The organism is Thiocapsa sp. C2-2m (assembly GCF_041903745.1).
Classification (GTDB): domain Bacteria; phylum Pseudomonadota; class Gammaproteobacteria; order Chromatiales; family Chromatiaceae; genus Thiocapsa; species Thiocapsa roseilacustris.
Map to the genome: position 1 here is coordinate 230,686 of NZ_JBBWVD010000001.1, position 55,886 is coordinate 286,571.

Annotated in this window: 58 protein-coding genes and 1 pseudogene (2 of these 59 only partly in view); 31 read left to right on the top strand and 28 right to left on the bottom strand. The window is 63.3% G+C overall.

Annotation, left to right across the window (positions count from 1 at the left end; genetic code table 11):
• The 11 genes from AADX97_RS01015 to surE form a co-directional block, all read right to left on the bottom strand.
• Positions 1-486: the 5' portion of a FixH family protein gene (locus AADX97_RS01015; RefSeq protein ID WP_374232763.1), read on the bottom strand. It extends 39 nt beyond the left edge of the window; 486 of the gene's 525 nt are visible here — the first part of the coding sequence; it begins with the start codon at positions 484-486; its stop codon lies off the left edge, out of view.
• 103 nt (positions 487-589) lie between these two features.
• Complete coding sequence (gene ccoG / locus AADX97_RS01020; RefSeq protein ID WP_374232762.1) at positions 590-2,020, bottom strand: cytochrome c oxidase accessory protein CcoG; 1,431 nt, start codon at positions 2,018-2,020, stop codon at positions 590-592.
• 338 nt (positions 2,021-2,358) lie between these two features.
• Positions 2,359-2,505: a hypothetical protein gene (locus AADX97_RS01025; protein WP_374232761.1), complete on the bottom strand. Its 147-nt coding sequence runs from the start codon at positions 2,503-2,505 to the stop codon at positions 2,359-2,361.
• Positions 2,506-2,575: 70 nt separating this feature from the next.
• Positions 2,576-3,490, bottom strand: coding sequence for a cytochrome-c oxidase, cbb3-type subunit III (ccoP, locus tag AADX97_RS01030; protein WP_374232760.1), 915 nt, complete (start codon positions 3,488-3,490; stop codon positions 2,576-2,578).
• A complete protein-coding gene (locus AADX97_RS01035) occupies positions 3,477-3,692 on the bottom strand; it encodes a cbb3-type cytochrome c oxidase subunit 3 (protein WP_374232759.1) in 216 nt (71 codons plus the stop codon). The genes ccoP and AADX97_RS01035 overlap by 14 nt, the downstream gene beginning before the upstream one ends.
• Positions 3,685-4,431: a cytochrome-c oxidase, cbb3-type subunit II gene (ccoO, locus tag AADX97_RS01040; RefSeq protein WP_374232758.1), complete on the bottom strand. Its 747-nt coding sequence runs from the start codon at positions 4,429-4,431 to the stop codon at positions 3,685-3,687. The genes AADX97_RS01035 and ccoO overlap by 8 nt, the downstream gene beginning before the upstream one ends.
• 14 nt (positions 4,432-4,445) lie before the next feature.
• Positions 4,446-5,879, bottom strand: a complete 1,434-nt coding sequence (gene ccoN, locus AADX97_RS01045; protein ID WP_374232757.1) for a cytochrome-c oxidase, cbb3-type subunit I — start codon at positions 5,877-5,879, stop codon at positions 4,446-4,448.
• A gap of 228 nt (positions 5,880-6,107) precedes the next feature.
• Positions 6,108-7,172, bottom strand: a complete 1,065-nt coding sequence (rpoS, locus tag AADX97_RS01050; protein WP_374232756.1) for an RNA polymerase sigma factor RpoS — start codon at positions 7,170-7,172, stop codon at positions 6,108-6,110.
• A gap of 30 nt (positions 7,173-7,202) precedes the next feature.
• Positions 7,203-8,111: a peptidoglycan DD-metalloendopeptidase family protein gene (locus AADX97_RS01055; protein WP_374238916.1), complete on the bottom strand. Its 909-nt coding sequence runs from the start codon at positions 8,109-8,111 to the stop codon at positions 7,203-7,205.
• A gap of 186 nt (positions 8,112-8,297) precedes the next feature.
• The gene (locus tag AADX97_RS01060; protein WP_374238798.1) at positions 8,298-8,981 is read right to left on the bottom strand and encodes a protein-L-isoaspartate(D-aspartate) O-methyltransferase; all 684 of its coding nucleotides are present in this window, start codon (positions 8,979-8,981) and stop codon (positions 8,298-8,300) included.
• Positions 8,960-9,709 (bottom strand): 5'/3'-nucleotidase SurE, encoded by a 750-nt coding sequence (gene surE, locus AADX97_RS01065; protein WP_374232754.1) that lies wholly within the window; start codon positions 9,707-9,709, stop codon positions 8,960-8,962. The genes AADX97_RS01060 and surE overlap by 22 nt, the downstream gene beginning before the upstream one ends.
• 268 nt (positions 9,710-9,977) lie before the next feature.
• Between surE and AADX97_RS01070 the strand changes: the two genes are divergently transcribed.
• The 3 genes from AADX97_RS01070 (at position 9,978) to lgt (ending at position 12,169) form a co-directional block, all read left to right on the top strand.
• Positions 9,978-10,526 (top strand): Smr/MutS family protein, encoded by a 549-nt coding sequence (locus AADX97_RS01070; protein WP_374232753.1) that lies wholly within the window; start codon positions 9,978-9,980, stop codon positions 10,524-10,526.
• Positions 10,527-10,620: 94 nt separating this feature from the next.
• The gene (locus tag AADX97_RS01075; RefSeq protein ID WP_374232752.1) at positions 10,621-11,196 is read left to right on the top strand and encodes a hypothetical protein; all 576 of its coding nucleotides are present in this window, start codon (positions 10,621-10,623) and stop codon (positions 11,194-11,196) included.
• 142 nt (positions 11,197-11,338) lie between these two features.
• Positions 11,339-12,169, top strand: a complete 831-nt coding sequence (gene lgt, locus AADX97_RS01080; RefSeq protein WP_374232751.1) for a prolipoprotein diacylglyceryl transferase — start codon at positions 11,339-11,341, stop codon at positions 12,167-12,169.
• Positions 12,170-12,367: 198 nt separating this feature from the next.
• On the opposite strand, the gene rpsT is transcribed toward lgt, so the two are convergent.
• On the bottom strand, positions 12,368-12,631 hold the full coding sequence (rpsT, locus tag AADX97_RS01085) for a 30S ribosomal protein S20 (protein ID WP_374232750.1): 264 nt from the start codon (positions 12,629-12,631) through the stop codon (positions 12,368-12,370).
• A gap of 335 nt (positions 12,632-12,966) precedes the next feature.
• Between rpsT and AADX97_RS01090 the strand changes: the two genes are divergently transcribed.
• From AADX97_RS01090 to AADX97_RS01125, 8 genes are all read left to right on the top strand, one after another.
• Complete coding sequence (locus tag AADX97_RS01090) at positions 12,967-13,263, top strand: glycine zipper domain-containing protein (protein WP_374232749.1); 297 nt, start codon at positions 12,967-12,969, stop codon at positions 13,261-13,263.
• A 485-nt stretch (positions 13,264-13,748) separates the two neighbouring features.
• Positions 13,749-15,284: a murein biosynthesis integral membrane protein MurJ gene (murJ, locus tag AADX97_RS01095; protein ID WP_374232748.1), complete on the top strand. Its 1,536-nt coding sequence runs from the start codon at positions 13,749-13,751 to the stop codon at positions 15,282-15,284.
• Between the two features lie 301 nt (positions 15,285-15,585).
• Entirely contained in the window at positions 15,586-16,584 is a 999-nt protein-coding gene (gene ribF, locus AADX97_RS01100; RefSeq protein WP_374232747.1) for a bifunctional riboflavin kinase/FAD synthetase, read from the top strand.
• A 136-nt stretch (positions 16,585-16,720) separates the two neighbouring features.
• The gene (gene ileS, locus AADX97_RS01105; protein ID WP_374232746.1) at positions 16,721-19,552 is read left to right on the top strand and encodes an isoleucine--tRNA ligase; all 2,832 of its coding nucleotides are present in this window, start codon (positions 16,721-16,723) and stop codon (positions 19,550-19,552) included.
• An 82-nt stretch (positions 19,553-19,634) separates the two neighbouring features.
• Entirely contained in the window at positions 19,635-20,117 is a 483-nt protein-coding gene (gene lspA / locus AADX97_RS01110; protein ID WP_374232745.1) for a signal peptidase II, read from the top strand.
• A 270-nt stretch (positions 20,118-20,387) separates the two neighbouring features.
• Complete coding sequence (gene rimK, locus AADX97_RS01115) at positions 20,388-21,293, top strand: 30S ribosomal protein S6--L-glutamate ligase (RefSeq protein ID WP_374232744.1); 906 nt, start codon at positions 20,388-20,390, stop codon at positions 21,291-21,293.
• Positions 21,294-21,545: 252 nt separating this feature from the next.
• Positions 21,546-22,589, top strand: coding sequence for a succinylglutamate desuccinylase/aspartoacylase family protein (locus tag AADX97_RS01120; RefSeq protein ID WP_374232743.1), 1,044 nt, complete (start codon positions 21,546-21,548; stop codon positions 22,587-22,589).
• Positions 22,590-23,151: 562 nt separating this feature from the next.
• On the top strand, positions 23,152-23,472 hold the full coding sequence (locus tag AADX97_RS01125; protein ID WP_374238917.1) for a hypothetical protein: 321 nt from the start codon (positions 23,152-23,154) through the stop codon (positions 23,470-23,472).
• A gap of 845 nt (positions 23,473-24,317) precedes the next feature.
• Here the strand turns inward: AADX97_RS01125 and gmd are convergent.
• Positions 24,318-25,409: a GDP-mannose 4,6-dehydratase gene (gene gmd, locus AADX97_RS01130; RefSeq protein ID WP_374232741.1), complete on the bottom strand. Its 1,092-nt coding sequence runs from the start codon at positions 25,407-25,409 to the stop codon at positions 24,318-24,320.
• Positions 25,410-25,492: 83 nt separating this feature from the next.
• Positions 25,493-26,473 (bottom strand): GDP-L-fucose synthase family protein, encoded by a 981-nt coding sequence (locus tag AADX97_RS01135; protein ID WP_374232740.1) that lies wholly within the window; start codon positions 26,471-26,473, stop codon positions 25,493-25,495.
• A gap of 314 nt (positions 26,474-26,787) precedes the next feature.
• On the opposite strand from AADX97_RS01135, the gene AADX97_RS01140 reads away from it, so the two are divergent.
• Together AADX97_RS01140 and AADX97_RS01145 are read left to right on the top strand one after the other, a co-directional pair.
• Positions 26,788-27,147, top strand: coding sequence for a TusE/DsrC/DsvC family sulfur relay protein (locus AADX97_RS01140; RefSeq protein WP_374232739.1), 360 nt, complete (start codon positions 26,788-26,790; stop codon positions 27,145-27,147).
• Positions 27,148-27,488: 341 nt separating this feature from the next.
• On the top strand, positions 27,489-28,448 hold the full coding sequence (locus tag AADX97_RS01145) for a serine hydrolase (protein WP_374239266.1): 960 nt from the start codon (positions 27,489-27,491) through the stop codon (positions 28,446-28,448).
• 226 nt (positions 28,449-28,674) lie between these two features.
• Here the strand turns inward: AADX97_RS01145 and AADX97_RS01150 are convergent, their stop codons facing one another.
• Together AADX97_RS01150 and recG are read right to left on the bottom strand one after the other, a co-directional pair.
• Positions 28,675-29,076: a hypothetical protein gene (locus AADX97_RS01150; protein ID WP_374232737.1), complete on the bottom strand. Its 402-nt coding sequence runs from the start codon at positions 29,074-29,076 to the stop codon at positions 28,675-28,677.
• 327 nt (positions 29,077-29,403) lie between these two features.
• The gene (recG, locus tag AADX97_RS01155; protein WP_374232736.1) at positions 29,404-31,527 is read right to left on the bottom strand and encodes an ATP-dependent DNA helicase RecG; all 2,124 of its coding nucleotides are present in this window, start codon (positions 31,525-31,527) and stop codon (positions 29,404-29,406) included.
• Positions 31,528-31,742: 215 nt separating this feature from the next.
• Here recG and AADX97_RS01160 point away from each other — a divergent pair, with 215 nt between their 5' ends.
• Positions 31,743-32,159, top strand: coding sequence for a secondary thiamine-phosphate synthase enzyme YjbQ (locus tag AADX97_RS01160; protein WP_374232735.1), 417 nt, complete (start codon positions 31,743-31,745; stop codon positions 32,157-32,159).
• 236 nt (positions 32,160-32,395) lie between these two features.
• Here AADX97_RS01160 and mltB read toward each other — a convergent pair whose 3' ends face one another.
• Positions 32,396-33,457, bottom strand: coding sequence for a lytic murein transglycosylase B (gene mltB, locus AADX97_RS01165; protein ID WP_374232734.1), 1,062 nt, complete (start codon positions 33,455-33,457; stop codon positions 32,396-32,398).
• Between the two features lie 174 nt (positions 33,458-33,631).
• Entirely contained in the window at positions 33,632-34,018 is a 387-nt protein-coding gene (locus AADX97_RS01170) for a RidA family protein (protein WP_374232733.1), read from the bottom strand.
• A 289-nt stretch (positions 34,019-34,307) separates the two neighbouring features.
• Between AADX97_RS01170 and AADX97_RS01175 the strand changes: the two genes are divergently transcribed.
• Both AADX97_RS01175 and AADX97_RS01180 read left to right on the top strand, forming a co-directional pair.
• Positions 34,308-35,192: a phosphoribosylaminoimidazolesuccinocarboxamide synthase gene (locus AADX97_RS01175; RefSeq protein ID WP_374232732.1), complete on the top strand. Its 885-nt coding sequence runs from the start codon at positions 34,308-34,310 to the stop codon at positions 35,190-35,192.
• 80 nt (positions 35,193-35,272) lie between these two features.
• Positions 35,273-35,875, top strand: a complete 603-nt coding sequence (locus AADX97_RS01180) for a Crp/Fnr family transcriptional regulator (protein WP_374232731.1) — start codon at positions 35,273-35,275, stop codon at positions 35,873-35,875.
• A gap of 150 nt (positions 35,876-36,025) precedes the next feature.
• On the opposite strand, the gene AADX97_RS01185 is transcribed toward AADX97_RS01180, so the two are convergent.
• Positions 36,026-37,336 carry an alpha/beta hydrolase gene (locus tag AADX97_RS01185; RefSeq protein ID WP_374232730.1) on the bottom strand — a complete coding sequence of 437 codons (1,311 nt, stop codon included), beginning with the start codon at positions 37,334-37,336 and terminating at the stop codon, positions 36,026-36,028.
• A 243-nt stretch (positions 37,337-37,579) separates the two neighbouring features.
• Here AADX97_RS01185 and aqpZ point away from each other — a divergent pair, with 243 nt between their 5' ends.
• Positions 37,580-38,317, top strand: coding sequence for an aquaporin Z (gene aqpZ, locus AADX97_RS01190; RefSeq protein ID WP_374232729.1), 738 nt, complete (start codon positions 37,580-37,582; stop codon positions 38,315-38,317).
• 227 nt (positions 38,318-38,544) lie between these two features.
• Positions 38,545-38,901 (top strand): hypothetical protein, encoded by a 357-nt coding sequence (locus AADX97_RS01195; RefSeq protein ID WP_374232728.1) that lies wholly within the window; start codon positions 38,545-38,547, stop codon positions 38,899-38,901.
• Positions 38,902-39,226: 325 nt separating this feature from the next.
• Here AADX97_RS01195 and serS read toward each other — a convergent pair whose 3' ends face one another.
• The 5 genes from serS to AADX97_RS01220 form a co-directional block, all read right to left on the bottom strand.
• A complete protein-coding gene (gene serS / locus AADX97_RS01200; protein WP_374232727.1) occupies positions 39,227-40,501 on the bottom strand; it encodes a serine--tRNA ligase in 1,275 nt (424 codons plus the stop codon).
• Positions 40,495-40,815 carry a DUF190 domain-containing protein gene (locus AADX97_RS01205; RefSeq protein ID WP_374232726.1) on the bottom strand — a complete coding sequence of 107 codons (321 nt, stop codon included), beginning with the start codon at positions 40,813-40,815 and terminating at the stop codon, positions 40,495-40,497. Before AADX97_RS01205 ends, serS begins: the two co-directional genes overlap by 7 nt.
• A complete protein-coding gene (gene crcB, locus AADX97_RS01210; RefSeq protein WP_374232725.1) occupies positions 40,812-41,186 on the bottom strand; it encodes a fluoride efflux transporter CrcB in 375 nt (124 codons plus the stop codon). The genes AADX97_RS01205 and crcB overlap by 4 nt, the downstream gene beginning before the upstream one ends.
• A gap of 7 nt (positions 41,187-41,193) precedes the next feature.
• Positions 41,194-41,772 (bottom strand): class I SAM-dependent methyltransferase, encoded by a 579-nt coding sequence (locus AADX97_RS01215; RefSeq protein WP_374232724.1) that lies wholly within the window; start codon positions 41,770-41,772, stop codon positions 41,194-41,196.
• Between the two features lie 98 nt (positions 41,773-41,870).
• Entirely contained in the window at positions 41,871-43,427 is a 1,557-nt protein-coding gene (locus tag AADX97_RS01220; RefSeq protein ID WP_374232723.1) for a glycosyltransferase family 39 protein, read from the bottom strand.
• 574 nt (positions 43,428-44,001) lie between these two features.
• Between AADX97_RS01220 and AADX97_RS01225 the strand changes: the two genes are divergently transcribed.
• The 11 genes and pseudogenes from AADX97_RS01225 to AADX97_RS01275 all read left to right on the top strand — a co-directional run bounded on the left by AADX97_RS01225 (position 44,002) and on the right by AADX97_RS01275 (position 52,493).
• Positions 44,002-44,418 carry a hypothetical protein gene (locus AADX97_RS01225; protein WP_374232722.1) on the top strand — a complete coding sequence of 139 codons (417 nt, stop codon included), beginning with the start codon at positions 44,002-44,004 and terminating at the stop codon, positions 44,416-44,418.
• 174 nt (positions 44,419-44,592) lie between these two features.
• Positions 44,593-44,997: a hypothetical protein gene (locus AADX97_RS01230; RefSeq protein WP_374232721.1), complete on the top strand. Its 405-nt coding sequence runs from the start codon at positions 44,593-44,595 to the stop codon at positions 44,995-44,997.
• Positions 44,998-45,150: 153 nt separating this feature from the next.
• A complete protein-coding gene (locus tag AADX97_RS01235) occupies positions 45,151-45,963 on the top strand; it encodes a TOBE domain-containing protein (protein WP_374232720.1) in 813 nt (270 codons plus the stop codon).
• Between the two features lie 97 nt (positions 45,964-46,060).
• A complete protein-coding gene (modA, locus tag AADX97_RS01240) occupies positions 46,061-46,813 on the top strand; it encodes a molybdate ABC transporter substrate-binding protein (RefSeq protein WP_374232719.1) in 753 nt (250 codons plus the stop codon).
• Positions 46,814-46,818: 5 nt separating this feature from the next.
• Positions 46,819-47,496, top strand: a complete 678-nt coding sequence (gene modB / locus AADX97_RS01245; protein WP_374232718.1) for a molybdate ABC transporter permease subunit — start codon at positions 46,819-46,821, stop codon at positions 47,494-47,496.
• Between the two features lie 7 nt (positions 47,497-47,503).
• Positions 47,504-48,589, top strand: coding sequence for a molybdenum ABC transporter ATP-binding protein (modC, locus tag AADX97_RS01250; RefSeq protein WP_374232717.1), 1,086 nt, complete (start codon positions 47,504-47,506; stop codon positions 48,587-48,589).
• Positions 48,590-48,746: 157 nt separating this feature from the next.
• Positions 48,747-50,009, top strand: a complete 1,263-nt coding sequence (gene msrA, locus AADX97_RS01255) for a peptide-methionine (S)-S-oxide reductase MsrA (protein ID WP_374232716.1) — start codon at positions 48,747-48,749, stop codon at positions 50,007-50,009.
• A gap of 942 nt (positions 50,010-50,951) precedes the next feature.
• Positions 50,952-51,095: pseudogene (locus AADX97_RS01260) on the top strand (glycerophosphodiester phosphodiesterase family protein); the annotation flags it as partial.
• 94 nt (positions 51,096-51,189) lie between these two features.
• Entirely contained in the window at positions 51,190-51,507 is a 318-nt protein-coding gene (locus tag AADX97_RS01265; protein WP_374232715.1) for a glycerophosphodiester phosphodiesterase family protein, read from the top strand.
• Positions 51,508-51,807: 300 nt separating this feature from the next.
• Entirely contained in the window at positions 51,808-52,092 is a 285-nt protein-coding gene (locus AADX97_RS01270) for a hypothetical protein (protein ID WP_374232714.1), read from the top strand.
• Complete coding sequence (locus tag AADX97_RS01275) at positions 52,080-52,493, top strand: type II toxin-antitoxin system VapC family toxin (RefSeq protein WP_374232713.1); 414 nt, start codon at positions 52,080-52,082, stop codon at positions 52,491-52,493. The genes AADX97_RS01270 and AADX97_RS01275 overlap by 13 nt, the downstream gene beginning before the upstream one ends.
• Positions 52,494-52,920: 427 nt before the next feature.
• Here the strand turns inward: AADX97_RS01275 and AADX97_RS01280 are convergent, their stop codons facing one another.
• The gene (locus tag AADX97_RS01280; protein WP_374232857.1) at positions 52,921-53,154 is read right to left on the bottom strand and encodes an addiction module antidote protein; all 234 of its coding nucleotides are present in this window, start codon (positions 53,152-53,154) and stop codon (positions 52,921-52,923) included.
• On the opposite strand from AADX97_RS01280, the gene AADX97_RS01285 reads away from it, so the two are divergent.
• Together AADX97_RS01285 and AADX97_RS01290 are read left to right on the top strand one after the other, a co-directional pair.
• Positions 53,062-53,277: a type II toxin-antitoxin system ParD family antitoxin gene (locus AADX97_RS01285; RefSeq protein WP_374232856.1), complete on the top strand. Its 216-nt coding sequence runs from the start codon at positions 53,062-53,064 to the stop codon at positions 53,275-53,277. The genes AADX97_RS01280 and AADX97_RS01285 overlap by 93 nt on opposite strands.
• 107 nt (positions 53,278-53,384) lie before the next feature.
• Positions 53,385-53,573, top strand: a complete 189-nt coding sequence (locus AADX97_RS01290; RefSeq protein WP_374232855.1) for a type II toxin-antitoxin system RelE/ParE family toxin — start codon at positions 53,385-53,387, stop codon at positions 53,571-53,573.
• Positions 53,574-53,799: 226 nt separating this feature from the next.
• On the opposite strand, the gene AADX97_RS01295 is transcribed toward AADX97_RS01290, so the two are convergent.
• The 3 genes from AADX97_RS01295 to AADX97_RS01305 form a co-directional block, all read right to left on the bottom strand.
• Positions 53,800-54,696, bottom strand: a complete 897-nt coding sequence (locus AADX97_RS01295; protein ID WP_374232712.1) for a transposase — start codon at positions 54,694-54,696, stop codon at positions 53,800-53,802.
• Positions 54,697-55,013: 317 nt separating this feature from the next.
• Complete coding sequence (locus AADX97_RS01300; RefSeq protein WP_374232711.1) at positions 55,014-55,451, bottom strand: DUF29 domain-containing protein; 438 nt, start codon at positions 55,449-55,451, stop codon at positions 55,014-55,016.
• A gap of 129 nt (positions 55,452-55,580) precedes the next feature.
• On the bottom strand, positions 55,581-55,886 hold the final stretch of the coding sequence (locus AADX97_RS01305; RefSeq protein WP_374232710.1) for a transposase. 366 nt of this gene lie beyond the right edge of the window; the window shows 306 of its 672 coding nt (coding positions 367-672); its start codon lies off the right edge, out of view — the gene reads right to left on this strand; its stop codon occupies positions 55,581-55,583.

A 55,886-nucleotide genomic window follows, 5' to 3' on the forward strand; every position in this document is an offset into this window, starting at 1 on the left:
CTCGTCCTCGCCGGTCTGCGCGGCCATGAGGATGTCCCAAGCGCCGATCAGCGGGAAGGATGTCTCCACACGATAGCGACCCTTGGCCTCGCGAATCATCGGCAGGGCGAAATCGCGCGAGACGTCCGACGGTCGATAGGCATAGAAGATCGCCCGGTCGACGTCGACAGGCTGACCTGCATGATCGACCAGGACAAGCCTCATCGACTCCTCCACACCGGCCGTGAGGGGCCGGGGGATATCCGCACGCATCAGCCAACCCGGATCGCGCGCTTGACGCGAAACCATGGTGCGCTCGTAGTCTTGTCCGCGCTCGTAGTAGTTTGCATTGACCAATCCGGGGTTGGTCCGGATCGCAAGAATCACGAAAGTCAGATTCACGGCCAAGACCGTGACGAGCAGACCGATCCAGGCCAGAACCCAGGGGCTACGCAGCGCCGGGGTGGGTTTGGAGGGGGTATCAGTGGGGTGGGTCGTCGAGCTCATTGCGTTCTGTTGCCTCAATGTCTTTATCGCCATTCCCCGGATGTCCCGGGAGCCGCTTCGAGAGAGCCGACGCAAACGCCGGCTCTTGATCGCCCGGACCGGCCTAGCGACGCGGCCCAATAAAGACGCTCTCCCGGTCGGCCTCGACCAAGGCGCCGGACGGCCGCGCCGCTTCGACGTGAAACTGCACGGGCTGCTGCTCGCTGTCGAGCGATCGCTTGGGTACCTTCACGAAGACGACAGCGGGGGTCACTCCACCCGGCGGTGCGACGATCGGCTGGTCCGCACCCACGAGCACCAAGCCATCGGGACCCGTCACGCTGATCCGTACGGAGAGCTCCTCAGGCATCTTGTTGAGGATCTTCAGTGTGTACTTATTCTGGATGGATCCGTCGCTGAGCCGCACGTACAGCGGCGCGCGCTCGTGCAGAACCTTTAGATCGATCGCCGCCAAGGTCGAGAAGCCGTAGAGGATGCCTGCAAGTGCGATACTCATAATCGCCGCGTACACCCAGACACGCGGACGGAGCAAGAGTTTCTTGGTGGGCAATCCTTCGAGCTCGTCGAGCGAGGCATAGCGGATCAGGCCGCGCGGACGCCCGACCTTATCCATCACCTGATCGCAGGCATCGATGCAGAGCGCACAGGTGATGCAGCCTTCCTGCTGTCCGTTCCGAATATCGACACCGGTCGGACAGACGGCGACGCACTGGTTGCAGTCGACGCAGTCGCCGCCCGTGCGCGTTGCGCTGGTTTCGCCGCGCTTGACGCGTCCGCGCGGCTCGCCGCGCAACAGATCGTAGGTCGGCACGATGGTCGTTGTGTCGAGCATGACGCCTTGGATGCGCGCGTAGGGACAGAGCCAGAAGCAGGTCTGCTCGCGCATAAAGCCGGCAAGTCCGTAGGTCCCGACCGTGAAGAGCGCCACCGTAATGTAGGCCACGGGACCCGACTCGCCCGCGAAGAAGCTCCCCCACAGCGCGGGTGCGTCCGTAAACCAGGACACGAAGCTGATACCGGTAATGAAGCCGATCAGCAGCCAGAGCGCATGTTTGGTCGCCTTGATCCGAAACTTGCTCGCAGACATGGGCGCCTTGTCGAGCTTCCGGCGTTGGGGCGGACTGCCCTCGAGCTTCTCCTCGATCCAGGTGTAGATGTCGGTCCATACCGTCTGGAAGCAAAAATAGCCGCACCAGACACGGCCAACCAGCGCTGTCGCCACGGCAAGCAGGATGGCGAAGAACAGCAACAACAGCGAGAGCATCCAGAAGTCCTGCGGAAGGACCGTCGCGCCGAAGATGTGATACTGTCGATTCGGGATGTCGAACAAGACCGCCTGTCGGCCGTCCCAACGCAGGTATGGACCCAGGAAATAGATCAACCAGACCGACGCGGCCGCCCACTTGATGGTGCGCCACCGCCCCGCGAGCCGTTTGGCGTGAATCGTCTCCCCGCCGGTATTGACGTGCCAATGCTCGGCCTCGGCGTAGAGGTCGTCGACGGCGGTTTGGGTTGCCACAGGATTCGTGCTCACTGACCATCTCCACGATGGGGTCAAGGTTACGACAAGCGCGCTTGAGCATTGCGATTCGGGCGCATCGTGATGGCGCGCAAGAAGGAAGCGACGCAGGCGCGGCGTAACCGATCACGCCCCGGGGATCGACTCAGGTCGAACTGATCGGCCAGAAAACGACGTCGGCCCGTCGAGGTCACCCGGTCACCACTTCCGTAAATCGAGCAGCTTACGCCTCCCGCGACGTTTTGGCCATGCGTTTTCGCAAGCACAAGCAGTTGATTCGGAAGCCATTTTCGATACAAAAAAAGGGGGATCTCAGATCCCCCCTCGATGACATGACACCACGCCAGACGCCTTCAATGCTCGTTGTTCTTATGCGCCTGCGCATCCCGATTCATCAAGGTGATGACCTTATAGACCAGGAATACGATGATGATGATGGCGATGGCAACCATCGCGAGCGACATCCAAGTCACGAAGTCCCACGTCAATCCTCCAGTCATGTCGATCTCCTCCCTCGCACCCCTCGTTATCACGCGGACCGGAGCCGGTCTGCACGTTCTTCCCGTCGGCTCATCCGCCCCCACCGAGCTGGTGAACGTAGATGCCGAGCTTCTTGATGTCCTGATCGTCGAGTTTCCGAACCTCGACATTGTCGACCTTCGCCACCGAACCGAAGGCCGGCATCACCGCATCTCGCGTCTCGGCAATGCCGGGCTGATTGACGCCGTACATGATCGTATGCCGCGCGCTCTCGAAGCCGCCAGGCGCGAAGCGCCAGAGGCTGTCGGTGAGGTTCGCCGCACCGACGCTCACGACCTCTCCGCCCGGGAGCTCGGCGAGCACACCGTTGGCCTTTTCGCCGTGACAGGCGTTGCAGGCCTTGGCGCGATACAAATCCCAACCCTCCGGACTGCCTTCGCCGCCGTCACTCATCTCGACGACCCAGTGGGCAAGCGCATCGATCTCGTCCTGGGAAAGGATGCTCGCATGGGCGGTCATGGCCCCTTTACGTCCGTTCGTAATCGACTCTTTAATCTTCGCGATCGATCCACCGTAGAGCCAGTCGTCGTCCGCTAAGACCGGATAGCTCGGATTGCCTTGCCCGCCGCTGCCGTGACAGGCGGAGCAATAATCCCCGAACAGTACCTTGGCCGATGCCAGGGTGTACTGCAGCAGGCCCGGATCGGCAATGATCTCCTCGGCGGTCATCTGGCCGATCTGTTCCTCGAACGGACCGCGCTTCGCGTCGACCTGAGCGACACCCTGCTCATACTCCTTAATCTGAGTCCACCCTAAAAGCCCGGGTGTCGCATTCTGACCGATGGGCCAGCTCGGATACAGCACAGTGTACACGATCACGAACAGAATGGACGCCCAGAATCCGAGCATCCACCATCGCGGCGGCGGATTCGCCAGTTCCCGCAGGTTGTCGTCCCAAACATGCCCGGTATTGTTCTCGCCGGGAAAGGGGTTATTTTCGGCCATGTGGGTCTCCGGTGTTCTCGTTGTCCTCGTCGAACGGGATATGTTTCATGGCTTCGAGCTTTTCCCGGTTCTTGGGACGGAAGACATAGAAATAGGCACCGACCATCAGCAGGAAGATGACGACGGTGAGGATCGTGCCGATCCAATCGTTCGTCGTCATCGCCTGCCAATCAGTCTGGAAGTAGTCGCTCAGGCTACTCACGGTAGGTCTTGGACTCGTCGAGGGCGACCATGGTGCCGAGGACCTGCATGTAGGTCACCAACGCATCCATCTCGGTCTTGCCTTCCACCAGAGCCGGAGCGGCATCGATATCGGCATCCGAATAGGGCACCCCCACGGTTCGCATACCACGCATGTGCCGCTGCATCTTCGTGCCGCTCAGGTAGTTCTCGTCCAGCCAGGGATACCCCGGCATAACGGACTCGGGGACCAGAGAACGTGGCTCGCGCAGATGTTGACGCTGCCATTCGTCGGAGTACTTTCCGCCGACCCGCGCGAGATCCGGTCCGGTGCGCTTCGAGCCCCACTGGAAGGGATGATCGAACATGGACTCGGAGGCCAGCGAGTAATGCCCATAACGCTCGCGCTCGTCACGGAAGGGACGAATCATTTGCGAATGGCACAGATAACAACCCTCGCGCTGATAGATGTCGCGACCGGCCAGCTCAAGCGCCGTGTAGGGACGCATCCCTTCACCCGCCTTCCAGTTCCATTGCTCCTGACCCGCCTCGTCGACCGTCACGATCGGCTCTTTTCCGGCCTTGTCCCACACGATCTCCGGGTAGGTATGGTACTCCATGGTGTTCTTCATATAGAAGAGCGGGACGATCTCCACCAACCCGCCCACGGACAGCACCAGGGCCGTCACGATGAGCAAGCCCCAGATATTGACCTCCATCCATTCCTGAAAGGACTTCGGCTTTGTGTTTTTATCGGCCATATGCTACTCCGGGATCACGCTGCTGCCGGCAAGGCGCGCGCCTTGCTCAGGCTGCCTTCGGACAACGACTTACGCACGGTCATCAGGATGTTGAAGAGCATCACGACGGCGCCGAGCAGGAAGATCGCACCACCGACCGTTCGCATGGCGTAGTAGGGGTGCATCGCGTCCACGGATTCAACGAAGGTGTAGGCCAAGGTGCCGTACTCGTCATAGGCACGCCACATCAGACCCTGCATGATTCCTGAGACCCACATGGCCACGATATAGATCACGGTCCCGATCGTCGCGGTCCAGAAGTGGAAGTTGATCAGGCGCACCGAGTACATCTCGGTGTGATACAGCCGCGTCATGAGGTGGTAGATGGCACCGATCGAGATGCCGGCTACCCAACCCAGCGCACCGGAATGCACATGACCGATGGTCCAGTCGGTGTAATGGGAGAGTGCGTTGACCGTTTTCAGCGACATGACCGGACCTTCGAAGGTCGACATGGCGTAGAAGGCGAGCGCGATGATCAGGAAGCGCAGAACATAGTCGGTCCGCAACCGATCCCAGGCACCCGAGAGGGTCATCATGCCGTTCACGGCGCCACCCCAAGAGGGAATGATCATCGCGATGGACACCGCGGCCCCGAGCGATCCGGTCCAATCGGGCAGTGCGGTATATTGCAGATGATGCGCACCGAGCCAAACGTAACCGAACATCAAGGCCCAGAAATGGATGACCGAAAGACGGTATGAATAGATCGGACGCCCTGCCTGCTTCGGCACGAAGTAGTACATGATCCCGAGGAAGCCGGCCGTCAGGTAGAACCCGACCGCATTATGACCCCACCACCACTGGATCATGGCGTCCTGGACGCCCGAGAAGATCGAATACGACTTGAAGAGTCCGACCGGGATGGCCAGGCTGTTCACCACGTGCAGATAGACGATCATGACCATCATGCCGAGGAAGAACCAGTTCGACACGTAAATGTGCGAGGACTTCCGATTGGCGATTGTCATCACGAAATTGATGGTGAACGAGAGCCAAACCACGGCGATCAGGATGTCGATCGGCCATTCGAGCTCCGCGTATTCCTTCGATTGCGTCAGACCCAGCGGAAGGGTGATCACGGCCAGAACGATGACCAGATTCCAACCCCAAAAGGTAAACCACGCCATCTTGTCGCTCCAGAGGCGTGCGCCGCAGGTGCGTTGGACAGTGTAGAAGGCGGTGGCCATCAGGGTACAGCCGCCGAAGGCGAAGATGACGGCATTGGTGTGGAGCGGGCGCAAACGCCCGAAAGACAAATAGGGGCTATCGAGATTCAGTGCCGGCCAAGCCAGCTCCGCTGCGATATAGACCCCGACAGACGCGCCCACCACTAGGTAGACGACGGCCATGACCGTGAACCAGCGTACAACGTCGAAGTTGTACTTCCGTTCCAGACTGGCTTCCATTAGACCCTCCCAGAAAACGTCGGGAAAACAACAAGGATTATAAGGCGATCCAGCCGTCTCATGATGTCGCTCGATCGGGCGACGGTGCCCGGAACATATCACTTGATCAGAGTCGGAAAGTCAACACAGGAGCAGGGCATCGGACCTGGTCCATATGGGATATACCGCAACAAGCATTGATCTGGATCAGGTGAGGACCGGGGATTTTGACATCCTGGACGAACGGTACTACTTAAAAAAAGCGTCGATCGAAAACCCTTCTTTTTCCAGGATATCGCGTAGCCGTCTCAGCGCGTCCATTTGGATTTGGCGCACGCGCTCTCGGGTCACGCCCAGCTCCTGGGCGACATTCTCAAGGGTCGAGTTCTCGTAACCGTGCAGCCCGAAGCGACGCTCCACCACCTCCCGCTGTTTGGCATTGAGCTTACCGAGCCAGTGCTCGAGATTGGCTTGAATGTCGGTGTCCTGAATGCGGTCGGCCGGATCGTCGGCGGCCTCGTCCTGGAGCATGTCGACCAGCGGCTTGTCGGCATCCTTGCTGTAGGGCGTATCCACCGAGGCGATACGCTCATTCAGCCCGAGCATCCGCTTGACCTCGCCGATCGGTTTATCGAGCAGGACGGCGATGTCTTCGGTGGTGGGCTCGTGATCGAGACTCTGCGAGAGCTTGCGCGCCGCCTTGAGATAGATGTTGATTTCCTTCACAACATGAATCGGCAGGCGCACGGTCCGCGTTTGATTCATGATCGCCCGCTCGATCGTCTGGCGGATCCACCAAGTCGCGTAGGTCGAGAACCGAAAGCCTCGCTCGGGATCGAACTTCTCGACCGCGCGGATCAACCCGAGGTTCCCCTCTTCGATCAGATCCAACAGGGGTAAGCCGCGATTGAGATAACGTCGGGCGATCTTCACGACCAACCGGAGGTTGCAGACGATCATCCGCTGGCGCGCGGCGTTGTCGCCACTCTGAGCAGCGCGCGCGAGCGCGACCTCTTCCTCCGCGGTGAGGAGCTTGGACTCGCCGATTTCGTTCAGATAGAGACGGGTCGCATCGAAATCGCCTTCGCCCGAGCTGAAACGTTCGGACGTGGATTCAACGGCCGCCGGCTCGATCGGCTCGCACTCCACCGGCTCGCACTCCACCGGCTCGCACTCCACCGGGTCTGCCTCGTCCGAATCGATATCCTCGTCGGTCGGCTCGGAGTCTTCGCCGTCGAGCAGGATCTCGCCGTCAAGGTCCGCGGCGAGATCGGGAACATCGACCGTGGGCTCACGCGGATCGGCGCTTGACATCCACATCTTCCTCCGTGGGGTCGGACGCGGTTACGTTCGCGGAGGCAGATAGAGTAGCGGGTCGACGGCCGTGCCGTCTCGGCGGATCTCGAAATGCAGAAGGTAGCCGCCCCCTTCGACCGCTTGACCTACCTCCGCAACCGCTTGCCCGCGCTTGACTCGATCCCCTTCGGCAACGAGCAGCCTGCGATTGAACCCGTAAGCGCTCAGATATTTGTCATTGTGTTTGATGATGATAAGGTTCCCGTACCCCTTGAGTCCACCGCCGCTGTAGACGACTTGGCCATCGCCCGCGGCCTTGACCTGCTCGCCGGCGCGCCCGCGGATCCGGATCCCTTGGCGCGTGCGGTCGCCGGCGCTGAACCGCTGCGCGAGCGACCCCTCGAGCGGCCAGGCCCAGGACACGCCGGAGGCCGCGGCCGGGCTCGCGGCGGAGCGGACCGCCGCCTGGCGAGGCACGTCTCTCGAAGCAGACTCGGAACCGGCCGCCTGCGCCGGACTCGCCGCGGGCGCCGGTGCAGCAACCACTGCCGGAGTGCTCGGAGACGTGGATGGTCGAGGCGCAGGCGAGCCATCGGGGGCCTCGATCCGAAGGAGTCGACCGGCATAGATCGAGTAGGGTGACTCCAGGCCATTCCAACCCGCGAGTGTCCGAACACCGACGCCGTGCCGAGCCGCGACCTCGCTGAGCGTGTCGCCCCGACGGATGAGGTAGTAGCCATCCGGAACCGGACCGACCCAATCCCAGCCCCCGACAGGTGCCGGCGCTTTCGAGGCGCACCCCCCGAGCAGCAGGATCACGCACAGGACACGTCCGTAGAAGCCGACCGACAGCATTGCACGACGCCGCGCGGGGCGTGCCCAGGGGCCGTAGCGACCATCATCCGACGGGGGAGCGAGCAGGCCCCTGGAGATCTCGATATGATCCATTCGATGCATACGGCAATCAGTCACGTGTCGGAAACAAGTGGAGCACCGAATTTAATCGGTGTCGGTGTCGGTGTCGGTGTCGGTGTCGGTGTCGTTGTCGTTGTCGTTGTCGATTACGACAACCGTGCATTCTCTCGTCGAGTTGTTTTACTTGTTCTCGACCCGCTCCCAAGCGGTCAACTGCCGGATCCAGGGTTAAGACACGCCCGCAACCAAGGGCACGAAACTGACCGGCTCGAGGACCTCCTGCTCGAAGCCTTGAGCGGTGCGCGTAATGCGCAGAAGCACTTGTGCCTCCCCTTCCCAAATCGGCAGGATCATGACGCCCCCGGGCGACAACTGCTCGGCCAGCACGCGCGGGACACCACGCGGCGCGGCCGTCACCAGGATACCGTCGTAAGGGGCATATTCGGGCCAGCCCAGCGAACCGTCGTCATGCCGAAACCGGATGTTTCGATATTCGAGCAGCCGAAGCCGATCCCGGGCGCGCTCGAGCAAGGCCCCGATCCGTTCGACGCTGTAGACCCGGCGCACCAGCGATGCCAGGACAGCCGTCTGAAACCCGGAGCCGGTGCCGATCTCAAGCACAGTATCGGGCTTGGACGGCTCCATCAACGCCTGGGTCATCCGCGCGACCGTGTAGGGCTGAGAGATGGTCTGGCCATGACCGATCGGCAGCGCCGAGTCCTCGTAGGCCCGGCTCGCCAACGCCTCGTCGACGAACAGATGGCGCGGCAATCGCCAAATCACGTCGAGAAGCTCGGGCATTCGAATCCCCGCCTCTTCCAGACGCTGAATCAGGCGAGCGCGGGTGCGCTGCGAGGTCATCCCGATCCCTTGGTGGGCAGCCCCGGCGCTCAAGGGCGGGTATCCAACCATTGACGGACGGATTCCAACGCACTGTGTCGCGTCAGATCCACCTGCAAGGGGGTGATCGAGACGAATCCGCTGCGCACGGCGAAGAAATCCGTGCCGGGCCCGGCGTCCTGCTCCGGACCGGCGGGTCCGACCCAGTAGATACGACGCCCGCGCGGATCAAGCGCGGGGACGACGGCCTCCGCCTTGTGCCGATGCCCCAAGCGCGTCGCAACGAAGCCCTTGACCTGGTCGTATGGAACGTCCGGTACATTCACGTTCAGGATGATGGTGGACTCGAGCGGCGCCTCCCGCAACCGAGTGACCAGCTCAACCGCCACCGCGGCGCCGGTTTCAAGGTGCTGCGGCTCGTGCGCAGACATGGAGACCGCAATCGCCGGCAAGCCGAGAAACCGCCCCTCGGTGGCCGCCGCAACGGTCCCGGAATAGAGCACGTCGTCGCCGAGATTCGGGCCGTGATTGATCCCCGCCACCACGATATCGGGGTCGACATCCGCAAGGCCGGTCAAGGCGAGGTGGACACAATCGGTCGGGGTCCCGTCGACACGGATGTAGCCGTTGGCCATTCGGGTGGCCCGCAGCGGCACATCGAGCGTCAATGAATTGCTCGCGCCGCTTCGGTCGCGCTCGGGCGCCACGACGAGAACATCCCCGAGCGCGGAAAGTGCGTCGGCAAGCCTGATCAGACCGGGCGACTGATAACCGTCGTCGTTGCTCACGAGAATCTTCATGTCGTCCTAAACCACATCAGGAGAAAACCGATACTCGATCAGGGTCGACCGCGTCGGGGACGCCCGGATCATACTCAAAAGTACCCCAACCGACACCCCGAGCGCTTCGGCCCGACTCGTCGGGCAGCGCTGCTATACTGCGGCGCTGAACGACGACTCGACGCGAGCCGAACGCAAATTGAAAACGACGCATGGCGCTCTGGACCCGGTTTAAGTCGGACCAGCAGACGACACCTTCCGCCGCAGCGCAACGATACCCTGTCCAGACATGAAGAAACAAATCCAAGAATCTGATTTGGCATTGTTTCGCGAGCATGTCCAGGACGCCGAGCCGGCACGCCATGACCAAGTCGAGCATCAACGGCGCAGACCGCCTCCCGTCCCGCGACCGCGCCCGCTGGAGTTGCCCGAAGAACAAGGCGGCACGCTGCTGTCCGAGTCGGAGGTGGAGACGCATGAGTTTCTCTTCTTCACGCGCCCGGGTGTCCAACGGCGCCTGATGGCCGAGCTGCAGCGCGGCGGCATCGAGGTCGGACTCGAGCTCGACCTACACGGACTCCATGCCGAGCAGGCACGCGGTCTCCTGGTGGAGTTCCTTGCCGAATGCGGCCGGCGCCATGTCCGCTGCGCCCTCATCGTCCACGGAAAGGGCTATCGCTCCGCCGGTCGGCAGCCGGTCCTCAAACAGAAGGTCAATTATTGGCTACGTCTCTACGACGAGGTACTGGCCTTCTGCTCGGCCACGCGGCGCGACGGCGGGACCGGCGCCGTCTATGTCCTGCTGCGCAACCCGAGCAAGTCGAGCCGAACGCCCTGAGCTCTTGCCGTCCCACGCCGTGAATCCTGATCTCGCCGTACGGAATCCGAACCCTCCGACGGGCGCGCCAGGCCGTCGGACATGGTGCGGAACCATGGCCGGCGTCCTGCGGCTCATCGCGATCCTGATCCTTGTTTCCGCGGTGGCTGGAGTGGCCGGATCGGCATTCGCCCTTGTCTGCGAGCATCTCGCCGACGGCGACACCCGGATCGAGCAGCCAGGCATCAATGCCTTCCAGGCGTATTTCAACGTCGCGACGAGCGCCGCCTTCTTGACCGAGGCATTCGGCTGGTCGCGCGACACAGGGGTTCAGATCCACGCCTTCGAGGCATTCGACGAGCCACACAAATCAGCCCAGAACCTCCCGCTCGCGGACCTCGGTCTCGCAGAATCGACCTTGAATCACGGCGGGAGCTATGGGGCCGAGGGCTTCTACGGGATCTTCCGATACACGGGCATCGCCGGCTTCTCGGCAACGTCCCTGCGCCGGATCAGGCCCGGGGCCAAGCTCGTCGACCCGCTCCGCGTGGATTCCGAGGGGACCGCCCCGGAGTGGGCATCTCAATTCACCGGGCAGTTTCAGTCCAAACTTCCGAGCTTCGACTTCCGAGGCACGGCGCATGCCTTCGTCCGTGGCGTTCCGACCCCGGAGCCAGGGCTCGGCGATTGATCGGGCCGACGATAGGCTGTCGGCAGTCCACTGCGATTGCCTGACCCACGATTGCCTGACAGATGCAGCCCCAACACTCAATGCCATGCGTCTCGAAACTTAAATCTTGCAACCCGAAACCGCCCTGTATACTAGAACCGCCATGTTGACCTACCCCGATATCGATCCCGTCGCACTCGGCCTTGGACCCCTGCGGATCCATTGGTACGGGCTCATGTACCTCGTCGGATTCGCCGCCGCCTGGATGCTGGGGCGTTGGCGGGCGGGCCGGCCCGGGTCGGGCTGGACCACGGAGATGGTGGATGACCTCATCTTCTACGGCGTCATCGGCACCATTGTCGGGGGTCGGCTCGGCTACATGCTTTTCTACGGGTTCGACCAACTAGCCGCGAACCCGCTGAACATCCTGAAGGTCTGGGAAGGCGGAATGGCCTTCCATGGCGGGCTGATCGGGGTTCTGATCGCGATCTACTTGTTCGCGCGCCGCCATCGCATACAGTTTTTCCAGGTCGGGGACTTCCTTGCACCGCTCGTTCCGCTCGGACTCTTCGCCGGGCGGATCGGCAACTTCATCAACGGCGAGCTCTGGGGTCACCGGACCGATCTCCCCTGGGGGATGCGTCTACCCTGCCTGGAATTTCCGGCGCAATGCGCGGATCTGCCACAAGGGACGGTCTGGAGCATCCCGGTGCATGCGTCGCAGCTCTATCAGGCCGCGCTCGAGGGTCTTGCCCTCTTCATTGTCCTCTGGCTCTTTTCCAGCAAACCGCGCCCCATGATGGCCGTCTCGGGAGTCTTCCTGCTCGGCTACGGCCTCTCGAGGTTTGCCGTTGAATTCGTGCGCGTGCCGGACGCCCATATCGGCTATCTCGCCTTCGATTGGCTGACGATGGGTCAACTTCTGTCGATGCCCATGATCCTGTTCGGCGCACTGCTGCTCGCGCTCGCCTACAAGCGTCGCGCGGCGTCGTAGGCCGAGACCCCCAAGTGCAGGCGGCCGGCTGCGGCGGGACGCTCGCGTTCAGCTATCAGCTATCAGCTATCAGCCGTGAGCTTTTTGGATTGCAGGGTGTCGACGGCTGACGGCTCTCTCACCCCCCGATGCAGACATAAAAAAACCGGCCTCGAAGGCCGGTTTTTACTTGCGCCGGAGAAGGGTGCCGAACAGCGACTAGCTCATCTCCTTGATGTGGGCATTCATCCGGCTCTTGTGACGAGCGGCCTTATTGGCATGGATGAGGCCCTTGCGCGCGGCTCGGTCAATACGCGGAACCGCGTCCTTGAAGGCTTGAACGGCTGCTTCTTTGTCGCCGGCCTGGATGGCTTTGATAACCTTCTTCATGAAGGTGCGCAGGGTGCTGCGCTGCGAGGCGTTCTGCTGACGGCGGTCTTCTGCTTGACGGGCGCGTTTGCGAGCTTGTGCTGAGTTGGCCAAAGGGGTCTCCTGAAAATCCGGCGCTCTAGTGCTGTAATCCAAGTAAAGACCGCTTAGTATCCATGTGCCCTCGGGTGCTGTCAATCTGGGCAACGAGGAAAAGCGGCCATGACGGATCAAAAGTCAGTAGAAACAAAGGCCGAATCCGTAGCGACGATCTGCGCCAAGCTGTCGAGCGTCAACATCGACAGCGATACGCACGCATGATCGCTTGAATTACCCGTTTTCCATCCCAGCTCCCGGCATTAACGGAATCACATCCCGCGCGTTCCCGGACAGAGCCGCATCCATCCTTAAAAAGAGCACGGAGGCCCGTGCAATCGGAGATCGGAAACATGAAGACCTTTCCCTCATTTATCACGGCGATCCTAGCCATCACACTTGTCGGCTGCGGCACGACGACGGCGTCACGCACGACGAGCGGCGCGGCGGCCGGTGCCGCGGCAGGCGCGGCTATCGGATCCGCTAGCGCCAACGCGGGTCGCGGCGCCCTGATCGGGGCCGGTGTGGGTGCGCTCGGTGCCTTTGCGTACGATCAGCATGAGAAGGAGCTTCAGCAGCAGCGCGATCGCGAGGCTTGGGAGGCTCAGCGCAACCAGCAGCTCTACCAGCAACAGTCCACGAGCTACTGACGACCGGCCAGCCGATAGGTCCGCAAGCCATAATCCTCACCGCCCGAGCAGTCGGCTCCCGCCTCAACGCCGATCAGTCAGACGCGCCTCCGTCCTGGCGGACACGACGCCGCGGTGCTTCGCACCGCCGGCGCCGCCCTCTAAACCGCGTCCAGAGCGACATGCGTCATTTTCATGCTGCGTTTGGCTTCGGAGATGTCCTCGGTGTCGGTGAGACGCGGTTTAAAATTTGATATTTTTTATTACTTTAAACCACGCCAGCTCCGACAGCCGTCGGAGCTGGCGCGGCCAAGCCACTCCCACAAATGACGCATACCGCACTGGGCGCGGTTTAGATCCCGACCTGACCTCGGGGCGTCGCACAGATCCGAAACCCCAGAGGTCTGCGCTTGACCGGTGCGCTTCGGCTGATCCGATCGATAGATCGATCGCCGCCGCCACCCCACACCCCTATAATCCGCGCTTTTTGCGGAGTCCCATCAGCCGTGGCCTCACTCGCCGCCTCCATCGCCAAGGTCGGTAGCAACACCTTTCTCTCGCGGGTCCTCGGCTTCGTACGCGACCTAGTGGTCGCCCGGATCTTCGGCGCCGACGCCGGAACGGATGCCTTCTTCGTCGCCTTCAAGATCCCGAACTTCATGCGCCGGTTGTTCGCCGAAGGCGCCTTCTCCATGGCCTTCGTGCCGGTACTCAACGAGTACAAGGAGAAGCGGGGCTTCGAGGCGCTCAAGGCCTATGTCGATGCGGTCGCCGGCACGCTCGGGGCCGTTCTGCTGCTGGTCACGGTGCTGGGTGTCCTGGGTGCGCCCGTGCTGATCCTGGTCTTCGCCCCGGGCTTCGTGAACGAGCCAGAGCAGTTGTCCCTGGCCACCGAGATGCTGCGCCTGACCTTTCCGTATCTCTTGTTCATCTCGCTGACCGCCTTCGCGGGCGGCATCCTCAACACCTACGAGCGCTTCGGCATCCCGGCCTTCACGCCCGTTCTGCTCAACATCTCGCTGATCCTCTGCGCGGTCTATCTCGCGCCGCTGATGGACCGGCCGATCGTTGCGCTGGCATGGGGCGTCTTCATCGCCGGCATCGCACAACTGTTGTTTCAGATCCCGTTTCTCCTTCAGCTCAAGCTGCTGCCGCGTCCGCGCCTGGCGACGGACGATCCGGGCGTGCGCAAGACGATCAAGCTGATGGTCCCCGCCCTCTTCGGGGTCTCGGTCGGTCAGATCAGCCTGCTGCTCGATACCCTGCTTGCCTCCTTCCTGGTTACCGGGAGCATCTCCTGGCTCTACTATTCCGACCGGTTGATGGAGTTCCCGTTGGGGATACTCGCCGTGGCGCTGGCGACCGTGATCCTGCCGCGCCTGTCGCAGCGTCACGCCGCCGACGATCCGGTCGCCTTCTCCTACACGATGGACTGGGCGCTGCGCTGGGTCCTGTTGCTGGGCGTGCCCTGCGCCGTCGGCCTCCTCCTCTTGGCCGGCCCGATGATCGCCACCCTCTTCTATTCCGGCGAGTTCGGCGCGAACGATGTCGAGATGGCCAGACTGAGTCTCATGGCCTACTCGCTCGGCCTGGTCGCCTTCATGGGGATCAAGGTGTTGGCGCCCGGCTACTACGCCCGTCAGGACATGAAGACCCCGGTGCGAATCGCGGTGATCGCACTGGTGACCAATATGGTCTTCAACCTGATCCTGATGTTCCCGTTCGGCCATGCCGGGCTTGCAGCGGCCACGACGATCGCGGCCATCACCAACGCCGGCTTGCTGCTGCGCGGACTGCTCAAAGAGCGCATCTTTCGCCCGGAGCACACATGGATCCCGCTGATGATCAAGGCGCTGATCGCCAACCTCCTGATGGGGATGATCATCTACTGGGGCGTCGGTACGACGGCGGATTGGATCGCCATGGGTGTCGGCGAGCGGATCTGGCGTCTGCTGATGTGGATCCTGGTCGGCGGGGCCGTCTATGCGGGAGCGCTGCTCGCGATGGGCATTCGTCCACGGCACTTCATGGGGCGCGAATAAGACCAAGCCCCGCTCGGCATGATTCGGGCGGGTTTCGCCTTGCCCCGGAGACTAGTGCGGCACGGCAGATGTGTCGAGACCGTTCGTTGTCGTTGTCGTCATCGACCATCGATGCGACAACGACAACGAAAATGATCTCGGACGGTCTCGGAATCTCTGCAGTGCTCCACTAGCCGAACGACGGCACGCTTCATCGGCGGGATCGTCGAGACATCGTGTTCGAGCGTGAATCGCCGGGGATGGTTCGGGGTCTTCCGGTGCTCGCGTATACTGGCGTTCCGGTTTCCCGAGGCAGATGGCAATGCGGCTGATCCGAGGCTTATACAACCTGCGCCAGACCGACCGAGGTTGCGTTGCGACCATCGGCAACTTCGACGGTATCCACTTGGGACATCGGACCGTCTTCCAGCGGCTGTTGGCACGCGGACGCGAGCTCGGTCTGCCGGCGACCGTCATCACCTTCGAGCCGCAGCCGATGGAGTTTTTCGCACCCGAGTCGGCCCCCGCGCGGCTCACCCGTCTGCGTGAAAAGTTGGCGGCGATCCAGGACTGCGGCATCGAGCAGGTGATGCTCCTCGAGTTCAACCCCAAACTCGCCGGGATGGGTGCACGCGACTTCGTGCAACGGCTTCTGCTCGACGGGCTCGGCGTGCGCTATCTCCTGGTCGGCGACGACTTCCGCTTCGGTCGCGGCCGCGAGGGGGACTATGCCCTGCTGCACGCGATGGGCCAGGCCGGCCGGAACGACGGCAGCGGGTTCGAGGTCGAGGATCTGCATACCATCACCCACGGCGCCGAGCGGATCAGCAGCACTCGGGTGCGCGAGGCGCTCGGTCGCGGCGACCTCGAGCAGGCCCGACACCTGCTCGGGCGCCCTTACCGGATGCAAGGCCGCGTCTCCCACGGCGCCAAACGCGGTCGCGGCATCGGCTTTCCGACCGCAAACATCGACCTGCACCGACGTTTCAGCCCGGTACGCGGCGTTTACGCCGTCATGGTGTCCGGGCTCGGACCGAACCCGCTCCCGGCCGTCGCCAATGTCGGCACACGTCCGACCGTCAACGGCAAGGACTATCGGCTCGAAGTGCATCTCTTCGACTTTGACCGAGAGATCTACGGACACCATCTGGAGGTCGAGTTTCGGCTGAAGCTGCGCGACGAGAAGCGCTTCGAGTCCTTCGACGCGCTCAAGGAGCAGATTCAGATCGATGCGCGGGTCGCGCGCGAGTATCTCCGATCGACCGCGCAGCATGACCCTGGCAGCCACCCATTGCCCCCGGGCGCCGGCCTCCGGCCCTGAGTCGGCTCGAGGTTCGGACCCGGACGCGATCGCCTTTGCCTCGCGCGGCCGAGCAAGCCACAATCGTACCCTGTTCGCCCCGGAGCCCGTTCGAGGATCCTACGCGACCCCTTCCGACGCACCGAGAGCAAGCCACGTGACCGACTATAAAGACACCTTGAATCTCCCGAACACGGGCTTTCCGATGAAGGCGAACCTCGCCCAGCGCGAGCCCGCGATGCTCGAGCGCTGGGAGTCGATGGCGCTTTATTCCCTGATCCGCCAAGCCCGAGCGGGCGCTCCGACCTTCATCCTCCACGACGGCCCGCCCTACGCTAACGGCGAAATCCACATCGGCCATGCGGTCAACAAGGTGCTCAAAGACATCATCGTCAAGGCGCGCACGCTCGATGGATTCGATGCGCCCTACGTGCCGGGCTGGGACTGTCACGGCCTGCCGATCGAGCTGCAAGTGGAAAAGAAGAAGGGCAAACCGGGGCATAAGATCAGCGCCGCTGAATTTCGCGTCGCCTGTCGCGACTATGCCGCCAAACAGGTCGACGGTCAGCGTGCCGATTTCAAGCGTCTCGGTGTCTTCGGCGACTGGGAGAATCCTTATCTCACGATGGACTTCGCCTTCGAGGCCGAGATCATCCGCTCGCTCGGGCGCATCATCGCCAACGGCCATGTCCAGAAGGGCTTCAAGCCGGTGCACTGGTGCATCGACTGCGGATCGGCCCTGGCCGAGGCCGAGGTCGAGTATGCCGACAAGCAATCGATCGCCATCGACGTGCGCTTCCCCGTTGCCGAGCCCGAGTCGCTCGCGGCGCGCTGTCACGGCACGCCGAACGGCTGCGGCGAGGGTCCGGCCTCGATCGTCATCTGGACCACGACGCCCTGGACCCTCCCTGCCAACCAAGCCGTCGCGCTCAATGCCGAGCTCGAGTACGTGGTCGTCGCGGTCGAGTCCGCGCAGGGCCACGAGCGCCTGATCGTCGCCGAGGGTCTGCTCAAGGACACCATGGACCGCTGGGGCATCGAGCAGTATCGGGTGCTCGGCTACGGGCGCGGCATCGATTTCGAGGGGCTCAAGCTCAGGCATCCTTTTTACGATCGCGAGGTGCCGGTGATCGTCGGCGAGCATGTGACGCTCGACGCCGGTACCGGGGCCGTCCACACCGCGCCGGGCCATGGTCTGGAGGACTACATCGTCGGTCAGCGCTATCACCTGCCGGTCCACAACCCGGTCGGCGGCGATGGACGCTTCCTGCCCGACACGCCGCTCTTCGCGGGCGAGAACGTCTTCAAGGCCAACGAGCAGGTCGTCGAGACCCTGAAGGCCAGAGGCGCGCTGCTGCTGGCGACCCGCTTCACGCATAGCTATCCGCATTGCTGGCGGCACAAGACGCCGATCATCTTCCGCGCCACGCCGCAGTGGTTCATCGGTATGGAGAAGCATGGGCTGCGCAAGGCCGCCCTGCGCGAGATCGGCCATGTGAGCTGGATGCCCGACTGGGGTCAGAGCCGGATCGAAGGCATGGTCCAGGGCCGGCCGGACTGGTGCATCTCGCGCCAGCGTACCTGGGGTGTGCCGATTACACTCTTGGTCCATAAGGTCACGGGCGAGCTGCATCCGCGCACCGCCGAGCTGATCGAGGAGGTCGCAAGGCGGGTCGAGCAGCAAGGCATCGAGGCCTGGTTCGCACTGGAGCCGGCCGACCTCCTCGGCGAGACCGAAGGTGCCGAGTACGACAAGGTGCACGACACACTGGATGTCTGGTTTGATTCCGGCGTCACCCACGCCTGCGTGCTCGAGCATCGCGACGGGTTGCGTGCGCCCGCCGATCTCTATCTGGAAGGCTCGGACCAGCACCGCGGCTGGTTCCAAAGCTCGCTCATGACCTCGGTCGCCATGCACGACCGCGCGCCCTATCGGCAGGTGCTGACCCACGGCTTCACGGTCGATGCCAAGGGCGAGAAGATGTCCAAATCCAAGGGCAACGTGGTCAAGCCGCAGGATGTCATGAAGACCCTGGGGGCGGACATCATCCGTCTGTGGGTCGCGGCCACCGACTACCGCACCGAGATGAGCGTCAGCGACGAGATCCTCAAACGCACCGCCGATGCCTACCGACGCATCCGCAACACCGCGCGCTTCCTGCTCGCCAACCTCAACGGCTTCGATCCGGCGACCGACAGCGTTGCACCCGAAGCCATGCTGGAACTGGACCGTTGGGCTGTGGATCGCGCCTTCCAGCTTCAGCAGGAGGTCATCGAGGCTTATCGCGACTACCAGTTCCACCTTATCTATCAGAAGGTCCAGCAGTTCTGTGTCGTCGACATGGGGTCCTTCTATTTGGACGTCATCAAAGACCGTCAGTACACCACGCAGGCTGACAGCCTGCCGCGTCGCTCCTGCCAGAGCGCGATGTACCACATCGCCGAAGCCATGAGCCGCTGGCTCGCCCCCATCCTCAGCTTCACCGCCGAGGAGATCTGGCAGCACCTGCCGGGCGAGCGCGCCGAGACCGTGTTCGTCGAGACCTGGTACGCGGGACTCTTCCCGCTCGCCGACGGCGACCCCATGGACCGCGCCTTCTGGGATCAGGTCATCGCGACCCGGCTGGCCGTCGGACCTGCGCTGGAAACCGCGCGCAAGGCGGGGCTGATCGGCTCATCGCTGGATGCCGAGCTGGATCTCTATTGTGCCGAGCCCCTCGGCGCCGTCCTCGCTCGCCTAGGCGAGGAGCTGCGTTTTGCGCTCATCACCTCGGAGGTCCGTCTGCACCCGTCAAGCGAGCAGCCGACGGATGCGGTCGAGACCGAGCTGAAGGGGCTCGCAGTGCGGGTGCGACCCTCCAAGCGGACCAAGTGCGTGCGCTGCTGGCATCATCGGCCCGACGTGGGAACACATGCCGATCACCCCGAGCTTTGCGAACGCTGTGTGGAAAACGTCGCAGGCACGGGCGAGATCCGCCGTTATGCCTAAGGCCCACGCGTCGGCGACAGACGCCGCACCGGTCGACTCCGCGACCCACTCGGCGACTTGCCCGAGCACCAAAGGGGGCGCTATGAAACACTGGCTCTGGCTTTCGCTCGTGGTGCTGGTTCTGGATCAAGCCACCAAGTGGTTGGTACTGGGTCTGCTCGAACCCTTCGAGATCATCGAGCTGATCCCGAATTTTAATCTGACCCTGATGTTCAACACCGGCGCCGCCTTTAGCTTCCTGGCCGATGCCGGGGGTTGGCAGCGTTGGCTGCTCGCCCTTGCGGCCGTCGGCATTACGGTCGCACTCACCGTCTGGCTGCTGCGCCTGAAATCCGGAGAGGACACCCTAGCGTTCGGACTGGCACTCTTGATCGGCGGGGCTGTGGGCAACCTAATCGACCGAGTCATGCTCGGTCATGTGGTCGACTTTATTCAGGTCTATCTTCCGTTTATCCCGCTCGCCATCTTCAATCCCTGGCCCTCGTTCAACATTGCGGACAGCGCCATCAGTGTCGGCGTTGTCGTCATGCTGATCGCAACCTTGCGGGAGAGCGAGCGCACGTGAGCCAGAGCGCGCCGCACGGATCCACTCGCTCCCGAGGCAGGCGGCTCCGCAACCACGCAGACTGAGGGGTCGAAGCGTTGGACGATCGGTCGAGGGTATACCCGAGCGATCGCAACGGCTCGTTCTCGGTATCATGCAGGCCCGATCGCGAGCCCAAATCACGAATCACACAGGACCCCCGAGCAATCCCGCTCGACGGGACCCGCACGCAGCCATCTCCAAGACCCGCGTCCGTCGAGACGAAAAGACCCACCACCAGAAGGCTTCGCCATGAGAATCGCCATCCTCTCGCGCAACCCGACGCTCTATTCGACTCGGCGCATCGTCGAGGCTGCGCGCATGCGTGGACACGAAACCAAGGTCGTCGACGTCCTTCGTTGCTACATGAACATTACCTCGCACGCACCCTCGATCCATTATCGAGGCGAGGAGCTGAGAGACTTCGACGCCGTCATCCCGCGCATCGGCGCCTCGGTGACCTTCTACGGGACGGCGGTGTTGCGTCAGTTCGAGATGCTCGGGGTCTATCCGATGAACGAATCGGTCGCCATCACCCGCGCTCGCGACAAGCTCCGCTCCGTGCAGCTGCTATCGCGCAAAGGGATCGGTTTGCCGATCACCGGTTTCGCACACGCACCGGATGACGTCGAGGATCTGATCAAGATGGTCGGCGGCGCGCCGCTGGTCATCAAGCTGCTGGAGGGCACCCAGGGCATCGGCGTCGTGCTCGCCGAGACCCAGCAGGCCGCCGAAAGCGTGGTCGAGGCATTCATGGGCCTCAAGGTCAACATCCTGGTTCAGGAGTACATTAAAGAAGCGAACGGCGCCGACATCCGCTGTTTCGTGATCGGCGACAAGGTCGTCGCGAGCATGAAACGCCAAGCCAAGCCCGGCGAATTCCGTTCCAACCTCCATCGCGGCGGAAGCGCCTCGCTGATCCGCATCACACCCGAGGAACGCTCGACCGCCACCCGAGCCGCCAAGATCATGGGCTTGAACGTCGCCGGCGTCGACATCCTGCGCTCCAACCATGGCCCGGTGGTGATGGAGGTCAACTCATCCCCCGGGCTCGAGGGGATCGAGCGGGCCACCGGCAAGGACATCGCCTCGCAAATGATCGAGCTCGTCGAGAAGAACGCGGTCCTCGGCAAGACGCGGACGCGGGGGCAGGGGTGACCGGGGGAGAGTGGTTAGTGGTTAGTGGTTAGTGGTTAGTGGTTAGTGGTTAGTGGTTAGTGGTTAGTAGCCAGCCGCCAGCATTATCCTGCATCGCCTGAGCGGCTCAACGGCTCCCGTCAGCCTGGAAGCTGAGAGCCGAGAGCTGAGAGCTGATAGCCGGAGGCAGCAGGCAGCAGGCAGAAAGCCAAACCCCACAAGATGGCAATTTCATGACAAGATCACGGCGTCTGTCTCCAAGGACGCCATCCGATGACCGCAGCCTCCGTTACCATCGCCGGTCGCGAGATCCAGCCCGGCGAGCGCGCCAGGGTTGACATCCCGCTGCCCAATCTCTACACCACCACGCCGGTCTTCATGCCGGTGCATGTCATCCGAGGCCGCAAACCCGGTCCCCGTCTGTTCGTGACGGCATCGGTCCACGGCGACGAGATCAACGGGGTCGAGATCATTCGACGGCTGTTGATGCAGAAGTCGTTGAGCCGCCTGCAGGGTACGCTGCTCGCCGTGCCCGTCGTCAACGTCTACGGTTATGTCCGCCAATCGCGCTACTTACCTGACCGACGTGACCTGAACCGCAGCTTTCCGGGCTCGGAGAAGGGCTCGCTCGCTGCACGCCTGGCCGCGACCCTGATTAGCGAGGTGATCGAGGGCTCGACCCACGGGATCGATCTACACACAGGCGCGATCCATCGCGAGAACCTGCCGCAGATCAGGGTCACCCTCAGTGCCGGCGAAGGCATGCCGGCTTTGGCACGTGCCTTCGAGACACCGGTCATCCTCGACGCCGAGGTGCGACCCGGATCGCTGCGCGCGGAGGCCACCGCACGCGACATCCCCATCTTGCTCTACGAGGGCGGCGAGGCGCTGCGTTTCGACGAGTTCGCCGTGCGTGCGGGCCTCCGCGGTATCCTCGGGGTCATGCGCCATGTCGGCATGATCCGCGGCAGCCCCGCAAGGCGGGCCATCGGCCATGAGCCGCTCGTCGCCCGCTCCAGCGTCTGGATCCGTGCCGGGCAGAGCGGCATCCTGCTCTCGCTCACCCCGCTCGGCGCCCATGTCAACAAGGGCGACACCCTGGGTATCATCACCGACCCCTTCCGACCGGTCGACGACCCGGTGCTTTCCCCCGTGAGCGGTATCGTCATCGGCCGCACCAACCTCCCGCTCATCACCGAGGGCGAGGCACTCTATCACCTCGCCTGCTTCGGCAAGCCGGAGGCCGCCGCGGCCTTGTTGGAACAGTACCGCGATGCTCTGGATCCGGATGACGAGGAGGAGACGGTCATCATTTGATCCCTGCCCTTTCGCGCGCGAGCGGAGAACAAGGAGAACACTGGACTTCCGCCTGCGCCATCGTGCCCTTCAACCCCAACAGCAGCCCATCGTTGAAATCGCTCGGGTCGTAGCAGCCATCCTCGTCCCACAGGAGCCTTCGAGGCTTCCCGAGTTCTCCGGCGCCTCTCTTCCTGCATGCCACGGCCTGTCGACTCCGACGGACATCCACACACTCGCCCTTACGCGTGCTTCATCTCGGCTTCCGGGTTCAGTACCCCGTCGCCATCCGCGGGTTGGCGATCTCGAAGCTGTACCAGCACTTCAGGGAGCGCGATCTCCCCTGCGGCCTGCAGGATTCTCTGTGTACGCTTGCCCTGTCTCTTGTTCGCGACTTGCGCCGCTCCGCAACAGGACCAACACGCGATACGGGCGGGTGGCTAACCCTTGCCCGACCGGGGCTTTCACCCGGCAAGAGACGCCGAGCTTTGCTCGGCGCTAACTGAAGTCGCCCCTTGAGAATCTTCGGTGGTCAGGTAGAGCGGCGGATGTCTGCTATGGGTATCGTCAGGGTGACTTGGCGATGCAGCAGCTCGATCAAGAGTTGGGCTCGGCGCTCTCCTTGGTGGACTTTGAAGATGGCGTCAAGCCCGCGGAAGGGGCCTTCGATGATCTCGACCTTCTGTCCCGGACAGAACTCGGATCAAGCGGAACGGGCGTCGAGACGACGCTGAATCTCCGCGATCATGGCATCCTGTACGGGCAAGGGCTCGCGGCCGAAGATCACGCCGACCATCGCAAACACGGTGAAAGGTACCGAAAACAACCCGAGATCGATCGGTCCGAAGCCCAGGAGATTACCGAGCGAGGTGAGCGTGACACCGCCCCCGAGGGTCAGCAATAGTGCTGCTGCGACGCGAATCCGAGGAGATCCATCAGATCGTGTTCGATTATGTCCATCTTCCCTCCATATACGTCAACCGAAATCCATAAATCGTCAATAACGATCCTCGAATCCTATGTTTTGATCTCGCCATGGAGGCAACCGAGGGCCGCTTTCGAGGTTACCTCCGCAGCACTTAACCCCCTTCAGGGCTAGATCACAAGTCGTGAAATTCTATTGCGAATACGCAATGATCGAACGAAGGAGAACGTCCTTGTCATGCGTCACCTGCGTTCAAACGGATCCCTGAGGGTCGCCTCCGGCACGTCATTACGAGATCCGTAAACTCCGAGCGTCCGCCACTCGGCCGTCGAACAGGATGACGATGGTGCCTGTTCGGTCGACCCTGCGTTCCTGGACATCACGATAGCGCAGGCTGAACCTGCCCCTGCGCCGCAACGTCCCTTTCCTTCCGGGCCGATGCGGGCGCCGGGAGCTGTCCAGGGATGGGCGGTGTAGCTGTCTTTTACCCACACTGCACACTGCATCTGACCTTAGGTATCGTCCGTCCCCATGGACCTGTTCGGACGGACATTCACCGGCGGGGTCTTCGCACGAGAGCACTGTGGTCGAGGGACGGCGCCCGATATTCGGCGATATCGGCTCGGGACGTCTCCTGGTCGGCAAGATGCTGCGGGTGGTGATGCCGGACCATTAACACCAAGCGCACGTGGTTTTTGCAGAAGTACACTTCCCGTGCACTTCGGGCCGGCATTGCACTTCCTCGCCGCAGTGACCGCTACGCCTCGTCGGCGCGCCTTGTCCCTACGTCGCCCCGGCCTTCATTGGGGAGCGAAGGCCCGGACTTACTCGTGCCGTTCGGCCACGTTGAAGCCTTCGCGCCGGCATAGGGCGTCTTTTTCGGCCTCTTTGAGGTCTTCGCGCATCATCTCGGCGACGAGCGCCTCGAAGCCGATCTCGGGGGACCAGCCGAGGCGCTCGCGGGCCTTGGTGGCGTCGCCGAGCAGGGTCTCGACCTCGGTCGGGCGGAAGTAGCGCGGATCGACGGCGACGATGCAGGCGCCGGTGGCATCGTCGAAGCCTTTTTCGAGCTGGCCGGCGCCCTCCCAGCGCATCCGGATACCGACCTCGGCGGCGGCGGCGGCAACAAAGTCGCGCACCGAGTATTGGTGCCCGGTAGCGATCACGAAGTCCTCGGGGGCGTCCTGCTGGAGCATCATCCATTGCATGCGGACATAGTCCTTGGCATGGCCCCAGTCGCGCTTTGCATCGAGGTTGCCGAGATAGATCCGATCCTGCAGGCCGAGCTTGATGCGGGCGAGTCCGCGGGTGATCTTGCGGGTGACGAAGGTCTCGCCGCGCCGCGGACTCTCGTGGTTGAAGAGGATGCCGTTGCAGGCGTAGATGCCGTAGGCCTCGCGGTAGTTGACGGTGATCCAGTAGGCGTAGAGTTTGGCGACCGCGTAGGGCGAGCGCGGGTAGAAGGGCGTGGTCTCGCTCTGGGGCACCTCTTGGACCTTGCCGTACAGCTCGGAGGTGGATGCCTGGTAGAAGCGGGTCTTGCGCACAAGGCCAAGGATGCGGATCGCCTCGAGCAAGCGCAGTGTTCCGATACCGTCGGAGTCGGCGGTGTACTCGGGCTCTTCGAAGGAGACGGCGACATGACTCTGGGCGGCGAGGTTGTAGAGCTCGTCAGGTTGGACCTGCTGCATGATGCGGATCAGGCTCGAGGAGTCGGTCATGTCGCCGTGATGCAGGACGAAACGCCGATCCGGTTGCTGCGGATCCTGATAGAGATGATCGATGCGGTCCGTGTTGAAGAGCGAGGTCCGCCGCTTGATGCCGTGCACCTCGTAGCCTTTGGAGAGCAGCAGCTCCGCCAGATAGGCCCCGTCCTGCCCCGTGATGCCCGTAATCAGCGCCTTTTTGGTGGTCATGTCCTTACCCCGATGACGATATGCAATGTGTTGTGTTGCCGTTGCGTCGGCCCTGGACGAAGCGGTCCATCCTCGGTCAGGTCTCATGTCCTGAGCGCGTCCTGATGGTCGAGGAACCAAGCGTAGGTCTGTGCCAATCCGTCGGGCAGCCGGGTACGCGCGGTCCAGCCAAGGGCGGCGAGACGGCTGACGTCGAGGAGCTTGCGCGGGGTGCCGTCGGGCTTGTCGGTGTCGAAGCGAATCTCGCCTTTGAAGCCGACCACCTCGCCGATGATCTCGGCGAGCTCGCGGATGCTGACGTCTTCCCCGACTCCGGCGTTGACATGGGAGCACATCGGCCGGGTATGTACCCGGTGGGTCTCGGGCGAGAGCCCCATGAGGTGCACGCAGGCGTCGGCGAGGTCGTCGACATGCAGGAATTCCCGGCGCGGCGTGCCGGTTCCCCAGACGGTCACCGCGGACGCACCCTGGGTCTTGGCCTCGTGGAACTTGCGCATCAGCGCGGGGATGACGTGGCTGTTTTCCAGATCGAAGTTATCGCCGGGTCCGTAGAGATTGGTCGGCATCAGACTGCGGAAGTCCGTCCCGTACTGACGATTGTAGGACTCGCAGAGCTTGATCCCGGCGATCTTGGCGACGGCATAGGGCTCGTTGGTGGACTCGAGCGGTCCGGTCAAGAGGGCCTCTTCGGCGATCGGCTGCGGGGCGAGGCGCGGATAGATGCAGGAGCTGCCGAGAAAGAGCAGGCGCTCCACACCGTTGCGCCAAGCGGCATGGATGATGTTGGCCTCGATCATCAGGTTTTGGTGGATGAACTCGGCCGGGAAGCTGTTGTTGGCCTGGATCCCGCCGACCTTGGCCGCCGCCAGATAGACCCGGAACGGGCGCGTCTCGGCGAAGAAGGCATCGACCTCGCGCGCATCCGTGAGATCGAGCTCCTTGTGGGTGCGCGCGAGGATGCCCGAGACACCCGCGACCTCCAACCGGCGCACGATGGCGGCACCCACCATGCCGCGATGTCCGGCGACATAAACCCTCGACCCGACCTTGTCCTGCTCGCTCACGCCAATCTCCGTCTTGGATGCTGTGTGTTCGGGAGTGCGTAGGGTAGCGCCATCATGGGTCGACTCACCAGCCTTGCGCGGCAAGAATCCGCGAAATGCCGGCGTGCGCGCCTTGCGCCCCGCAGCAACCGCCCTGCAGCAACCGGTTGACGGAACCGCCGTCAGGTTCGACACTCGTTCCCTACCGAGCGCGACGTCGGACCGGCTTCTCGGCCGCCCGGGTCGAAGCATCGGGCACAGTGCTGCCGATGAGGGAATCTCCGGCTGCAGCACTGCAACGACGACCCATCATTCATTCTCAGGAGGTAACGATCGTGGCACAAAGCATGGGTGAGATCATGAATCCGGGCTCCGTAGTTCGCGACGCCGGGTTTCCGGACGCCCCGGAGGACTGGACGCGCGAGCAGGCGATCGCTGCGGCTCAGGCCGACGCGGTGACGCTGAGCGATGATCACTGGGACATGATCAAGGCGCTGCAGGACTATTTCGCACGTCACGACAAACCCAATGTGCGGGATCTTCACGACGCGCTCGAAGAGGCGTTCCACGGCCGCGGCGGCCTCAAGTATCTCTACGGGATCTTCCCGGGCGGTCCGGTCGCGCAGGGCTGTCGGTTCGCCGGGCTCCAGGCCCCGTCGGGCGCGGTGGACAAGTCGTTCGGAAGCGTCCAGTAGGGGGTTCTCGAGTCGCGGCGCGCGCTCGTGCGCTGCCGCCGCGATGTCGGTCACCCGACCGACATCGCGCAAAGAGGCCGACAGGATTCGTCCGAACTCTCATCAATAACGGACGCAATCCTTCTGACATATCGCGTCTTTTCGTCGGCGTTTGCTTGCCAATCCGGTCGGTCCCGCCTATCCTTGCCCTCGAACTGTTACCGCCTTTCGCTTGGGGACGTCCGAGGCTGAAGCCTGTACCGGACGTGTTGTGACGCCGGCCGGGGATGCTCGGAATCACTGCTCAACCGGACCGGCAGGCGGCGGCAGGCCGAATCCGGATCACGGGGGGGGAACCAATGATGTACGCGCGCAATTCTGTCGACGCACAGCCGATCGCCGAAGACGAGCACCCGCTTCGTCCCGATCGACGCACCTTTCTTGGGGCGCTTGCCGCGACCTCCGCGGGACTCTTGGTCGGAGGGGTGCCCGACCTTGCCGAGGCGGCCTCGAACCGAACATCCTTGCAGCGCCAAGTCGTGGAGATGGTGACGAGCATGCGTCGCCAAGGGCTGCTTCAGCCCAACGAGAAGACCTCTTGGTCGGTGTACGATTTCACCGCCCGCAAGAAGATCGTCTCGATCAACGAGGGCGTGCCGCGACAAGCCGCGAGCATGATCAAGCCGCTCGTTGCGCAGGCCTACTTCTTCCAGATGGACGGCAACCGCGGCCAGGTTCGCTACACGGACGAGGTGCGCACGACCATGGAGCGGATGCTCCAGCGCAGCAGCAATCCGGATACCAACAAGATCATGGATCTGGTCAGCGAGCGCCAGTCGCGCCGAGGCCCGGCGGATGTCGAGCTGGTCCTCAAGCAGCGCGCACCCGCCGTCTTCCAAGAGACCCGCATCGTCGAGAAGATCCCGACGACCGGCCAGACCTATCGCAACCAGGCATCTGCGCACGATTACAGCCGCTTCTTGATCTCGGTTTGGGACGGGCGCATGCCCAACAGCAAAGAGCTGCTGCGCATGATGGCATTGCCGGGCGGCGACCGCTTGTCCAAGGGTGTGGCCGGCTTACCGACGGCGGCGAAGGTCTACAATAAGACCGGCTCGACCGCGATGCTCTGCGGCGACATGGGGGTGATCGAGATCCCGGATCAGCGCGGTCGAAACCACGCCTACACGGTGGTCGGAATCATCGAGCGACCGAGCCGCGCCGAAAACTACGGAGTATGGATCCGCAGTCGTGGGGACGTGATCCGGCGCGTGTCGAACCTGGTCTACCAGGACATGAAGAACAATTACCGACTGGTCTGACGACAGTGCAGGGGTTTAGGGGCGCAGCGAGGCAGACTGAGCCGAGCCGTGCGAGGCACAACCTATCATCGATGCAAGTTGCGCTTCCTATCGTCAGCACAACCTACGAATTTAGTCCGCCTGGGAATCGCCTTTGGCGTAGGGGCGACTTGAGTCGTCCACCCCGCCAACCCCACAACATGAGGCGGCTAAAGCCGCCCCTACACATCACTGCCCGCCCCGACCGCTAGGTCCGCTTCAGAAGCCGCACGCAGATCGGCCCCAGAGGCCCCTCCTCGATGCGTCCGCACAGTTGAGGGATCAGGAGCAGCAGGCCGACGGCGGTCACGAGCGGCACCAGAAACAGCGACATGCCGACGGGGTCGCCGAGAATGGCGCGCTGAATCAAAACGGTGAGCAGCTGTATACAGACTACGCCGAGGATGGTACGCAGCCGGGTAGGGCCACGCAGGAACCACACGATCACCGACAGGATGAAATAGGGAATCATCCAAGCGGCCAGCATCAATGGCTCGAGCCGGTAGGCGCCGTCGAAGTGAGGCACCACGGCGATCAAGAACGATAAGGCAAACCCCGCAACCAAGGTCGAAAAGACCCAAATCTCTTGGCTTTCACGCGCGCGATCCATCGAAACACCCCCCGCTTAGAATGATCTCTGAGCGCTAATGATATACCGATGGCATGCCTTGTTCGTAACTCCGGGCGGAGCGTCACGTGACGCGGAGCGCCTGGGGCATGCGTGACACCGCGGAGCGGCGTCACGAGGGTCTGGCGTGTCACGCGTTTCTGTATGCTGCAATTCTTGGGCGCCACCATCGCGATCGTCAGCCGGCATTCGGTCGGCCGCGAGAGACCCCATGTGCATCTCGGTGGCTTGAGCGGGAGTCTGATCGGGCATCTTTGACCCGGAAGCGGATCGAATCGGCTTACCGCTACTGAGACCCAGGCAGGTGGATCACACGCTCGCGTACAGCTCGCGGGATCCGAGCCAGCGTTGAATTAAGGGTTCGACCCGATCGGGATAGCGTGCCAGGATCAGGTCCGCGGCCTGTTGAGCGGCGGCGACCAAATGTTGATCGCGCAGCGGGTCGGCCACGCGAAACTGCACGGTGCCGGTCTGGCGGGTACCCAGGACCTCCCCCGCTCCGCGCATGGCCAAATCGCGCTCGGCGATCTCGAAGCCGCTCTCGGCGGCGCGGATGATGCCCAAGCGCTCGCGCGCCACGATCGACAGGGGCGGATGGAAGAGCAGCACGCAGTGGCTCTGGACGGACCCACGCCCCACCCGTCCACGCAGTTGGTGCAGTTGTGCAAGACCGAGCCGCTCGGGGTTCTCGATGATCATGAGACTGGCGTTCGGGACATCGACGCCGACCTCGACCACCGTGGTCGCGACCAAGAGATCCAGAGCGCCCGAGGCGAAGGCGGCCATGACCGGCTCCCGCTCAGGCCCCTTGATACGGCCATGCACCAGGCCGATGCGGATGCCGGGAAGGCTCTCGGCCAGCTGGCGCGCGGTCTCTTCGGCGGCCTGGCACTCCAACGCCTCCGACTCCTCGATCAAAGTGCAGACCCAATAGGCTTGTCGCCCCTGCGCACAGGCTTGCTCGACGCGCGCGATCACCTCCTCGCGACGGGTGTCCGGGACCGCCACCGTGACGATGGGCGTGCGCCCGGGCGGCAGCTCGTCGATGACCGATAGATCCAGATCCGCATAAACGGTCATGGCGAGCGAGCGCGGGATGGGTGTGGCGGTCATGATCAACTGATGCGGCGCACCACCGGTCCCGCCGCCCTTCGCACGCAGACGCATGCGCTGATGCACGCCGAACCTGTGCTGCTCGTCGATGATCACGAGACCCAGATCGGAGAAAACCACGTCCTCCTGAAAGAGCGCATGGGTGCCCATCACCATGCGGGCACGACCGCTCGCGATGGCCTCGAGCAGACCGACACGCTCACGCCCCTTGTGTCGTCCGACCAGCCATACGGGCTCGATGCCGAGCGGGGCGAGCCAAGCCGCGAAGCCGCGTCGATGTTGCTCGGACAAGAGCTCGGTCGGCGCCATCAAGGCGACTTGAGCACCGGACTCGATCGCCTGGAGGGCGGCCAGTGCGGCGACCAGTGTCTTGCCGGCCCCCACATCGCCTTGGAGCAGGCGCTGCATCGGGCGATCACCCTGCAGATCGGCCGCGATCTCGGCGACGACGCGCTCCTGCGCCGTGGTCAGGCGAAAGGGCAAGCCATCGAGCAGTTGCCGCCGCAAGGTGCGGTCGCCCGCGAGTACAGGCGCCAGGATCGCCCGCTGGGCGGCACGCAGCCGTCGCAGACTGACCTGATGCGCGACCAGCTCCTCGAAGGCCAAGCGGTGAAAGGCCGGATGACGGCGCTCGACCAGATCATCGGGGTCGGCATCCACTGGTGGACGGTGCAGATAAACGAGCGCATCGACCAGGCTCGGCAGACCCAAGGGCAGCAGGACCTCCTCCGGCAGGCATTCGCGCGGTGCCTGTCCGGCCAAGAGCGCCAACGCCTGGTCGGTCAGACCGCGCCAAGAGGATTGCTGCAGGCCCTCGGTCGAGGGGTAGAGCGGGGTCAAGCGCTCCTCGATCGCGCCCGGCTCTTCGGACTGGATGCGATACTCCGGGTGGACAATCTCCAAGGCGCTCGGCCCCTGCCGAACCTCGCCGTAACAGCGCAGCCGAACGCCGGGCTTGAGCGCGTCGATCTGCTGCCGGGAGTAATGGAAGAAGCGCAACAGGAGCCCGCCGAACGCGCCGTCCGACACCCAGACCTTCAAGGAGCGGCGTCGTCCGCCCGAGAGGTCTACCTCCTGAATCTCGCCCTCGATCAGGGCCTCGTCGCCCGGTCTCAGCCCGTTGATCTGGACCAAGCGCGTGCGGTCTTGATAACGGTGCGGTAGATGGAAGAGGAGATCCTGCACCGTGCGCACACCGAGCTTGCCGAGACGCTCGGACACGCGCGGACCGACCCGTTTGAGCTGCTCCACGGGGATGCTGTCGAGCGAAGGGGTCGGAAGCGATGGATTCGCGGAGGACCCCGAGGTGTTGTCGGTCACGGCTGGGGGGTGTCCTCCGGGGTGCGATCGCGTCCGCTGCCCCTCATGTTCGGCTGTGGTGCGTTGGATGATGTGCGTGCGAACGGCCTCGGGATCGCGTATCGCGAGGCGGGCGCGTCGTCGCCCGATGCAATCGCGCCGCGGACCGGGAATAATTCAGTCATCCGTCGTCTGCTTCGACCGGTGCGCAAACACGTCATGTTTCACGAGGCCCTATGATCCTTCAAGAGTCATTCTCGGTCACCACGCAAGGCCGCGGCACCTACGACATCACCCGCACCGTCCAGCAGCAGGTTCGGTCCTCGGGAGTCCGGATCGGACTCTGTCATGTCTTCGTCCACCACACCAGTGCGTCCCTGATCCTCTGCGAGAACGCCGACCCGACGGTGCGGAGCGATCTGGACGCCTTCATGGCCCGATTGGTCCCGGACGGCGATCGGCTCTTCGAGCACAGCGACGAGGGTCCCGACGACATGCCCGCGCACATCCGGGCCATCCTCACGCAGGTCGAGCTGACCCTGCCGATCAGCGCAGGCGCCTGCGCGCTCGGCACCTGGCAAGGTCTCTATCTCTACGAGCACCGCACGCACGGGCACCGGCGCCGGATCACCTTGACCATTCAGGGCGAGTAGGGTCCGTTAAACCGCGCCCAGCGCGCTATGCGATGTTTTTGGATGGGATCGCCTCCGGCAGGCTGTAGGTTGGGCAAAGCGCAGCGTGCCCAACCCACGCCGGCCCGCGCCAAGGGCATGCGACGCGGCGGTTTGGAGGATGGGTTTCGCTGTCGCTCTACCCATCCTACTCGCTACTCGCCTTGAACCCGTGCCGCCCAGGCGAGGTCGGGGAGAGACGAGGCCCGCACCCCGCTCTACCTGCCCTTGCGCTCCGCGATAGCGCGGGCGAGCTGGTGCACGGCCATTGCGTAGTAGGTGCTGTGGTTGTAGCGGGTGATGGTGTAGAAATTCTGCGACCCTAGCCAGTAGGCGTAGCCGGTGCCGACATCGAACTCAAGCAGACTCACTTGGGAGGCGCCGCCGAGGGGGCCAGCCGGGGTGATTCCGCGGCCTGCGAGCTCGCTCAAGCTGTAGCGCGTCGCGAAGCCCGACTTCATCGCGCGCGCGGCCGCGGGGAATTGTACGTTTGCGCGCACGGCCACCGGCACGCCGGACTGCCAACCGTGTGCTTTGAAGTAGTTGGCGACGCTGCCGATGGCGTCGGTCGGATTCCAGAGATCTCGATCTCCGTCGCCGTCGAAGTCAACGGCGTAGTCGCGGAAGCTCGAGGGCATAAACTGCCCGAGGCCCATCGCTCCGGCGAAGGAGCCGCGCGGACCGAAGGGGTCGATACCCTCCTCCTTGGTCATGACCAGGAAGGATGCGAGCTCGCCTGAGAAATAATCCGCGCGGCGCGGATAGGCGAAGGACAGGGTCGCCAAGGCGTCGACGATGCGGGTCTTGCCCAGGTAGCCGCCGTAGCGGGTCTCGACCCCGATGATGGCGACGATATATTCCGGCGGCACCCCGTAACGCGCGCTGGCTCGATTGAGCGCGGCCTCGTTTTGCTGCCAGAACCGCACGCCGTTGGCGATGTTGTCCGGCGTCAGGAACTTGGCACGATAGCGTATCCAGGCCCCGGTCGGCCCGGTGCTCGGTCGCGGGGCCTGACGATTCATTGCGTCGATAATCCACTGCTCGCGTTTGGCGCCGGAGAGGACGGCGGCGACCTGGTTCGGCGTGAACCCCTGCTGCTGCATGCGGCGGATAAAGGGCTCGACGCCCGGATACCCGGCGAAATCACCGGTCACCGTCGCGGAGCCGGAGCTCGGATAAGGGTATCCTTCCGCGATCTCGCCGGGGCGAGTGGACTGGGAGCCGCAGCCCGTAACCAGGGTCAAGCACAGCAGAACAGCGATCGAGCAGACAACACGCATGGGCGATCCAGGACAAAAAATGGATGCCCGCTATAGTAAAGAAGTTTTTCAGTAAAGCAATTCAACCGATGAATTTAGCTCGCGATTGCGCTGTTAAACCGCGCCCGGCGCGGTATGAGATGTTTTTGGATGGGATCGGCCCCGGCAGTTGACGACCGTTGGGGTCGGCGCGGTTTAATCACCCAGAACCATGATCGCATCCATCTCGACTCGCGCCCCTTTGGGCAGGGCCGCGACACCGATCGCCGCCCGTGCCGGATAGGGCTCTTCGAAGTATCCGGCCATGACCTGATTGACCGACGGGAAGTGGGCCAGATCGGTCAGAAAGACGTTGAGCTTCACGACATCCGCCAGACTGCCGTTCGCCGCATGAGCTACCGCACGAAGATTGTCGAAGACTCGCCGAATCTCCGCCTCGATGTCGCCCGAAACCAGCTCCATGGTCTCGGGCACGAGCGGGATCTGGCCAGACAGATAGACGGTGCTGCCGACGCGAACCGCTTGAGAGTAAGTCCCGATCGCCTCCGGGGCCTGATCGGTCTTGATGATACTCTTTGCCATGCTGTGGTGACTCCGTGACGTATGGGTATCCGACGACATCGGCGTGAGCCTAATCCAGCGCGAGACTCACGCCAAGGCGATCGGGTCAGGAATGAAGGATGGAGGCCGGGCTGAGAGCGATCACCGTTTCAGAATTTTTCGTTGTCGTTGTCGTGGTCGTGGTCGTGGTCGTCCGGAATCCGATTACGATTACGACAACGACAACGTTGTCCCCACGCCCAGACATGGAGGCATGCGTCTTTGCGCAACGGGCTATACTCACGAGCTTGGAAATCCCGGATCACACGCGATGAAAGCACGCCATCAGTCCAACCTCGCCAAGCTTCGCCTGATCGGACGCGGCAAGGTCCGCGATCTCTACGCGATCGACAGCGAGCATCTCTTGATGGTCGCTAGCGACCGTCTGTCCGCCTTCGACGTGGTGCTTCCGCAACCGATCCCCGGCAAGGGCGAGGTGCTGACGCGAGTCTCGCGCTTCTGGTTCGCGCGCACGGCGCAGCTGGTGCCGAATCATCTCGCCGATATTCCGGTCTCGGCGGTCGTCGAAGATCCCGAAGAGCTCGCTCAGATCGGCGATCGGGCCATGGTGGTGCGCCGGCTGACGCCGCTGCCGGTCGAGGCGATCGTGCGCGGCTATCTGATCGGCTCGGGTTGGAAGGACTATCGGCAAGGCGGGGCGGTCTGCGGTATTGCGCTTCCGCCCGGCCTGCAACAAGCCGACCGGCTGCCCGAGCCCATCTACACGCCGTCGACCAAGGCCGAGATCGGCGGGCACGACGAGAACGTCGACTTCGCCCACACGGAACGGCTGCTCGGCCCCGCGCTGGCGGCGCAGGTGCGCGACATCAGCCTCGCCGTTTATCGCGATTGCGCCGAGTACGCCTTGGAGCGCGGGATCATTATCGCCGACACCAAGCTCGAATTCGGCCTCGACAGCGAGGGCCGGCTGCATCTGATCGACGAGGTGCTGACTCCCGACTCCTCGCGTTTTTGGCCGGCCGATGAATACCGGCCCGGCACCAGCCCGCCGAGCTTCGATAAACAGTTCGTACGCGATTATCTGGAAACGCTCGACTGGGACAAGACTCCGCCTGGGCCGATGCTGCCGCAGGAGATCATCGACCGGACCGCAGCCAAATACCGCGAGGCCGAAGAGCGGTTGACGCGCACCTGATCCGCCCGCGGAATCGCGGTAGGGTGGGCCGACTTCAGTCGCCCGCACACCCCGGCAACCGAACACCCACGGGGCGGCTGATGCCGCCCCTACCTCGCTCGCCGTGCATGGAGCGTCTGCATCGAGCGTTCGCGCTGGGGGCCGAGCGGGTGCTGGACATCCTTCAACCTAGATCCGGCCGTGTCTTCGGTGTCGCGGCCATCCTGCTGGACGAGCCTTGCCCGGTCTTCGCCGAATCGATTTGCGAGAGCCGAATCCTCGTCGTCGGTCGCGAGCGCATCCACACGGCCATCGCCGAATGGCCTGAGGTCGCGGCCGTCATCCTCGAGTTGGTTGCCGAGGAGGTCCATCGACTCGTCCACGACCTGGACGCCTGCTGCCTGATGAGCGCGCGTCGGCGGCTGGCCGACTTCCTGCTCAAACAGGGCCGCTGCAGCTCCGATGCGGACAATCACGCGGTCGTCGTCCTGCCGGCGGCCAAGGCGTTGATTGCCTCCAAACTCAACATCAGTGCCGAGACCTTCTCGCGCGAGCTACATGAGCTGGCCCATCACGGTCTCGTCGAGATCGAGTGGCGGACCATCCTGATCCCGTCGCTGGATCGCTTGGCGGCCTTCGTGCTCGACGAACCAATGACCGAGCGGCGCCCGGTGCAGACCAACGCGGAGCCTGTACCGAGCTGACGTCGCCCTCGACGGGACGGCGAGCGGACGGTGGCGTTGCCCCCGAGACGCACGGCGTCGATGTATACCGAGCCACCTCCGGGATCGAATGAGCAAGAGCGTCACCCGATCCCTAAACATCATCCGACGAAAAAATGCCGGATCAACCGTTTACCGCGAATCGTCGTCGGACCTAAACTCCCAAGTTGCCGGTCCCGTGCGCAGAAGATTGCGACCGGGAGCGTCGGGCTTTTGGCCGAACCGAATCAACTGCACGAGATCCGAGCTCACCTTGGGGTTGGTCGTGAAGTACGAGTGACCGAAGAGATCGGTACGTTCCCCCGTGAAGGTGATCAGATCCACCCGGCCGAGGTTTCCGAAATAGGTCTGCATCGCGGGAGAAATGTCCTCCGGGCGCAGCTGGCCGACGCGGTTGCGACTGCGAAAGAGGATCCGCGAGACCAGCAGCGCACGATCGTCCGGCGAGGCATAGATGCTCAGCCGACCATTCAGGAGGCGCGGCAACGCATGGTCGGGCCAAGCGCGGGTCAGATCGGGATCCGATACAAAACCGGTGATCTTCTGGCCGGCGATGTCCACGTCGATATCGGGCGAGAGAAGGACGAGGTTGTCGATTCGATAGGTATCGGCTGGATCCACACCGGCAGCGATCGCTTCGATCATCAACTCTCTGAGGGCGTTGAGGAGAACAGCCGTCCCTCGACTGTGCGCCAGCAGTTGAATGCGCTCCACACCGGGCGTCGCCGCGATCATGCGCAGTGTCTTCTTGAGATGGTCGACCGCGTACTCGGCGGATTCAGTGGTGGTGGTATAGGAGATCAGGAAGTTCCCGGTCGAGGAGGCCGGCCAGGTAAAGAAACTGCACACCTGCTCGCGACCGAAGAAGTGACACAGCTCCGCAGCCGTAAAGGCCGCCGTGGCGAAGGTCTCGTTGAAGCCATGGACGTAGAGCATGACCTCCTTCTTCGGCGACAGGGCCAAGCGACGCTGGATCTCGTCCTGAAAGGCCGCCTTGGTCTCGTCAAACTCGCGCATCTCGATCGGGTCCCGACTCAGTCTGTTCTCACCCGCCCGAACAATCAGGTAGGGCTCTTTCGGGAATGCCCCCGACTCCTCGACCGCCCCGAGCTCCAGGGCCACCTCGCGCGTCCGCTCGGCAAGCCGACTCTGGGCCTTCAGGGTCTCCCACGTGATCGCGGGGACCATACGAACCTCGGCCGAGCCGAACACCATCCCTTTACGGCGCGTCTGCCCATAGGGGAGGCTGCTTTCAGGATCCTCCTCTGCAGCCCGATTCGTGATGAAGAGCAGATCGACTTCGGGGCGCTGCTGCGTCCCTGCGATTTCCTCGAAGAGCACCTGCCCGTTCGGCTCTTGATAGACCACAGGCGTCGGCATCAGCTGCCGCGGCTTGGTCGCGCAGCCGGATAAAACTGCAACCGTCAGGATGAGGGCCGACATCCACGCGAAGGTCCGATTCATTCGACTTATACCTATCTAAAAGCGGTTAATTTCGGCCGCCATGGACGCGGCATCAAGCCGATGTCGGATCGCGGCAATTCCATTTAAAAAGAAAGCATTTAACCCGGCGCATCGATTGACCGATAGAGCCGACATCAAGACGAAGAAACAGATAGTGTGCCACCCGAACAGGCATTATTATACGCAGCCTTTTTATGTTTCATCTTACTGGAGGACATTTCGATGCCACTCATGACACGCGCGCTCGCCGAGCTGATCGGGACCTTCTGGCTGGTACTGGGCGGCTGCGGCGCCGCCGTCTTTGCAGCAGGCGTTCCCGATGTCGGAATCGGCTATCTGGGCGTCTCTTTCGCCTTTGGTCTGACCGTCTTGACGATGGCCTATGCCATCGGTCATATCTCCGGCTGCCATTTGAACCCCGCCGTCTCGCTGGGACTCGCCGTGGGCGGTCGCTTCCCCTTCGCCGACGTTCCGGTCTATGTCATCGCCCAGGTCCTCGGCGCCATCGCCGCCGCCTTCCTGATCTGGTTCATCGCTGCAGACATGGGCGTGCATAAAGAGGGGCAGGCCACCTTTACCCTCGCGGCCAATAGCCTGGCCGTCAACGGTTACGACAGCCTCTCACCGCAGGGCTACGGCATGATCGCCGGGCTGGTGACCGAGATCGTCATGACCGCCATGTTCCTCTTCATCATCCTGGGCGCGACCGACAAGCGCGGCATCGGCACCCATGCAGGTCTCGCCATCGGCCTGGCGCTCACGCTGATCCATCTGATCTCGATCCCGATCACCAACACCTCGGTCAACCCGGCGCGTAGCACCGGACCCGCGTTGGCGCTGCTCACCGGCGGACAAGGTCAGGCCGCGGGCCAGCTTTGGTTGTTCTGGGTTGGTCCGCTGATCGGCGCGGCGATTGCCGGCGTGGTGTATCGCCTATTCGAGCAAAAGCATACGGCTTGACACGACCAGGGGCTTTGGGTAGCGGCGTCTGTGGCTAAGGTCCCGACGAACGCGACCCTCAGACGGACCGGTCGATCGACCGGTCCGTCACTTGACAGTTCGCGACCGTGCCATTGCCGAACGGAAGCTCCCCCGGCGAGGGTATCAACGCGAACGGCTTCGTCACTCCTTTGCGGTACCGGCGCTCGCCTGTAGGATGGCTCGACATCCGAAGGCCGAGACACAGCATGCTGCAGGAACCGCTTCCGATCCCTTTAACCGACCTACGCCGGCGCGTCAATGTCGCACGCAATCTGATTCGTACGGTTCTGACGGAGCTCGTCGGCCCCGTCGAGCTGGCGTTTGACTTCTATCGCGAGTGGAACGGCTGCTGGCGCGTGCGCGTGGAGATCAAGGACCCCGTCAACGGACGACTGGAGTTCACCCTGATGGACACCCCGGACGGCGGTATGCTCGCCCTGCCCCGCCCTCTTCCCGAACGCTGGCGCCTGGAGACCGGGATCCCTGCGACCGACGGGACACGTTGGACCCTGGATACGGAAGGGCACCTCATGGCCTTCTTACCGCCGAGCGAAAAGCGGTAGGGTGGACAAGCCCGGCGCAGTCCACCAGCGTCGGCGCAGGACTAGCCGGAACCAGGAAAAGTTTTCAAAGGATCTACTCGTTGTCGTTGTCGTAATCGGATTCCGGACGACTACGACAATGAACACGAACTCGACAACGACAACGACAACGAAAAATTCTGCGACGGTTTGCTCAAGACTTACGGCGTAAGGGACTAGATGCCTTCCAGGCATCTGCAGGCGGGATGCCTGTTCTCGGAAATCGCCTAAAGTCGCCCCTAAAGCCGCCACGGGTCTTGGAGGCATGGGCGGTCGGCATGCTTGCGCCAGGAAATTCCGTCGGAATTCACCCCAACACGTCCTGCCCACCCATGTAGGGCCGCAGCACCTCCGGGATGAGGATACGCCCGTCCGCCTTCTGATTGTTCTCCAGTATAGCGACCAATGTGCGACCGACCGCGAGTCCGGAGCCGTTGAGCGTATGGAGCAGCTCGGGCTTGCCGGTCTCGGGATTGCGCCAGCGGGCCTGGAGTCGGCGGGCCTGAAAGTCGCCGAAGTTGCTGCAGGAGGAAATCTCGCGATAGGTGTCTTGGCCGGGTAGCCAGACCTCGAGATCGTAGGTCTTGCGCGAAGAGAAACCGAGATCACCGCAGCAGAGCGAGACCACGCGATAAGCGAGCCCGAGACGCTGCAGAATGGACTCGGCATGCCGGGTCAGTTCTTCCAAGGCATGAAGCGACTCTTCGGGGCGAACGGCCTGGACCAGCTCGACCTTCTCGAACTGATGTTGGCGAATCATCCCGCGGGTGTCCTTGCCGTAGGAGCCGGCCTCGCTGCGGAAGCAGGGTGTGTGGGCGACCCATTTGCGCGGCAGCTCGCCGGCATCGAGGATGAGGTCGCGCATCAGATTGGTGACCGGCACCTCGGCGGTCGGGATCAGATAGAGGTCGCGCTCGCCCGGCACCTTGAAGAGATCCTGCTCGAACTTGGGGAGCTGGCCGGTCCCGTAGAGACTCTCGGCGTTGACCAGATAGGGGACATAGACCTCGGTATAGCCGTGCTCCCCGGTGTGGGTGTCGAGCATGAACTGGATCAGCGCCCGATGCATGCGGGCCAGCGGACCGGACAGGACCACGAAACGCGAGCCGGTGAGCTTGGCGGCAAGGTCGAAGTCCATCCAGCTGTTGAAGGCGCCGAGGTCGACATGATCACGCGGTTGAAACCCGAAGCTCGGCGGCTCGCCCCAGCGACGCTCCTCGCGATTCTCGCGCTCGTCGCGCCCGTCCGGCACGCTCGCATCCGGTAGGTTGGGCAGCCCTAGGGCGATCTCCTCCACCGCCGCCTGGATCTCCTCGAGCCGCACCTCTGATGCCTTGAGACGCTCGCCCAGGTCGGAGACCTCGGCCAGCAAGGGCGCAATGTCCACACCGGACGCCTTGGCCTTCCCGATCGCCTTCGAGCGGGTGTTGCGCTCGTTCTGGAGCGACTGGACCTCGACCTGCAAGCCCTTGCGCTCGGCCTCCAAGGACTCGATGCGCGCGGTATCCAGGACCAGACCGCGACGTGACAGGTGCGCGGCAACTTCGTCCAACTGGGTCCGCAGCAGGCGTGGATCTAACATTCGGATTCCTCGAATTCGACAGTAATCGGCCAGGATACGATATGACCCGGCCGAACGAAGCGCTCGATGCGCGTGATGGCGGCCGCGGCCTTCGCGGGGCCATCGAAAAACTCCACCACCAAGGGCAGATCGAGCGAGAGATCGATCAGGGATGCACCGTGGCGCTTCCCGGACACCCCATACCCTTCGATCCCGCGCATAACAGTGACGCCTCGAACGCCGAGATCGTCGTGCAGACAGGCAAGCAGTGCCTTGAGGGCACGATCCGATTCGGACAGATAGATCCGAACCATAACCGCCGCGACCCGACTCATAGCGACCTCCCGAGGATCACTCCCGCCCAACAGATCAAAACACAGAGCCAGACGCTGACGACCATGTTGAGAAAGGCCGCCATCATGGCCCCTTCTTCCAACAGATTCAGCGTCTCGATCGAGAAGGTGGAGAATGTGGTGAAGGCGCCGAGAAAGCCGATCAGGATCGCGCCGCGCCATTCCGGCGCCCAACTCAAGCGCTCGATCAAGAGAACGAACAAGAGCCCCATCAGGAAGGAGCCGAGTAGGTTGACCGCCAAGGTCCCCCAGGGAAAACCCCGGCCGAGCCAGGCGTAAACGGCGCTCGACATCCCGTAGCGGGCCAAGGAGCCGAGCGCGCCGCCGGCCGCGATCGCGATGAGATTCAGCATCCGATGCCTACTTCAGAAAGCCCATGGTGAAATCACCGCTCAGATAGCCTTCCTCCAAACGCGGCTCCGCACCCAGCTCTCGAGCCAGGGCGAGAAGATCACGCGGCTGCTGATAGTTGTAGCTGCCCGGACCGTCCGTTCCCTTCAACAAATTGAAGAGAAATCCGTGCCGGGACGCCGCGAAGCAACGGCGGATAAACTCCCAGGTCTCCTCGCGGGTGAGGTTGTTCATGGCGCCGCTGCAGAGATAGTAGTCGGCGTTCGGGAGCCGATCCTCCAGCACGTTGCAGATGCGGATCTCGCCTCCGGTGCGACGACGCGCGACCTCCGCCATCGGCTCCATCACGTCCAATCCGATGTAGCGTCCGGGCAGGCTGTTGCATCGCTCGAAATAGCGATGGAAATCGCCGAATCCGCAGCCCGCGTCGACCAGGGTCAACTCGGAGAGATCCTCGGGCAGGAGCTTGCGCAGCACCTTGAAGCGCAGCTCTTGGCTTTGAGTCGACTGCCACTGCACGCCCTTGGCGGTCTCGCCATGGGATGTCAGTGAGTCCAAATAGAAGCTGGTGTTGTCGAGTCTGGGCATCGGTTGAATCGATCAGCGTAAAAAGGCCGCGGCCACGGTTCGCGGCGGGCAATCCTCACCAATCTTACATCACTGGTCATGTCCACACCGACATCCGGCTACCGACGCACGAGAAGCCATTGCCAGGTCCCGGCGATCGGCTCCGCCACGCGTTCCGGGCCGATCGCGGCGCCGAGCTCCGCGCTCGGCAACAGCATGACCAGGCTGCCGAACCCATCCGGCAGCGTCACGTGTACGCCCGGGTCGCCATGCCCCCAGATCCGGACCCGGTCGTCGAGATGGTAGGCCAAGGACACCAGCTCGCCGGCTGCAACACCGCTCGGGCTCACGGCGACCAGCGGGCGATCGAGCGCATTCACCAGCCGCGCGACTTCGGGGTTCGAAGCGCTGAAATGCTTCGTCCACCAGGTCTCGGCCTGAAGGATACGCCACTGCGAAAGCGCCCCGAAGACCATGATCAGCGCCAACGCGGCGGCGGCAAAGACACGAGTCCTGTCGCGGCGGGCCAGCGCCGAGCCGATGCCCCAGGCCACCATCAACTGCGCTGCAAGAACGGCCGGCAAGCCATAGCGCACATGCAGCGATCGGCTTCCGCCGAGCAACAGGTCGGGACCGAGCGCGACGCCGAAATAGGCTGCGGCGATCAGCACCAGCAGCCACATGCGCGGGCGAGGCGCGCGGAACAGATAGACACTCAGGCCGACGGCGATCGGACCCAGCAGAAGGAGCGCGAGGCGCGGCGGGTCCGTATGCGGGCCCACATCCAGGAAGGCACGCGTGATGTGCCCGGCCCAAGCCAGCAGATTGCGCTGCGCGCCGACGGCTCGCTCCATCCACTGCGTATGACCGACCGCATCTCCGAATCCCGAGACCAGCGCGACCATCCACGGCAAGAAGAGGACCGCGGCCGCGCTCACCGCCAGCAGCCATGCACGCACCGGAAGGCCGCGCTTGCCCGACCGACACTCGGAGAACCGCGTTGCCCCGAGTCCGATGTAGGCGGCATGGACCGGGACCATGAGGGCGAACAACAGATGGCTGTAGAGACCAAGCGTCATCATGAGCCCGTAGAGCCACCAGTCGCGCGGTCTGTTTCGGTCCAGGGCACGCTGCAGGCCCGCGCTGGAGGTCAGAACCAAGAGCGTCCAGAGCGCGTATTGGCGCGCCTCTTGGGCATAGAGAAGATGCAGGGGCGAGAAGGCGACCACAGCGGCCGCCACCCAGGGCACCAGGCCACGCCCGAACAGCTCGCGCATCAGCCAGAATGCACCGAGCGGCAGCAAGAGCCCGAACGCAGCGGAGGTCCCGCGCAGCGCCGTCACCGGATCAAGCGGAAGCGTTGCCGCCCATCGTCCCAGCAGATAGTAGAGCGGCGCATGCTCCGGATGCTCGGCCAGTGCGCGCAGCGTCTCTTCCCAGCCCTTTGAAGGATCCGGCCGTTGAAATGCCAGGATCTCGTCGGGTGTGAGGAGCCGGCCGCTGAACAGCGTCTCCCAAAGATCCGCCGGGTGGCCGAAGACGCGGACCAGCGTAAAGACCTCGTCGTGCCACACCGGGAGATGGTCGAGCCCGATCAGCCGGAAACCGGTCACAAGCATGAGAAGGATCAAGACCCCGAGCGCCCACAGCCGAGCCTGGCCTGGATTCGAGGACACGGACGAGACATACGAGCGGCGAGGAGCGGAGAACACGAGATCGCAAGACCGAATCTGGCAGTGGCGGGACGGGCGCGAGGTTCAACCTGGATTCAAGTATGCGACACCCGAGTGTCTGGCTTGATGAAGGAATCGTGACAAGAGCCCGACCGCCAGCGGCGCCCGAGGCTCAGAGCGCGGCACAACACCGAAGGCGCTTGAGGCGCACACGCATATCGGCAGTTCGGCGCGAGGTTTGCATAAACCGCGCCCAGAGCGGTATGCGATGTTTTTGGATGGGATCAGCCCCGGCAGACTTGACGAACGCCGGAGTTAAACCGCGCCCGGTGCGATATGCGTCATTCGTTGGGATGGCTTGGCCGCGCCAGCCCCGACGACTGTCGGAGCTGGCGCGGTTTAAAGTCTTAAAAAATACTAAATTCTAAACCGCGTCCCCGCTAAGGGTCGTAGATGCACCAAACGTCGAACTCACTCGAAAGTGAGCATCTCGCTCTGGACGCGGTTTAGCATCGAAACCCGTTGCACGACCTCACCCCGGCGTCTCGCCGGGTTCAACGCCGAAGGGGATTCGCCGATGGCTCCGCGCCTAATCATGTACCACAAGCAGTCGACCAGTGCCCGCACCCGATTCTTGAGGCTGCCCTACGGCGGCGTCTGCGGGTTCGCAGCCCTGCCGGAGGAGGCGGCTATCGACGAGGGCAGCGGTGGCTTACCGAAGGTCGTGACCCACCCCGCGCTGGTTCTGCGCGACGCCGAGATCCGCCTCGGCTTGCCGAGCGGCAGTTTGGAGATGGAGTCGGGGTTTCGCTGCGAGATCGCCGCAGGCGAGGAGCGCACCGAGGTCTTCCTCGCCCGCTTCACGAGTCTCGATCCACCCTTCGAGACGGCACAAGCGCACGGCAGCAGCTTCATCGATCTGACCCAGGCGAGAAACCTTCCGCCGGTCGAGCTTGATCTGCTGCGACGCAGCTATGAAAAAATTCTGGGCTGATCGATCGCGCCCCGGTCAGCCGCACCGCAATTCCATTTGTATTGTCGGGTTTCCGCTCAAGACGGTCTGATTGTCGCAACACCGACAGATCCACAGCGTCGAGGACGCCAGCGAGGATCCGGGCGCGGATCCCGGTCTAGAACGCCTCTCCATCGAACGGCAGGAGCCAACACCATGACGAACGCGCCATGTCTTTACGGACACCGACCCCCGCCCGGCAGGCGCGGTTTCCAGCGGGCCTGTCGACCAGCGTGGCGTGAGGATCTGTGCCCGATCTGGATCGATCTCGTCGTGCCGCCCTGCTCGTTCCGGGTATTCCGCGATCACGAGGTCGCCGCTCGGAGGGTTGTCGGTCATGACGGGCACGACATCCCCTGCTTCCAAGCCTATGACTACCGCCGGCTTGATGTCCGCTCCGACGACGACGAGGAGTATTACCTCGCGGTGTCCTACAGCGAGTCCGTCAGCGCCTGGCGCCTGCGCGACGGACGCTGGCTGGTTCACCGCCGGGTCGAGTCGCTCGGCGATGAAGACGCCGCGACCAGCGCGCTGAGCATCGACGAGCGGATGCCGTGCTGAAATCGACCTGACGGCAGGAGATGCTCGGATTCAATGACGCGGCGGGCGACTGCGAACGCCCAAGCCATAAAGTTTCGGCACGCTTCGTGCTTTATCTGCTTGGCGTTATATCTCTGCGAAGATAACGACATCACCGGACCCTGGACACCGACCATGACCGACACGCCCGACGACCGTCTCGACACCGCTGCCTCGCTCTGGCTGGACCGCAACGAACAGGGATTCGTCGGACGGGGACGCATCGAGTTGCTGCGCCGTATCGGTGCAACCGGGTCGATCTCGCAAGCGGCCAAGGCGATGGGCATGTCCTACAAGCACGCCTGGGACGCGGTCGATGCCATGAACAACCTCTCGCCGCAGCCTCTGGTGCAGCGACGCACCGGAGGACGCCATGGAGGCGGCACCGAGCTCACGGACGAGGGACTCCGATTGATCACCGTCTACGAGACGGCCGAGCGGGAGCACAAAAAATTCCTTGCGCGCCTGCGCGCGGGCATCTGCGATTTCGATCGCTTTCACACCTTGATCGGAGCTTTGAGTATGAAAGTCAGTGCCAGAAACAATTTGCGCGGAGTGGTCGCTTCCGTCAAACCGGGCGCGGTCAACGCCGAGGTCACACTCGATGTCGGCGGCACCCCGCTGGTCGCCATTGTCACCAACGAGAGCGTCCAGTCGCTCGGACTGGCGCCGGGCGCCGAAGCCTATGCCTTGATCAAGGCGTCGTTCGTCATCCTGGCGACCGAAGACGGCGGGCTCAAGACCTCGGCGCGGAATCGACTCTGCGGAACGGTCGAGCGCGTGACCGACGGGGCCGTCAATACCGAGGTGGTCCTCGGCCTCGACGGCGGCGCCCGCCTGACCGCCATCATCACCATGGAGAGCACCAAGGATCTCGGAATCACCGAGGGTGGGCGTGCCTGCGCACTCGTGAAGGCACCTCACGTCATTCTGGCCGTCAAGGACTGAGCAGGCGCCCAAGCCCATTTCAAACGCGCCATGCGTTATATCGAACTGGATATGACGCATGGCGCCGAACCTGTACTCGACACCCCGGAGACACCTGATGAAAACGACAAGATCCACGCTCGCCACCTTTCTGCTGGCCGCCGCCTGCGCTCCCGCGCTCGCCGACGACATCCAGGTCGCGGTGGCCGCCAACTTCACCGCACCCATGAAGGAGATCGCCGCCGCCTTCGAGAAAGAGACCGGGCATGTGGTGAAGGCCGCCTATGGCTCGACCGGCAAGTTCTACGCGCAGATCAAGAACGGCGCACCCTTCGAGGCACTCCTGTCCGCCGACGACACCACGCCGACCAAACTCTTCGATGAGGGGGCCGCGGTCTCGGGGACCCAGTTCACCTATGCCATCGGCTCACTGGTGCTCTGGTCATCGAAACCCGACGTTGTCGACAGCGACGGCGCCGTGCTGAAATCCGGCGACTTCAACAAGGTCTCCATTGCGAACCCTAGAACAGCCCCCTACGGCGCCGCAGCGATCGAGGTCCTGACCGGGCTGGGATTGCTGGAGCAAGTCCAACCGAAGTTCGTGACCGGTGAGAACATCGCCCAAACCTTCCAGTTCGTGAGCACCGGCAATGCGGATGTGGGGTTCGTCGCCCTCTCCCAGGTGATGGAAAAGGGCGAGCTCACGGGTGGCTCTGCCTGGATCATCCCGGGCTCGCTGCATAAGCCGATCCTCCAGGATGCGGTCGTTCTCTCGCCGGGAAAGGACAAGCCTGCGGTCGCCGCGCTGATGCAGTTCCTCAAGGGCGACGAGGCCCGAGCCATCATCACGTCTTTCGGCTATGAGATCTGAGCGCCGTGTTTTTAAGCGAAACCGACCTTCAATCGATCTGGCTCACCCTGCGCCTTGCGGGTGTGGTCACCTTGATCCTGTTCGTTGTGGGGACACCCATTGCCTGGTGGCTGGCGCACACCCGCTCGCGCCTGAAGGGGCCGGTCGGGGCCGTGGTCGCCCTACCCTTGGTCCTGCCGCCGTCGGTGCTCGGTTTCTACCTGCTGGTGACGATGGGGCCGAACGGACCGGTCGGCCAGTTGACACAGGCGCTGGGCATCGGCGTACTGCCCTTCACCTTCTGGGGTCTGGTGGTCGCCTCGGTCTTCTATTCCCTGCCCTTCATGGTGCAGCCGGTGCAGAACGCCTTCGAGGCCATCGGCGACCGACCGCTGGAGGTAGCGGCAACCCTGCGCGCCTCGCCGCTGGATACCTTCTTCACCGTCGCCTTGCCGCTTGCGGCGCCCGGCTTCGTCACCGCCGGCATCCTGACCTTTGCCCACACGGTCGGCGAGTTCGGGGTCGTGCTGATGATCGGCGGCAACATCCCGGGCGTGACCCGTGTGGCCTCGGTGCAGATCTATGACCATGTCGAGGCAATGGAATACGGCGACGCCCACCGATTGGCCGCCGTGATGCTGATCTTCTCCTTCCTGGTTCTACTCGCGCTCTATCTGTGGCGCCCGAACCAGAAGAACACCTGAGAGCGCGATGGAACCCATCAACGCACGCTTCGACATCGATTGGCCGGGTTTCAACCTGACGGTGGACCTGGAGCTCCCCGGCCGCGGGGTCACCGGTCTCTTCGGGCACTCGGGCTCCGGCAAGACCACCCTGCTGCGCTGTATCGCCGGCCTGGTCCGGGCCCCCGAGGGTCGCCTGGTCTTCCGGGGCGAGGTCTGGCAAGACGAGAACACCTGGGTCCCGACACACCGTCGCTCGCTCGGCTATGTCTTCCAAGAGGCCAGCCTCTTCCCGCATCTCACGGTGATGGGCAACCTGCGTTACGGACAGAAACGTGCGCCGGCGCCGGTCGGAGCCGAGGATCGGGTGAGTCTCGACCAGGCGATCGCGCTCTTGGGAATCGATCATCTCTTGACGCGCAAGCCGGACCGCCTCTCCGGCGGCGAGCGTCAGCGGGTCGCCATTGCCCGTGCGCTGGCGGTCAGCCCGCGGGTGCTGCTGATGGACGAGCCGCTTGCCGCCCTGGACATCGCGCGCAAGCGGGAAATCCTGCCCTACCTGGAGCGGCTGCACGACGAGCTGGCGATCCCGGTGCTCTATGTGAGTCACGCCCCGGACGAGGTCGCGCGCCTGGCCGATCATCTGGTAGTGATGGACGGCGGGCGCGTGCTCGCGAGCGGCCCGCTCAAGGAAACCCTGGCACGGCTCGACCTGCCGACCGCCTTCTCCGAGAACGCCGGCGTCGTCATCGATGCCGTGGTCGCCTCCCACGACGACAACTATCACCTGTCGCGTCTGGACTTCCCCGGCGGCAATGTCGTGGTCGCCCAACGCAAGGAGCCGATCGGTCACCGCCTGCGTCTGCGTATCCATGCCCGCGATGTCAGCCTCGCCCTGGAGCGCGCCACCGGCACCAGCATCGCCAACCTGCTGCCCGCCACCGTCACCGAGATCGCCGACGCCGATACCCCGGGCCATTGTCTGGTGCGCCTGGATGCAGGCGGCACGCCCCTGATCGCCCGCATCACCCGCCGCTCGCTGGACCATCTCGGCGTGGCCCGCGGCAAGGCGATGTGGGCGCAGATCAAGGCTGTTGCCCTATTGGGCGACTGAGCCGGACAAGGATCGGCGGGTGAGCGCACGGCCGCTTTAGGTCTGGAGCGGTGACGCCAAGCCCCCGGTTCCGGCGGGCGATGGATCGCTCCTGAAGGATTTCCGTGTCGATTCGGGTCTAACCACCGAACCCGCCCATCCATCGAGAGCACAAGCAATGAGATCAGTCGAACGAATCCTGTTGGCCGGCATCCTGATGACCCTACCCCTGACCGCCCCGGCGAGCACTGAGTCGATCGTGCTCGGCATGGGTTGCTTCTGGGGTGCGGAGAAGCGGATGTCCGAGATTCCCGGCGTCGTCGAGGTCGAAGCTGGCTATGCGGGCGGCGATGCCGCGACCGTAGGGTACGAGGATGTGCTCAAAACGGAAAAGACACGCCTGCGCGGCAAAAGCGATCTGCGCAACCATGCCGAGGTCATCAAGGTCAGCTTCGATCCCGACCGGGTGGACCTCGAAACCATCCTCAAGAAATTCTGGGAAAATCACGACCCCACTCAGGGCGATCGCCAGGGCAATGACGTCGGCAGCAACTATCGCAGCGCCATCTACACGCTGAGTGACGCCCAGGGCGCGGTGGCGAAGAATACCCGTGAACGCTATCAGCAGGCGCTGACCGAGGCCGGCTACGGCCCCATCACCACGGAGATCGCACCCCTGCGCCACTACAATCGCGGCGAAGAGTATCACCAGGACTATCTGAAGAAGAACCCGAATGGCTATTGCGGAATCGGCGGCACGGGCGTGGCCTTTCCCGGCAAACCCACCAAGGCAATACCGGCTCCCTTGGCCGCGGATCAACTCAATTCCGATCGGCAGTTGATCATGTTCGAGGCGGAGGACTGTTCCTTCTGCGAGCGCTTCCGTGCCGAGGTACTCGACGGCTGGCAAGCCGAGGTTCCCATCGCAGCGACACTCAACCCCAATCCGCCCAAGGGCTGGACGCTGGAGAAGACCTTATTCGCCACGCCGACCATCGTGCTGTTCGAGAAGGGCAAGGAGGTCTCACGATACACCGGCTATCAGGGTGATCAGGACCGATTCTGGAGATGGCTGGGCTTTCAGGTGCTGACGCCGGAGCAACAGCGCATCGCCTTTGAGCAGGGCACCGAGCCGGCGTTCACAGGCTCGCATCTCGATGAGAAGCGCCCGGGCGTCTTCGTCGACCCCATCACCGGCGCACCCCTATTCCGCAGCAGCACCAAGTTCGAGAGCGGTACCGGCTGGCCGAGCTTTTTCAGCCCGGTCGAGGGCGCGATAACGCTGCATGAGGACAATACGCACGGCATGCGCCGGGTCGAAGTCCGCAGTGCAAGCTCGGGCATCCACCTGGGCCACGTCTTCGACGACGGTCCGCCGCCGTCGGGCATGCGCTACTGCATCAACGGAAACGTATTGAGCTTTGTCGCGGACGCCGAATAGATCCCTTACCGGGGTGGACCGACCGGTCATGCCGTTACCCGTATTTCCGAGATTCTCTCACGGAGACACGGAGGCACGGAGAAGACGCACGCGACACCAGAGCCTTATCGACCCGAGACCAAGGCCGGAAGTCGGTCGGGCGGTCCTTAGCGCGACGATGAGATGGCACGTCGCTAATGATTAACCAATTGTTATTGAAAATTTTTTGTGTCTCCGTGTCTCCGTGTCTCCGTGAGAGAAATTCACTTTTGAGATGTGGGTAAAAGAATGCCGACCGATATGGCGCCCGACGGGCATCGACGGAACACTTGTTGTCGCAACAACCACTCATTGCGGAAGCCTCATTGACGTAACCCCGAGGGGTGCCGATGGATCCATCAAACCGCCCTGATCAGCAGCCCTCCCGTGTTATCCGTGCGGTTTGACCGCAAGCCCCGGATCCCGCAACCCGATCAACATGTTCTTGGGGTCGGCGGCATCCGGCATGGCATGCTTGGTTCGCGTATCCGCGCGAGATCGGACAAGGGTCGGGCCAACGCGGCAGAGCGGCCGCGGATCCACCGAAAGGCTTCGTTCGTTAGACCGGCCACCCGGACCCTCGAGTACTCGTGACATCCGCTCCGCGGTGTCACGTATGCCGCGTGGCGCCCTGCGCCACGCGCCACGATGGCCGGAGTTGCGAACAATGCCGGCCGAAACGAGGTTAGCCGCCACTTTCCGCGACGCTCAAGACGCCGAGTCGCATGCCGGCATGCATCACTGTTGGAGACCTGCCTCATGCTGCACCGAATAGTGCTTCTCCTCTTGCCGATAGCCATCGTTATGACACCGACCACAGCCTCTACGCCCAGTACCGCTCCTGACGAGGTCCGAGTCCCGATCGTCATCGCCCACCGCGGCGCCTCCGGATACCTGCCCGAGCACGCCCTGGCGGCAAAGGCGATGGCCCACGCGATGGGCGCGGACTTTCTGGAACAGGATGTCGTTCTCACCCGCGACGGTCAGGCGATCGTCCTTCACGATCTTTATCTGGAGACCGTCACCGATGTCGCTCGGCGCTTTCCCGACCGCGCCCGTGCCGACGGGCGCTGGTATGCGATCGATTTCAGCCTGGCCGAGATCCGCAGTCTGCGCCTGCACGAACGGCTGGGCACCCGATCTGGCGGTCGACTTCGAGCGGATGCGCACCCCCGAGGGCCTGGCCGCCGTCGCCGAGTACGCCCGCGGGATCGGCCCCTGGATCGGCCAGATCCACCAAGGCACGGACGAAACCGGCGCCCGTCGAACCACTCGCTTGGTCGCCGACGCCCATGCCGCCGGTCTCCTGGTCCACCCCTACACCCTTCGGCGCGACGCACTTCCCGAGGGTTTCCGCAACTTCGAGGCGCTCCTGCGTTTCTTCCTCGTCGAGCAGGGTGTCGACGGGGTCTTCACCGATCACCCGGATCTTGCCGTCCGCTTGAGGCGAGGGTTGACCGGCAAGGATCAACCGCAGTAGACATCGGCCCCGCTTGTGCTTCGCTGCTTGCATCGACGCCCACTCCGCTCGGCTTGGACCGAGGCAGGTCTTCTCAGGACGTGCACGGAGGAGGCGGATCCATCGCCGTTGCCTCCAAGGTCACCGCGGCCGAAGCGAGAGAGAGCGCCGGATCGCGCGTCAGCCTCACCGGAAAATGCGAGAGCGCATGAGCCGGCTCGGGATAGAGCGCGCCTGCTGGCCTTGCGTAGAATACATATTATTCGCACAATGCAGATTCTTTGACAAACCCTAGCGGCCTGATGTGGCCCCGGCGGCAACATGCGATTCGACCTCAAGGAGAGCGTCACGACGACAGAACTGGTGCGTCATCTCTCGGTCGTGATCGACCGGGTGCGGCTGACGGGCCGACGGCTGGCCATCACCAAGGGCAGTCAGACGGTCGCCGTGCTGAGTCCGCCGGCCAAGGCTGGCTACCCCATTTCCCGACTCGGCGAGTTGCTGGCATCCCTGCCGAAGCTGGATGCGGACGACCGAGCCATGGCGGACGATCTGGCACTCATCCGCCGGGCGGGAGATCTTCCGAACACGCCATGGGACTCGTGATCGATACCAATGTTTTCATCGATGCGCAGAACGGGCGCTTCGCGCTGGAGCGCCTTGCGGATTTTGCGCACTACGGCGAGGGCTACATCGCCGCCATCACCGTCTCGGAACTCTTGGCCGGGGTCCATTTGGCAGCCACTCCGGCCCAGCGTGTGCAACGCTCGGCCTTCGTCGAAGGGCTGATCGGAAGCATGCCGGTGCTGGACTTCACGGAGGCGGTCGCCAGGGTTTACGCGGAACTGTATGCCTATTTCCTGCGACCGCGCGGCCAGATGGAGGGCAGCGTTCATGATCTGCAGATCGCCGCGACGGGCATTGCCCATGGGTTTGCGGTGCTGACCAGCAATCGGGAGGACTTCAAGCAGATCCCCGGCCTGCGGGTCGAGTGCCCGTTCGGATGATCCGACGCCCTTCCTCGCGCACCCATCGGCTCGATCGGACCTCCCTGGCCCTGCAAGCGCGCACGTACCGGGGGGCGTCTTGTGCGGGACGCGACGGACTTCGACGAGGCCCTGACCATACTGGCTTTGGAAAGCACGGGGGGCAGCCAGGCCGCTCGCTGCACCGAGGTCGAAGCGAAACCGGCTGATGACTACAGCCACCTAGCCCTAACCGCGCATCGCGCGCTCATGCCGATGATCCCTCCATCTGCCGCCAATGCTGCACCCAGACCTGCGCCGCCATCTGCACCGGGTCCCAGGGACTGCTGAGTGGCGGAGTGTAGCTGCGGTCAAGGTCGTTGAGGTCTTCCACGCGCATGTCCTGATGCAGCGCGGCGGCGACTCGCCGGTGATGCGGATCAGCATGCGCTTGGCGCAGGGATAGTGGCTAGGTGCCGCTGGCCGCCTGCGCATGAAGCCGCAAACCAAGTGCCTTGGCGACCTTGAGCACCGTGGCAAAGCTTGGGTTGCCTTCGGCGCTAAGCGCTCGGTACAGACTCTCTCGGCTGAGACCCGAGTCCTTCGCCACCTGCATGCCTTTGGCACGAGCAATGTCACCCAGTTCTCGTGCGATTCCGGCGGCGTCGTCGGGCGCTTCTTCGAACCATACATGGAGGAGCACAACGCCAGATTGGCCGCGTTGCGTGAACACCTGGCCGAAGGCGAGGCGCAGGCGCGTCGTGGCGAGTTCGTCGAGAATTACTCTCTTCAAGGTCTGCTGGCGGAAATGGATCGTGAGGGATGAGCCGCAGCTATCGGATGACGCCTCGAGCTGCTGCAGACCTGCGCCCTATTGCCCGCTACACCGTCCGGACCTGGGGCTCCAAGCAACGCGATATCTATCTCTAAGCCATCGAGCGGCGATTTTCCTGGCTTGCGGAGAATCCGAGTCTAGGGAAGCCTCGTCCGGAGGTCGGTGACGGCTACTACAGCTACCCCGAAGGCTCCCATGTCATCTTCTATCTCATGAGCGAGGATGGGATCGATGTTATCGGCGTCCCTCATCAGCGCATGGATGTCCTCAATTACTTCATCCGTTAACATCCCGGGGCGGCAAGACGCGGAATAATAATCACGGACATTTTTCCGGAGGGTTTGAAGGCTTCGGTGTCACGCATGGTCGCGGTGTCTGCACGCTCAAACTGCAGCGCGGCTCCCGTCAAGATCCTATGGCCCCTATACCAAGGGAAGACCGAAATTGCTGGATTACAATGGATTACAAGACCCCACGCGCTCGTTGAGGCGCGACGTCCACGAGACAGCAGCGTCAACCCATGCAACCACGTATTCGATCGCTCAACCCCGGTTCGACCGAGCCGGCGTCGGCGCGCTCGAACCGGCGCACGGCTCGACTGACGGTCGAGTAGTGCACGCCGAAGTGCTCGGCGATCTCCTGCATCGTGTAGGCACCGCTCAGAAATGCCTGCGCCATCGCCTCGCGCCGCGTCGCGGATTGATCGGCGAACGCCGACAGCGGCTTCGCGAGCGCACGGCGCTGGGCACGCGGGACTTCGCGCAACCGCTGCGGATCGTTTGCCAGACCGCGGTGGCGCTCTGCGAAGCCATCGGTGCCGAGGAAGACTTGGCACCGCAGCCCGTCCCACACGCTCGGCCGCCCGACCCCGCCGGCGACGAACGCCGCGTAGGCCGCACGGGCCGGCGCACGTGCATGCCCGAACTGCCCGAGCACCCACTCGGTCTCCAACCACGGGGGTGCCGGCACCCGGCCCAGCATGGCGGGGTAGCTGCTCCATGCCCAGTCGCCGGCATCTGACACCATACCGACGCGCACCGGATTGAGCACGACATAACGCGCCAACTCAAGCAGATACGCATCGCGCTCGACGAGAACGCCCTTGAAGCGGCCCTGAAACAGGTGTCCAACCAGGCCATGACGACGATTGACCCGCTGGGTGAAGACGCCGTTGAGCTGCCGCATCCCTTTCGACAGATTTCCCTCCGCGGTCTCGACCACGACGTGATAGTGATTGGTCATCTGGCAATAGGCATGACAGCGCCAATTGAAGCGCGCGCAGACCTCCGCGAACACCGCCAGCCAGGCCTCTCGGTCCGCATCGTCACGGTAGATCGCCTCACGGCGATCACCGCGCGAGGTGACGTGATAAAGCCCGCCGGCGAGCTCGATTCGGAGTGGTCTGGCCATGTCGATAGCCTAGCCCAAAAATACAGGATTACAAGACCTGACCCCAGGCTTCCTGACCCCAGGCTTCCCTCGCATGTTCGCGTCGTGTGACGCTCAAGCTGCAGCACGCTCCCTAAAGGTGATTTCCGGGAAAGGAACTACCGGCTTGTAGGTGCGAATTTATTCGCACGCATAGCCACTCAGGTCTTCCGGGCATGCGCAGCCGGGATGCGTATTCCCGGAAATCACCTAAAGCTCCTAGGCTCCGAGACAGAGGGTCGAGCGAAAATGCTGGATTACAAGACCCCCCTTGAGCCGCCAGCTTCGGATGGTTTCGCCTACTCGGGTGACCAAGCCGGATCGAGAATCTGATTTGGCGTCCAGAGGCATGCCTCGGGGAAATCCGAGAGTCCGGTCTCCTGCGCGGCTTGCGCCGTCGCGTCGTCCCAAACGCCCGCCCACCAGTCGGGGTCGTCGAGCTTTGGAAGCAGGCTCGGGGTCTCTTGGAGTCTACGCAGGATTCCTCGCCGTTGGTTTCTGATGGTGATCTGCCAGCTGGCTCCGCGGCGACCGGGCTGCATCTGCCACTTCAGCAGGTGGGCCAAGAGCAGTGCCATGCGGTTCGTCAGCTCCCGCTGCTCACTCTTTCCCACGTCTTCGATCTCCTCGGCCAGATGGGCAATATCCAAAAGGTCGAACCGTCCTTCGCGCAGCAGTCTTGCTTGTTCGGACGCCCAAGCGACCACGTCTTCTTCGTACCTTGTTGCGTTCGTCATGGTGGCTGATCCGCTAATCGTCGTTGGTTTCCCTCGCATCGGATGACTATAGATCTGAATCCGGACACAAAAAAGCCCGCTGGGGCGGGCTTTGTCGAGCGGGCTTAGTGGGCTTTGTGGGCTTTGTGGTCAGGTCCTGAAATCACTTATCCGATGGCTCGACTCCGGGGCGGCCGATCCGGCATCGGCGCGCTCGAACCGGCTCACGGCGCGACTGACGGTCGAGTAGTGCACGCCGAAATGCTCTGCGATCTTCTGCATCGCATAGGCACCGCTCAGGAATGCCTGCGCCATCGCCTCACGCGGCGTAGCGGATTGATCGCCGAACGCCGGCAGCGTCTTCGCGAGCCCGCGGCGCTGGGCACGCGGGACCTCGCGAAAGCGCTGCGGATCGCTCGCCAAAGCACGGTGGCGCTCGACGAAGCCGTCGGTGCC

Excerpts from the sequence above, each read along its gene's own strand:
- AADX97_RS01125 (WP_374238917.1), top strand. The coding sequence starts at position 23,152 with ATGCAGCAGCTCGATCAAGAGTTGGGCTCGGCGCTCTCCTTGGTGGAC.
- AADX97_RS01205 (WP_374232726.1), bottom strand. The coding sequence starts at position 40,815 with ATGAGTCGGGTCGCGGCGGTTATGGTTCGGATCTATCTGTCCGAATCG.
- AADX97_RS01215 (WP_374232724.1), bottom strand. The coding sequence starts at position 41,772 with ATGCCCAGACTCGACAACACCAGCTTCTATTTGGACTCACTGACATCC.
- modA (WP_374232719.1), top strand. The coding sequence starts at position 46,061 with ATGAAAACGACAAGATCCACGCTCGCCACCTTTCTGCTGGCCGCCGCC.
- surE (WP_374232754.1), bottom strand. The coding sequence starts at position 9,709 with ATGAAGATTCTCGTGAGCAACGACGACGGTTATCAGTCGCCCGGTCTG.
- ccoO (WP_374232758.1), bottom strand. The coding sequence starts at position 4,431 with ATGGCCGATAAAAACACAAAGCCGAAGTCCTTTCAGGAATGGATGGAG.
- AADX97_RS01055 (WP_374238916.1), bottom strand. The coding sequence starts at position 8,111 with ATGCATCGAATGGATCATATCGAGATCTCCAGGGGCCTGCTCGCTCCC.
- AADX97_RS01180 (WP_374232731.1), top strand. The coding sequence starts at position 35,273 with ATGCCGCCCCTACCTCGCTCGCCGTGCATGGAGCGTCTGCATCGAGCG.
- AADX97_RS01295 (WP_374232712.1), bottom strand. The coding sequence starts at position 54,696 with ATGGCCAGACCACTCCGAATCGAGCTCGCCGGCGGGCTTTATCACGTC.
- msrA (WP_374232716.1), top strand. The coding sequence starts at position 48,747 with ATGAGATCAGTCGAACGAATCCTGTTGGCCGGCATCCTGATGACCCTA.
- crcB (WP_374232725.1), bottom strand. The coding sequence starts at position 41,186 with ATGCTGAATCTCATCGCGATCGCGGCCGGCGGCGCGCTCGGCTCCTTG.
- aqpZ (WP_374232729.1), top strand. The coding sequence starts at position 37,580 with ATGCCACTCATGACACGCGCGCTCGCCGAGCTGATCGGGACCTTCTGG.
- AADX97_RS01300 (WP_374232711.1), bottom strand. The coding sequence starts at position 55,451 with ATGACGAACGCAACAAGGTACGAAGAAGACGTGGTCGCTTGGGCGTCC.
- lgt (WP_374232751.1), top strand. The coding sequence starts at position 11,339 with ATGTTGACCTACCCCGATATCGATCCCGTCGCACTCGGCCTTGGACCC.
- AADX97_RS01170 (WP_374232733.1), bottom strand. The coding sequence starts at position 34,018 with ATGGCAAAGAGTATCATCAAGACCGATCAGGCCCCGGAGGCGATCGGG.
- AADX97_RS01070 (WP_374232753.1), top strand. The coding sequence starts at position 9,978 with ATGAAGAAACAAATCCAAGAATCTGATTTGGCATTGTTTCGCGAGCAT.
- AADX97_RS01270 (WP_374232714.1), top strand. The coding sequence starts at position 51,808 with ATGCGATTCGACCTCAAGGAGAGCGTCACGACGACAGAACTGGTGCGT.
- serS (WP_374232727.1), bottom strand. The coding sequence starts at position 40,501 with ATGTTAGATCCACGCCTGCTGCGGACCCAGTTGGACGAAGTTGCCGCG.
- AADX97_RS01160 (WP_374232735.1), top strand. The coding sequence starts at position 31,743 with ATGATCCTTCAAGAGTCATTCTCGGTCACCACGCAAGGCCGCGGCACC.
- AADX97_RS01195 (WP_374232728.1), top strand. The coding sequence starts at position 38,545 with ATGCTGCAGGAACCGCTTCCGATCCCTTTAACCGACCTACGCCGGCGC.
- AADX97_RS01075 (WP_374232752.1), top strand. The coding sequence starts at position 10,621 with ATGGCCGGCGTCCTGCGGCTCATCGCGATCCTGATCCTTGTTTCCGCG.
- AADX97_RS01175 (WP_374232732.1), top strand. The coding sequence starts at position 34,308 with ATGAAAGCACGCCATCAGTCCAACCTCGCCAAGCTTCGCCTGATCGGA.
- modC (WP_374232717.1), top strand. The coding sequence starts at position 47,504 with ATGGAACCCATCAACGCACGCTTCGACATCGATTGGCCGGGTTTCAAC.
- AADX97_RS01060 (WP_374238798.1), bottom strand. The coding sequence starts at position 8,981 with ATGGTTGGATACCCGCCCTTGAGCGCCGGGGCTGCCCACCAAGGGATC.
- AADX97_RS01265 (WP_374232715.1), top strand. The coding sequence starts at position 51,190 with ATGCGCACCCCCGAGGGCCTGGCCGCCGTCGCCGAGTACGCCCGCGGG.
- ccoN (WP_374232757.1), bottom strand. The coding sequence starts at position 5,879 with ATGGAAGCCAGTCTGGAACGGAAGTACAACTTCGACGTTGTACGCTGG.
- AADX97_RS01120 (WP_374232743.1), top strand. The coding sequence starts at position 21,546 with ATGACCGCAGCCTCCGTTACCATCGCCGGTCGCGAGATCCAGCCCGGC.
- rimK (WP_374232744.1), top strand. The coding sequence starts at position 20,388 with ATGAGAATCGCCATCCTCTCGCGCAACCCGACGCTCTATTCGACTCGG.
- ribF (WP_374232747.1), top strand. The coding sequence starts at position 15,586 with ATGCGGCTGATCCGAGGCTTATACAACCTGCGCCAGACCGACCGAGGT.
- AADX97_RS01275 (WP_374232713.1), top strand. The coding sequence starts at position 52,080 with ATGGGACTCGTGATCGATACCAATGTTTTCATCGATGCGCAGAACGGG.
- AADX97_RS01090 (WP_374232749.1), top strand. The coding sequence starts at position 12,967 with ATGAAGACCTTTCCCTCATTTATCACGGCGATCCTAGCCATCACACTT.
- AADX97_RS01150 (WP_374232737.1), bottom strand. The coding sequence starts at position 29,076 with ATGGATCGCGCGCGTGAAAGCCAAGAGATTTGGGTCTTTTCGACCTTG.
- AADX97_RS01235 (WP_374232720.1), top strand. The coding sequence starts at position 45,151 with ATGACCGACACGCCCGACGACCGTCTCGACACCGCTGCCTCGCTCTGG.
- AADX97_RS01185 (WP_374232730.1), bottom strand. The coding sequence starts at position 37,336 with ATGTCGGCCCTCATCCTGACGGTTGCAGTTTTATCCGGCTGCGCGACC.
- mltB (WP_374232734.1), bottom strand. The coding sequence starts at position 33,457 with ATGCGTGTTGTCTGCTCGATCGCTGTTCTGCTGTGCTTGACCCTGGTT.
- ccoP (WP_374232760.1), bottom strand. The coding sequence starts at position 3,490 with ATGGCCGAAAATAACCCCTTTCCCGGCGAGAACAATACCGGGCATGTT.
- rpoS (WP_374232756.1), bottom strand. The coding sequence starts at position 7,172 with ATGTCAAGCGCCGATCCGCGTGAGCCCACGGTCGATGTTCCCGATCTC.
- lspA (WP_374232745.1), top strand. The coding sequence starts at position 19,635 with ATGAAACACTGGCTCTGGCTTTCGCTCGTGGTGCTGGTTCTGGATCAA.
- gmd (WP_374232741.1), bottom strand. The coding sequence starts at position 25,409 with ATGACCACCAAAAAGGCGCTGATTACGGGCATCACGGGGCAGGACGGG.
- AADX97_RS01225 (WP_374232722.1), top strand. The coding sequence starts at position 44,002 with ATGGCTCCGCGCCTAATCATGTACCACAAGCAGTCGACCAGTGCCCGC.
- AADX97_RS01145 (WP_374239266.1), top strand. The coding sequence starts at position 27,489 with ATGTACGCGCGCAATTCTGTCGACGCACAGCCGATCGCCGAAGACGAG.
- AADX97_RS01230 (WP_374232721.1), top strand. The coding sequence starts at position 44,593 with ATGACGAACGCGCCATGTCTTTACGGACACCGACCCCCGCCCGGCAGG.
- AADX97_RS01025 (WP_374232761.1), bottom strand. The coding sequence starts at position 2,505 with ATGACTGGAGGATTGACGTGGGACTTCGTGACTTGGATGTCGCTCGCG.